Source organism: Terribacillus aidingensis, from assembly GCF_900215625.1.
GTDB classification, from domain to species: Bacteria; Bacillota; Bacilli; order Bacillales; family Amphibacillaceae; genus Terribacillus; species Terribacillus aidingensis.
In genome coordinates this window covers 113,050-170,255 of record NZ_OBEK01000005.1, presented here as the reverse complement: position 1 = coordinate 170,255, position 57,206 = coordinate 113,050, and the positions used below count along the sequence as shown (strand labels likewise).

Sequence of the window (57,206 nt, the reverse complement as noted above, 5' to 3'; positions counted from 1 at the left end):
GCAGCGGCAAGTGGCATTCTGCTTAGCGTTGGCAGCCAAACCAGATTACTTAATCATGGATGAACCGCTGGACGGATTAGACGCCGTTGTAAGACAGCGAATCAAAGGACTATTAATCAATGATGTTGCCGAAAGAAATATGTCGGTGCTTATTTCTTCTCATAACCTTCGAGAAATGGAGAACCTTTGTGATGACATCGGAATTGTACATAAGGGCAAGATGATCCTCGAACGAAATCTGGATGATATGAAGAGTGAAGTGCAGAAAGTGCAATTTGCCCTTCGCAAGGGACAAGACACGCAGTTCCTGAACAAGCTCAATATCCTTCACCAGGAAAAACGAGGCAGCATCCACCTGTTAATTATCAAAGCTGATCGTCACGAAGTAGAAGCGCTGTTCGCAGCACAACATCCAGTCGTACTGGACATGCTGCCATTGTCACTGGAAGAAATCTTTATCTACGAAATGGGAGGTGCTGGCTATGCCATTGAAAACATCCTCGATTAAGAAACAGATTATTTTATACGATTTGAGGCAGGTTGGCTGGGTGAGTGTACTGTATTTTCTGGCGTTGTTCTTGATCGTTCCGTTGCAGCTAATTATTCAATACTCAAACCCAAAAGCCCGACAATTTATGGAGAAGGGTAGTTTATTCTTATATACTCCTGAGTTTCAATGGATTTTATCAATCACAGTTCCTGTTTTAATGGGTGTGTTGTTATTCCGCTATTTGCACAGTAAGCAGGATTCTGATTTCATTCACAGCTTGCCGGTGAGAAGGTCGGCACTTTACCATCAACATCTAGCGGCAGGGGCAGTCTTAATCATTGTACCTGTAGCGATCAATGCTCTTATTCTGTTAGGTTTAAATTCCTTAACCGGAATTGGCGGATATTTTACTATTACACACCTTCTATCCTGGATAGGAATTATGCTATTCTTAAACCTTTTTATGTTTCTTGCAACAGTTTTTACAGCGATGATCACAGGGATGCTTTCTATGCATCTAGTACTTACTTATATATTTGTCCTTCTGCCGGCGGGTTTCATGCTCTTACTTATTTTTAATATAAGAACGATATTCGCTGGATTTCCAGTTGAATATTATCTGGATATATCACTGGCTAAGTATTCACCTATCAGCTACTTTTGGTTTTTTAGAGGTGACATGAAACTATCTTGGATAGTTTTATCAGTCTATATAGCGGTAGGAATTCTATTATATATTGCTGCTAATTGGCTGTATATTCATCGGAGCTTAGAAGCGACTTCACAAGCAGTAGTGTATTCTTTTATGCGACCGCTCTTCCGGTATGGAGTAATGTTCTGCTCTATGATGGCAGGAGGGCTATTTTTCTATACTATGTCTTTCTCCTTCGGCTGGGTTGTTACTGGTTATATAGCAGGATCTTTAGCAGGTTTTGTCATAGCTGAATCAATCTTGAGAAAAACGTGGAAAGTATTCAATAATTTTAAAGCATATCTATTTTTTGTTGCTTTTCTAGTAATAGTGTTTGGAACGATGTACTTTGTTAAGGGAACGTACGTAAACAATATTCCTAATGTGAGTGAAGTAGAGCGTGTCTACTTCGGTGATAGCTACGGCTACGAAGACAGCGATTGGTTTACGCTAGGAACGAAGCCGTTATATTTTACTGATAAGCATGATATAGGTTTGGTTCAACAGCTTCAAAAGCGGATAATCGATTTGGGTGATGTACAATACGAATCACAATTAGAAGATACGTATCCTTTATTTATAGCTTACGAGTTGAAGAATGGAGATAAGGTAACGAGATATTATACGTATTCACTTGAAGATCCGGAAATATTAAGACTGCAAAAGGAAATTGAATCATCAGCAAATTATAAGCATGCGAACAGTCCGGTATTCAACCTAAAGCCAGAAGAAGTGTATAAAATTGACGTCGAATCAAATGCAATTAAGAAAAGTAGTTCATCGGTGACTGACAGAGAGACAATCCTTACACTAATTGATGCTATCAAAAAAGATATTGAAGCTTCTGAACCTCGTGTTAATACAGAGGCAGTACCTCTTTATAAGTTGGAGCTCTTCACTAGTGAACACAATGACTACCTTTTAGCAGAATTTGACGATACTTATAAAAATACAATCAACGTATTAAAAGATATTGGTATATATGAAGATCTTGAGTTGATCCCCGAGAATGTAAATAACATTCAGTTAGAGAGCTATTTTTTAGACCAAGAAGTAATGATAGATGACAAGGATGAGATCCAACACATACTTGATCACCTTGTTTACTACAGCCACAAAGATAATGCATTCTATGTAACGGCACAACTCAACAAAGGGCAGAATTTGAATGATCAGCTTTCAATAGAATACGATGATCTGCCACAATCAATCAAAAACCAACTGGAGGAATAAACCGTGACTAGCGAATGTGCATATGCAATGGAATCGATGTTTCAGCATATCTATTCGCTCTACCATCAGCGGGTGTATCATGCAGCGCACAAGGTGCTGCGTGATTCGCAGATGGCAGAGGATGCGGCGCAGGAAACATTTATGAAGGCTTATCGTTATTTGGACAAGCTGGAGGATGTTTCGAAAGCAGGAGCGTGGCTTGCGACGATTGCTTCGCGGACGGCGATTGATATGCTGCGAAAAGAGGGGAAACGTACATTTATTAGTATTGAACTGGCCAGCTGGGAGCTGGAGCAGCATTATCTGGAGCATATTGTAATAGAAGAAGTAGAGCTCCGGGAAACGAAACAAGAAATTGAGCAAGATATTCAGAAGTTGAAACCAAAGCTCCAGGAAGTGCTGATGCTCCGATACATGGAGGATATGAGGGAAAGTGAAATTGCTGCTGCTTTATCTCTTTCCAAAGCGACAGTGAAAACCAGGTTATATCGCGCAAAGACTGCCGTAAAGCAGGCGAAATTAAGTCGTGAACAAATACAATATGCTTAAGAAGGCACAAATCCAATCGGATTTGTGCTTTTTGCGAACTTTTCATATAATTACATGAATATTTTGTTTATAATTAAGGTGAGATTTATATGATACATAAATAATGTTCGGATTTGAGGTGTTCAATGAAGAAGAAGCTGATTTTAGACGTAGATACAGGTATTGATGATGCTATCGGGATTTTATTAGCTGTCAAAAGTGAGGAACTGGATCTTATTGGTATCACAACAGGGTGCGGAAATGTTTCCTTGGAAGCTGCTGCAGTGAACACTTGTAAGATGCTCGATTTAATTAACGCGCCCTCTATTCCTGTTGTAAAAGGAAGTGCAGCGCCGCTCAAACGGCAGCCGCACTTTGAACATAAAGTGCACGGAACAGATGGAATTGGCGGGGCATTGCAAGGTGTGACCTCTGAAAGGGAAATAACTCCTGGGGATGCATCTAGTTTTATGATTGAAAAAGTCATGGAAAGACCGGGTGAAGTCTCTATTGTTTGTACGGGTCCGCTGACCAACCTTGCGAAGGCGATCCAGCAGCAGCCTGCTATAGCTGACCATGTTAAGGAAGTAATATACATGGGCGGAGCTATCAATGGGATTGGAAATGTCACGCCAGTTGCTGAATTTAATACGTTTGCTGATCCGGAAGCAGCAAGCATCGTTTTAGAAGCCGGTATACCGAATCTCACACAAGTTGGTTTGGATGTGACAAAACAAGCTCTGCTTACAGAGAAGCATATTAAAGCTATTACAGAGCCAGCTTTACATGATTTTGTGAAGCAAAGTACAGCAACTTACCGGAAAGCATTTTATGAACAAAATGGAATTTGGGCCTGTGCGATGCATGATCCGCTTGCAATTGGTGTTTTGATTGATTCGACATTAGTGAAAAAGACTGCGTGCAGCGTTGCAGTAGAGACCAGCAGTACATTTTGCGATGGTATGACTGTTTGGGATCGCCAAGGAAAATGGGGAAAGCCTGCGAATGTCCAAGTATGCATGGAGGTGGAAGCAGAGCGTTTCCTCTCTTTGTTAGTAGTTGTGCTGAACCGTTCGTGAAATGTTACACCATGGGGGGTATCCATTCATGTGCGGGTATTACTACATAGATAGAAAGAAGGAGTCTGCTGCGGCAGGCTCTTTTTTATATGCTCTCATTAGAAGAGCGCAGCGTCTTTCGATATAATGAAAGCAAATCAAGAATACGAAGGGGTATCGCATGCTAGGACTAAACGAAGCATTATACGAATACATCATGGATAACGCTCCTAATATTACGGATCAGTGGATCAATTTGCTCGGTGACTATAAGGATTCCATTTATGCAGAAGATGCAGGAGATGAAATGCGTGCGAAACTTAGAAAACAGCACCGAATGACGATTGATCTAGTGGCTAGTGCCATTTTGGAGAATGAAGAGCAGTATAACCGGAACGTGAAGACATGGGTAGAAAGAGTAGCAAACAGCCGGGTTGAAACAAATACCCCTATCCATGAAGTGCTTCAAGCGGTCGGGAAATCAGGCACCGTCATTTGGGAATTTATTGAGATATTCACAGAGGAAAGGAAGCAGGAAATCTCACCCGTAAAGGTCATTCACTGGTCTAAGAACCTGCATCGTGCGTTAGATGAGGTTATCAATAAATTTACAAGATTTTATTATGAGCTGATTGACAGGAAAATCAAAAGCCAGCGAGAAGTAATTAATAAGACAAGCTCTCCGGTTATTCCGATTATGAATGGAATTGGCGTTTTTCCGTTAGTGGGAGAAATAAGTGAGAGGCGGGCAGAGCTGATTACGGCCGACATACCGCAGACATGTAAAGATAAAGGTGTCGAAACCCTATTTATCGATATGTCAGGAGCGAGTTTTACAGCAGCTTTAGCAAGGGAAAAGCTGATACAAATGGTGCAAGTCCTGCGCATGTTAGGAATAGACTGTGCTGTTTCTGGGGTTCGTCCTGATATGGCGCTGGCATCGGATGGTGAGCGTGTGATAGCAGACGTTATTTTCTATAATTCACTGCAGCAGGCTTTGGCGCAGAACGGTTTGACCCGAAAGTAAAGGAGGAGGATCCAGATGAGAGTCGAGCATATAACAGTGAAAGCGAATGGAATGAACCTGCATATGGCTGCAGCAGGTCCTAACGATGGGAAACTTGTGATATTGCTGCATGGATTTCCAGAGTTCTGGTACGGATGGAAAGAGCAGATTGTTCCGCTGGCGCAGCAAGGGTTCCGTGTTCTGGCATTAGATCAGCGCGGCTATAACCTGAGTGAAAAACCAGAAGGAGCTGACAGCTATGTGCTGGATGAGCTTCGAGACGACGTGCTGGCAGTAATGAAAGTGTTTCAGCGGGAAAAAGCAATTATTATTGGTCACGACTGGGGAGGAGCTGTAGGCTGGCACTTGGCCGTCACACGTCCGGAAAATGTGGAGAAGTTTATCGCTATAAATATGCCGCATCCAGCTGCCTTGCCTAAAGTGATGGCAACAAATCCGCTGCAATGGTTTAAAAGTTCTTATATGGCCTTTTTCCAAATGAATGATGTGCCGGAAAAATCTTTGGCGGCGAATGATTACTACGGACTCAGCGCGGCGCTCACAAAATTCAGTCGGCCTGGCACGTTTTCGCAGCTGGATATAGATGACTATAAAGAGGCATGGGCCAAGCCAGGTGCGTTAACAGGTATGCTGAATTGGTATCGCGCACTAACCGAGAAAAATAACATCAGCATGTACGGCCGGAAGGAAGCTGTTATGGTCCATGTGCCAACGAAGATTATTTGGGGTATCAAGGATCAATTTCTTCTAAAGAAATTAGCTCAGCAGTCGGTCAAGTTCTGTTCCGATTATGAATTGGTTTACATTGATGATGCGACGCATTGGGTGCATCACGAACAGCCGGATATCGTCAATCGATTGATTAAGAATTTCTTAGAAGAAAACAGCCAAGTGGCAGAAGGAGTCGGAGTATGACGTTTGACTTGCATACACACCATTATCGCTGCGGTCACGCTGAAGGAGAAATTGAGGACTATATCAAGGCAGCAATAGATAAAGGGCTGGAATATATCGGGATAGCAGATCATTCACCCTACTTTTATAGTGATGAAGATCAGCTATACCCTGGTATCGCCATGCCGATCAGCGGCTTTGAAGCATATGTGCAGGAAGTGCTGCAGCTGAAAGAAAAGTATAAGAATCAGATTCATGTATTACTTGGAGTAGAGAGTGATTTCTTTCCGCAGCATGCCGAGTTATATGCTGCTTATTACCGGAAGTATCCATTCGATTATGTAATTGGATCGGTACACTATGTAGATGAAGTGAATATCTTCAAGCAAGGTCGTTGGGACGCACTTTCGGAAGCGGAGCACATTGCGGTGAAGGAGAGATATTACGACCTGATTCAGCAATCAGCTAAAAGCGGCATATTCCAAGTGCTCGGACATATTGATGCGATGAAAGGGTTCTATCCTGCATTCTCAGATATTCCTGCTGACCATGCAATTGAACAGACCTTGAAAGTAATTGGAGAAGCTGGGGTTGCAATTGAGGTGAATACATCGGGCGGGACAAAAGCTGTAGGCGGCTGGTATCCTTCTGATCGTATACTGGAGCGCGCACATCATTATGGTGTCGATATCTCCTTTGGTTCTGATGCACACATTCCTTCTCGAATAGGTGAAGATTTTGATAAAGTAAAACAGCGTCTAAAAGAGATAGGATTCAAGGAAATGGTCTACTTCGTCCAAAAACAAAAAAGATCTCTGCCTTTATAATGATATTTTTTTGTTTAGGCTGTTGGTAATGGGGTATACATATATCAACAGAGCAAACAAAAAAGTCGAAGGAGTGTTTATAATGGCACAAGCGCAAACAGTAGACAAGCAAGAAACGAAAGAGCAAGCAAAAGCAGGTTCTAAATTATTAACAGGTGCAGTCGCTGGGGCGGTAACTGGTGCGGCAATCGTGTTGCTTAACAAGCAGACGCGTCAGAAAGTATTTCAAAATGTCGGTGTTGCGAAGGATACAGTTTCTAGCTTTGTAAAAGAAGCGAAACAGGATCCGCAAGGTACAAAAGAACAAGTGATGAATAAAGTTCAAGATGCTTCTGACCTTGCAAAAGAAGCTGCAAACGATGTGAAAAATGTCTATGACAAAGCACAAAATGAAATCATGTCTTCTGTAAATGATGTGCAAGAAGATTCCAAGTCAGCTCTTGGCACAGTGAAGGAAGTAAAAGATGATTTGAAAGGTGCTGGCAGCAAAGCAAAAGAAGCTACAGATACACTAATGGAAGCAAAGCCTGACAGTGCATCGGATAATCCGATGACCAAATCTAAGAATGAAGATAATGATAGCCAGAATGAAAATAGTCAAAGCAGTGCAGGTACTCAGTCAAAAACAGCAGGAAATAAAACAACTGCAGCAGCAACTGCAACTTCTAAAACAACACCGCCTACTTCTAACAAAAAAACATCTATCTAAAAAAACGCCTCCACATAGGAGGCGTTTTTTTATTTGGTAATGTCTTTGATGTAGTCCCCGATATCATTGCTTTGGTCATCAAGATTCTTTATATCTTCCATAAACTCCACCATTACTCGTGATTGTTCTTCTGAGGAAGTGGATACTTCGCCGATACTCAATGTTAAATTTTCCATGTTTGTTTGAATCTGCTGAAGTGACTGACCAATTGTTCCAACAGCTTCTTTGGTTCCGATGGAAAGCTTGCGAATCTCATCTGCTACAACACCGAATCCTCTCCCGGCATCGCCGGAGCGAGCAGCCTCAATCGCTGCATTTAATCCAAGCAAGTTTGTCTGTGTGGAGATATCTTCAATTAGCTGGACAACTTTGCTGATTTCTTTAGAATTTTTATTGGCATGAGAAGCTTGACTATCAATGTCTGTGCTCGTTGCGGACAGCTCTTCCGCCTGAGCAGCGACATGCTGAACCTTTGCTTGCAAACTGCTTACAATCTCACGCAATTCATCCAGCTGCTGATCCAGCATCTCTTCGTCTTTCAATGTTTTGGTAATCTGCAGAACACCAACTATATCACCGTTTTCATCGCGGATAGGACTAGCATTATTTTGCATGCCAAGGCCATAACGTTCTTTCGGAATATGTACTTGCACTTTTTCACCTTGAAGTGCTTGGCGTAATAAGTCATTGTCTTCTGTAAAAGCGAAATCGCCAACCTTTATTCCGACATCCAGATCTTTAGATGGGGAGAAGAAAACAAAATTTTCTTTATCTGTAACGGCAACGACGGCGTTATCCCCGATGTTTTTCTTGATTTCAGGTGCTAAAAGAACCATTGCTTTTATTGTGGGATGCATCTTTGTTGCCTCCTTATTTCTGATTTGTAACATTTTTCATTGTATTGATTATTTGTTTGCTTTTCTCATCCAACGATTGGATATCGTCCATAAATTCAACCATGATGACAGACTGTTCTTCAGAAGAAGAAGATACTTCGTTGATACTAAGAGATAAATTCTCAATGCTGGAGCGAATTTCGGATAAAGATTTGCCGATTGTCTGAACAGCTTCTTTCGTGTTATCAGACAGCTTCCGAATTTCGTCTGCTACGACACCAAATCCTTTGCCGGCCTCACCGGAGCGAGCTGCTTCAATGGCAGCATTTAAGCCAAGCAAGTTTGTCTGTGTGGAAATCTGTTCGATTAACTGCACGACTTCCCCGATTTGATGGGAATTCTGATTGGCGCTGCTTGCCTGTTCATTGATATCACTGCTGGTAGCCGATAGTTCCTCAGCCTGTGCTGCTACGTGCTGAACTTTTCCTTGCAAGGCATCTATTACCGCATTTAATTTGCTTAGTTCTTTGTCGAGTTTCTCTTGATGTTCTAACGTACGAGTTAAGGAAAGCAAGCCTACTATTTCGCCAGATTCCATATCTCGGATAGGAGTAATAGAAGTAACTACTGGTGCACCGAGATATTCATAGTTGTCAGTTATATAGTCTAGAACTGACTCTCCGTTGATCGCACGCCGATATATGTCATGTTCATCTAACCTGGATTCCCCCACCTTGATTGGCAGATTTAAGATCGTGGAAGGAGCGTAAAAGACAAATTTCTCTGTATCCAGTACGCCCATCGCTGCAGTCGGTCCCAGTGTATCTTTTATAATGGGAGCGATATTGATTACTGCTTGTAAAGTTGAATTCATAGACGAGCTCCTCTGTACATTATTTTCCTTTATATCGGTAAGAAGGACCATAATGTAAAGGGTAAGTCCCAATTTGTCGAAATTAGTAGAAAAGTTTGCCGTTAGTGAATCGTGGGAAGAGGGATGTAAACAAACGGGAGGGGTTGTCTTTATGTACGATGATTTGAAAGGTAAGACAGCAATAGTTACAGGTTCTTCGAAAGGAATTGGTCGAGCGGTTGCCGAGCGGTTCGGTTCAGAAGGTATGAATGTGGTTGTGAATTATCACGGCGATGAAGACGGAGCAACAGAAGCAGCTGAAAAAATTCGACAAGCTGGCGGGAAGGCTATTGTTATACAAGCAGATGTATCTAAAAAAGAAGATGTACAGAAACTGCTGAAGGCAGCAGTTGATGAATACGGCAGTATGGATGTCATGGTCAATAATTCCGGATTCAGCAAACCTGCACCTTTGCATGAAATGGATGAGGAGGACTGGAGAAGTGTCATTGATGTTAATCTGACAGGTACTTTCCTGGGTGGTCAAGCTGCGCTGCGATATATGTTGGAGAATGATATACAGGGAAGTATCATAAATATGTCTAGTGTGCACCAACAAATACCAAAGCCTTCGGATAGCCATTACGCGGCCTCAAAAGGCGGCATAAAATTACTTACCGAAACGATGGCGCTTGAATATGCAGACAAAGGAATCCGAGTAAATGCGATAGCGCCGGGCACAATTGCTACCGATCGCAATGACGATACGAAACCAGAAAATGAAACGAAACAAATGAAGAAAATACCGATGCAGACCTTTGGAAAACCAGAAGAAATCGCTGCTGCCGCTGCTTGGCTTGCATCCAGAGAAGCAAGTTATGTTACAGGCACAACACTTTTTGTCGATGGAGGTATGACGCTTTATCCTTCTCAGCTGGAGCTATAAAGCTAGGTAATTACTAATCAATAAAAAAAACTGTATCATATGTATGGTAAGTTTTAAAAAACCGAACGATGTGTGCATCCAAAAATGCGCGCTCGCTCGGTTTTCTTAATGAACATAAAGATTTCTAACAAATAAGCGCCCGCCCGGCGCTGCTCTTACCAATTTATATGCATCTCCAAATGCGGATAATCCTTGAATTCCGTCCAGTCCCCGCCCCAGTGGAAACCGAGATCTTTGGCGATTTCAACTACTTCCAGCCAATCAGACTCGCCATTATTGTTACCGTCATATTCCATATCCCAAATAACGTTACCGGGCTCTGGTTGCAAAGCAAAATCGATGGCCAAGCCATAATTATGCATGGATTCTCCGCCTTGAACATTGGTGACAATCTGGCCCTCTGTTGTTCTGCCTTGGGCATACAGCTTGTCTTGTTCTTTTTTAGATCGAAAATCATCTGTAATGATAATTGGGATGCCGATATCAGCAGATTTATCTATTAATTTGTGCATGTTTTTTTCTACTGTAGGGTGAAGGCCGTTGATGTCAGCTGCATCCGTGTCAGCGACAGGAGTGGAATTCTTAGGAAGCTGCTCAATATGCAAAAAACCGAATAGGATCAACGCTGCTACTGTCATCAACACTGTTGTTAAAATAATCCTTTTCCAGTGCAAATTCGCTAATCTCCTTTTATAGTCGTATCTTCTATTAGTCTAGCATAATGGAAGAGACAGCAGATTGCACGCATTGAGGCATATTTTTAATAGGAAAGACAGGAGAATTAAGGGAGGGGAAGCGGTCATGATCAGCTTGTTTGAACTTTACTTATCATGCGCTTCTCAATGCTGTTATCCAATGCTAGGATACGTTTCAAAGCTTCTTGCTCAGAAATAGTTTTATAGTGATGCGCTCCGCCTGTCTCCTCATCTGCTGTATCTGCTTCTGCTACAACTTGCTGCAGCGGATCACGTTTTAAGTTCTGCTCTGGGAGGTAAGAATCTGTGTGGAGTAAAACTGCAAGCGAGATTTCTTTTGCAGCCTGCGGATTTTCGCCTAGGCGTATCAACAGCTTATGTGCACGTGCTGCACCCTTTATAGCATGGATATCATTTTGTCTATACAAATCATAGTCCCACTTGCCATCGCGGTACCATTCATAATGGCCGATGTCGTGCAGCAGAGCTGCTTTTACTGCCAAGTCAGGGTCAACCTGCTTTTTCTCACTTATTGCAAGTGCATATTCTGCTACAGCAATAGCATGTGCCTGTCCGGATCGGCCGAGGTATTTTTGCGCTATTGGATGTGTAAATATCTGCTCTAACGTTACTTTTCTCAATCTTATCGGCTCCTTTCGCTTTAAAGGTATATTGTTCAAGATATTAACACGTCATCTGGGTAGGCTGCAAGTGAAAAAATTACTTAATTCATGTATATGGTAACCATTTTCACCGAAACTAAAACATGGCGTCTTCTCTCCGCCATAAGCAAAGAGGAATGGCGTTGCATGTAATGTATGCTATTCTAAAAATATTGTTACCATAAAATACATATAAATTTACTGAAAAGGAAGAGGCAGCATGAAAGAATATTTGGGTTTATTACGTCAAGGCAGCAAGTCTGCTGGTTTAGCGGCAATAGTGAACTTTATTATTGCACTCGTCAAAGGCGGAGCATTTTTGCTGACAGGTAATGTTGCAATGTTCGCGGAAACATTGCACAGTTTTGGAGATTCAGCAAACCAATTCTTCGTATATGTCGGTTCAGCATTGAGCAAAAAAGCCCCGACAGAACGTTTCCCGGGCGGGTTTGGTCGCGCGGTCAATCTCGTATTGCTAGGTGCTGTACTGATTGTCGGAATTCTCGCATACGAAACAATTCGAGAGGGAATAGCACATTTAGCTCATCCGTCAGAATCAGAAGGTTTGTGGCTAAGCATTTCTGTACTTGCTTTAAGCTGTATTTTAGAGGGATATGTGTTGCTGAAAGTTATGCGAGAAATTGCACATGAGAGTGATTCGGGTGCAACAGGATTAGCTGTCATCCCGAAAAGTTTTTCTGATGTCGGGCGCGCGAAGCCAGCGACAAAGCTGGTATTTATGGAAGATTTAGTTGCAACAAGCGGTGCACTGATTGCAATTATCGCTATCTTGATTGCATCGTATACCCCATTTCATCAAGCGGAAGGGATCGCCTCGATTGTAATTGGAGCTATGATGTTTCTTGTTGTCGGGCGCGTTTTCCTTGATAATGCAGCTGGTGTAATCGGAGAAGCAGATGAGGAGATGGCTGACAAGATAGGAGATATTCTATTTGCGGATGGTGACGTGCGTGATATTCAAGAAATGACAGTAGTCAAAGAAGGAGATTCTTTCCACGTAGAGGCCATACTGGAAATTGATCCGTCATTAACTGTAGCGGCTGCAGATGATATCAAAGACCGATTGGAAGAACAAATTATGAAGCAGAAGGGTGTTACAGATGTTATTATTGAGTTTGATGAAGACGACAATACCCAGATGTGGAAGAATAAAAAGTAAAAAGATATTGTAATACATAAAAAACACGTAAATCAGGGACCGCCCAAATTTACGTGTTTTTATGTATTTCGTACATGCTATGTGTTAATTGTTGGTTAGGATGACATATAGTCTCCGCCATTAACATGAATGAATTGGCCGGTCATATAGGCGGCTTCCTCGGAAGCAAGCAGCACATAGCTGCCGACAAGATCAACAGGCTGACCGGGTCTTCCGAGCGGCGTCTGCGTGCCGAAATTGGTCAGCATATCACCCTGCATCGTCGCTGGAATGAGTGGTGTCCAAATTGGCCCAGGTGCAACTCCATTTACGCGAATTCCTTTAGAAGCTAATCCCTTTGCTAGGGAACGTGTGAACGCAACGATTGCACCTTTGGTTGACGTATAATCAATTAATGTTGGATTGCCAATGTAAGGATTAATGGAAGCTGTATTGATGATGCTGTTTCCTTTGCCAAGATGCGGCAGTGCAGCACGTGTTAAATAAAAGAAGCTGAAGAAGTTTGTCCGGAACGTCCGTTCAAATTGCTCGGGTGTAATAGCGGTCAAATCATTTTGGACGTCTTGGCGTGCTGCGTTATTTACGAGTATATCCAAGGTGTTAAAATCTTTTACAACTTGCTGGATCAGATTCTCACAAAACGCTGCATCACTAATATCACCAGGATAAAGGACGCATTTGCCGCCTTCTTCTTCAATTCGCTGCTTCGCATATTCGGCATCGTCATGTTCATCGAGATAGGAGATGGCAACATGGGCTCCTTCCTTAGCATAGGCAATAGCGACTGCGCGTCCAATACCGCTGTCTCCGCCAGTGATGAGCGCGACTTTACCTTGAAGCTTACCGCTTCCTTTCCAATGATCAAATTCTTCAATCGGAAGCGGGTCCATCTTCTGCTGGATACCAGGCTGCTGAGATTGGCTTTTCCCAGGATTACCTTCTTTCATGAAATCATACAAGTCCATTTTTTTGCCTCCTTTTGTCCATAAAGGAGATTATCTCCAAAGTATGGTGTTCTAAAACAGGAGACGCATGAATAAGTTCCTTTGAATGGGTTTTTTTCGGCAGGGATTTGGGCTAGAATAAACGAAAGAAGAATTGGAAAGGAGATGGTTGCGATGCGTGCTTATGAAGATTACATTGCAGAGCTTTTCACTTTTGACGATCCGTTCTTTCGTTCAACAGACCTTGATTTTGATATAGACGTCCAGCGTATGGAAAAGACGGTGGAGGATATGGCAGCATATATGAACAGGAAACCCGCGGAGTATTAAAACCGCGGGTTTTTAATTTTCGGCTTTTGCTGTAATTGGTTTATACTAGAAAGTGAGAGCATGATACATAAAGAGATTAGGTTTCAATTTGAGAGGGAAAAAGATTAGTAATACGACAAATAAGAGGAGGCCCCATAATGACGAATCAAACTAGAATTATTTCAGAGCTGCAAGTAAAACCAACGATTGATGCTAAACAGGAAATTCGCAGCCGTATCGACTTTTTGAAGGATTATTTGAAAAAGACAGGTGCAAAAGGCTACGTACTAGGCATTAGCGGAGGGCAGGATTCTACTTTGGCTGGCCGTCTTGCACAGCTGGCAATTGAGGAGTTAAAAGAAGAGGGAAAAGATGTTACATTTGCAGCTGTACGTCTGCCGCATGGCGAGCAAGCCGATGAGGATGATGCGCAGCTAGCATTGAAATTTATTGAGCCGGCAGAGTCATATGTATACAATATTAAAGCGCCTGTGACAGAAGCTGCTCATGCTTTTAAAGATGCGACAAGTGAGGAACTGGCTGATTTTCATAAAGGAAACGTAAAGGCACGGATGCGCATGATTGCACAATATGCAATTGGCGGTCAGAAAGGTCTGCTAGTTATAGGGACAGATCATGCAGCAGAAGCAATTACTGGCTTCTATACGAAATACGGAGATGGTGCTGCTGACGTCCTGCCGCTAAGCGGGCTAAATAAACGTCAAGGTAAGCAGCTGCTGATCGAGCTGGGCGCACCAGAGCGTCTATACGAAAAATTACCGACTGCAGATTTACTCGATGACAAACCCGGCCAAACAGATGAAGCTGAACTAGGGTTAAAATATGAAGATATTGATGATTATCTTGAAGGAAAAATCATCGATGAAGAACCAGCTAAGCTTCTGGAAGAGCGTTATTTCAAAACAACGCATAAACGCCAGATGCCAGCTTCTATGCATGATGATTGGTGGAAAGAACTGTAATGCAAGAGAGACTCCCAAACGGGGGTCTCTCTTTTTGCAGAAATGTCTATACTTGAAAAAGGGAAAAAGATCCGTGAGAATGATACTTGCTGAAAGAGAGGTGTATACAATGCTTAAAGAATTTAAAGAGTTCGCTTTGCGCGGAAACGTTGTGGATTTGGCTGTAGCCGTTGTAATTGGTTCAGCATTCAGTGCAATCACGACTTCGTTGGTTAATGATATCATCATGCCGCTTATCGGCATTATAACAGGCGGGCATGATTTTAGCGGGCTGCAGTTTACTGTCGGAAATGCGGTAGTAAAGTACGGTGTATTTATTCAAACAGTTATTAACTTTGTATTAATCGCTGCTGTGTTATTTACGGTCGTCAAGTTCATGAACCGATTAAAGCGCAAGCATCAGCCGCAGCCGGAAGAAGTAGTACAGAAACTGACAATGGAGCAGGAATTACTGACAGAAATTCGGGACTTATTAAAGAAGGAAAGGGTGAAGGATCAGTCTTGGGGTTAAGTCATTTTAATCTCGCATAACCAGTATCAGCAGAAGCGCTAGGATTGTAATATCCTAGCGCTTTTTCTGTTGATAACTATACCAATCCCCAGAAATTGGTTGTATATAATGATAGAAACAATAGACAGAGAAATATTAGCTGACTTACCGTTACTTTATAAGCGTTCGGGTTTTCTGCGTATTTTTGCTCCATTACCGCCCTGACTATTTCAGAGATAATAATAAAGAAAAATAGAACAGAGCCTGGTTGGATAAACAAATTAAGATTGTCGATACCAGTCACCATAACAATAGGGGCAAATAAAAGAATAATAACTATTGTTGTAATTCGAAGTATCCAATCAATCTTTTTATGTTTTTCATTTACGTGGTTATACGAAAAGAATTTTCTTCGCTCAACTTGTAACCATTTTCGTAGTAGCGCATTAAAAAAGAACAGCAATAATAAAACAATCGCTAATAAGAAAAAGAACCTTAGCCAAAAATCAGGTTCTACACTGTCATACATAAAATGCCCCCTCGTTTGCTTGGTTTTACGTACAAGAATTACTCCGTCTGTAACCTGACTAAGAAGTCCTCTTCAACTAAACCTAAAACTACAAAAACTGTGAGGTTGCCTCTATAGTAAAATGTACGAATCAAGCGTGAAAATGTTTCATGCATGGTATGTTTTTTTGCTGGAGGGGGATGTACATAACAGCATCCTTGTAATCTGCTATAATCTGGATTATGAGGAGATGAGGCAGCATGCATGCGTTACGGTCACTCCATCCTTACAGCTGGGCAATTATTATTGGTACCGTGTTCGGCAGGATGGCTACAAGTATGAGTATTCCTTTTTTAGCAATATACCTGACCCAGGAAAAGGGAGCATCGGCTGGATTTACCGGCTTGATTATTGCTGTCAGTTCTTTGGTCGGTATTCTTGCCAGTTTTTATGGCGGGTATTTTTCTGATCGGTTTGGCAGAAAGAAAATCATGGGCATCAGCATTTTTGGCTGGTGCATTGTTTTTGCAGGGTTTGGATTAGCGGACGCGATATGGGTATTTTTTGTGATGAATGCTTTGAATGGGTTATGCCGTTCTTTGTTTGAACCAACTTCGAAAGCACTGCTGTCTGATGTGACAGATCCAAAACATCGGCTGCTCGTTTTTAATATGCGGTACACAGCAATTAATGTTGGGGTTGTGTTCGGGCCGCTACTAGGGCTGTACTTTGGTTCGGCAGCTTCGACAGCGCCGTTCTTTATCGCTGCACTTGTTTATTTCGTTTATGGGCTTGTACTCATTTTTCAATTTACTCGCATCAAAGTGGCGGAGACAGCCGCAGCTGGAAAACATATTGGTGTTCGGGAAGCGTTTCATATCACGCGTAAGGATAAGCTGTTTATGCTCCTATTAATTGGTGTGACGGTAAGTGTGTTTGGTTATTCCCACTTCAGTGCTACACTGCCGCAATTTTTTGCTGCTGCACCAAGTATAGAAGATGGAGCAAAGCTATTCAGTATGATGCTTACATTAAATGCATTGACGGTGCTGGTCGTGCAATATCCGATTGTCGCAATAGCGAAGCGTTATTCGCTGGTTTTATCACTGATGCTCGGAAACATACTTATCGCCGTAAGCATGCTGAGCATGGCATTTTTGCATGATATTGTATGGATTGCGTGTGCGGTCATACTGTTTACAATTGGCGAAGTGCTGCTGTTCTCCATGTCGGATATGTTTATTGATGAAATTGCCAACCCTGCGATGAAAGGAACGTATTTTGGTGCCATGGGCTTTACTGGCTTTGGGGGTGTGGCAGGCCCGCTGGCTGGCGGCATGCTGCTTGATTATTTCGGAGCGATGCAGCCGATCCCGATATTTACGATTATTTCCTTCCTCGTTATACTTGGCGCGCCATTCTTATTACAGGTTTGGGTAATGCTAAAAGGGAGAAAACAAGAACCAAAACCTGTTTTAAAGAAGGAGCATGTATAATGACTAGCTATGAGCCGCTGGAACAATCATTTTATGAACAGCCCACCTTGGAGCTTGCGCCACGTTTGTTGGGCTGTCTGTTGGTTCATGAAACCCCGCAAGGAATCACTTCGGGTTACATTGTAGAAACAGAAGCTTACCGCGGTGCACTTGATCGTGCTGCGCATAGCTTCAATAACCGAAGAACAAAACGAACAGAGATTATGTTTCATGAACCAGGGCATATTTATACGTACACGATGCACAGGCAAGTGCTGCTGAATGTAGTGAGTGCGGCTGCTGGAACTCCTGAAGCTGTTCTTATTCGAGCGTTGGAACCAAAGGATGGAATCCCTCTGATGGAAACACGCAGACCTGACAGAAAGCCAAGAGAATTGACTAATGGACCGGGGAAACTTTGTCAGGCAATGGGGATTGAACAAATCGCTCATTACGGCGGGAATTTTACGAAACCTCCTTTATATATTACATCGGGCTACACACCGGAGCAGGTGGAAACAGGACCGAGAATCGGTATCCCGAATGCACAGGAGGCTAAGGACTTTCCATGGCGCTACTGGGTGCATGGCAACCGCTACGTTTCTAAGTGAGTCTCTTTTTAAAATAGCTAGAATCATGTAAAATGAATACATCATGTCCGGCATCATGCCGGCAATGCAAAAGGAGAGATAGCAGTGGGCAAAGTACTTGTCTTCGGACATAAAAACCCAGATACAGATGCGGTAACATCCGCAATTGCATACGCACATTTAAAGAATAAATTAGGGATGGAAGCAGAAGCTGTCCGCCTTGGCGAATTGAATGAAGAAACAGCATTCGCATTAAAAACATTCGGCCTTGAAGCTCCTCGTATGATTGAGGCAATCAATGGAGAAGTCGAGCAAGTTATCTTAGTCGATCATAATGAAAAGCAGCAAAGCGTTTCGGATATTGATACAGTATCCGTCATGGAAGTGGTAGACCACCATCGCATTGCGAACTTCGAAACTGCTGATCCGCTTTATTACCGTGCGGAGCCAGTCGGCTGTACAGCTACAATTCTTAAGAAAATCTATAAAGAGCATGATGTGGAGATTCCAAAAGAGATCGCAGGCGCAATGCTAAGTGCAATTGTTTCTGATTCCTTGCTTTTCAAATCACCTACATGCACAGAAGAAGATGTAAAAGCAGCGAAAGAGCTTGCTGAAATTGCCGATGTCGATGTGAATACATATGGCTTGGATATGCTTAAAGCAGGCGCTGATGTGAGTAAGAAAACAGCGGAAGAGTTAATTACACTTGATGCAAAAGAATTCCAAATGGGCGATGCAACTGTTGAAATTGCACAGGTCAATGTTGTTGACGAGCAGGATGTACTTGTTCGCCAAGCAGAAGTTGAAGCTGCAATGAAGCAGAAAATTACAGAAAAAGGCTTAAAGCTTTATCTATTCGCAATCACAAACATTTTGACAAATGACTCTACAGCGATTGCAATTGGCGCAGAAACAGAAGCTGTGGAAAAGGCTTTCCATGTAACGTTATCCAACAATACAGCCACCCTTAAAGGTGTTGTTTCTCGTAAGAAACAGATTGTCCCAGTACTTACTGAAGTTATGAATGGGTAATTCTATGAGGCAGGCATCATTTATGCCTGCCTCATTTTATTTGCTGTCAGCATGGCCATAATGCTAAAGTAAATATAAATCCACATTAGAACAACCTCGTAGCATCTTCTTTCATTCAAGAACTCTGTTTTTTCTGCAGCAGCACAGGATACTTTTTCACGGATTAAGGGAATAGCCATACAAACTGCTGACTAACGCACAGAATAAAAGGGAGGCTTTTCAGGATGAACTATACAACCATACCAGGGGTCAAACACCCGCTTTCTAAATTGATTCTCGGTACAACTAAATTTTTTGGAGACAAAAGAAATGATGTATTCGCTGTTCTGGATAGCTTCTTACAAGCTGGCGGCAATACCATTGATACCGGTCCAAAATATGCCCAATACCAAGCAGAGAGATTGATCGGGCAATGGATGGCAGAGCGCGGCACACGCGATGAAGTCATTCTAATCTCAAAAGGCGGTCATTACCATATTGATTTGGATGGGGTACATCATCCGGAGATGAAACGTGTGAATCCGGACGATATTACAATGGATTTGCATGACAGTCTTGCGAATTTGCAGACGGATTTCATTGATATCTACCTTCTTCACCGAGATGATCGGAATGTGCCGGTGCAAGTGCTGATGGATATGCTGCATGAACATCAGAAAGCAGGGAAAATAGGAATTTATGGTGTTTCTAACTGGGAGCCCGACCGCATTGAAGAAGCCAATGCATATGCAGATGCAAAAGGGTACGACCGGCTGCTTGTAAATAGTCCGAATTTAAGCTTAGCTCAGTTAAATGAGGTGCGCTGGGCAGAGACAGTTGCATTAGATGGGGAATATGCGGCATGGCATCAGCGTACACAAATGCCAGTCATCTCTTGGGCATCCCAAGCTGGCGGATTTTTCACCGGTACATATGACAGAAATCATATATCGGATGAAGAAATTGCTCGTGTTTACTATAACGATGATAATTGGGAGCGTTATGATCGTGCAGTCCAGCTAGCAAATAAAAAAGGCGTAACTGCCAATCAAATAGCTGTTGCCTATGTGCTGCATCAGCAATTTCCAACATGTGCCATCGTAGGGTGTAAAAACGTAAAGCGCCTGCAGGAAGCACTTCCGAGTGTAGAAATTGAACTGACAGCGGATGAAGTGAAATGGCTGAATCTTGAATTGGAGGATGCAAAGGTGCGATAAAGGTATTTCTCTCTTACGATTTTTGTATTTATCGTATACAATAGAATATATTACAAGGTATACGACTTGTGGGGAGAGGAGTTACATCGTGCGAACAATGAGCAGACAGCATATACCTGTGCGGGCGAAAAATATCGTCCTGATCGGATTCATGGGTGTCGGAAAAACGACAATCGGCAAGCTAGTTGCCGAGAAACTTTACAGAGACTTTATCGATGTTGATGCAGAGATTGAACAGCGATATGGGATGGCAATTCCAGAAATATTCGCGCAGCATGGAGAAGACTATTTCCGTAAGATTGAACGGAATACGATCATTGATATTTGTAATAATAAACAGTGCAATATCGTTTCTCTTGGCGGCGGAGCTTTCAAGCAGGAAGCCATCCGGGAAGTTTGTCTCGAGAGCTGTCTGGTATTGTTCCTCGATCTCAGCTGGGACCGTTGGAAGGAACGTATGGATTTATTGATCGAGAATAGACCGGTGCTGCACAATAAATCGGTTGATGAAGTGCAGCAAATATTTGATGAACGACAAGCTATCTATGCGGAACATAATGCACGTGTCACAACAGATAACCTCAATCCGGAAGAAGTAGCGGACTATATCGTAGAATTATTGAAGCTGGGCTGGGAGCTTCATCAGCCGCTTTCTTGAAGTACCAGCGGATGCAAGAGCTATTGCAATAAACTCTGTGTGATAGCTCTTTTTAACTAGATTAATTGTCTTAATAGTCGGAAAACTAGTGCGAAAAACTGGTTCATGGTTCTCATTTTCAACTTTATTGGTTTTCTAGAAGGAAAGGCGGGGTAAAGGAACGTACGATTATAAAGGAGGATGAACGTCTTGCATCACAAAGATACGATTCATATTGTTTCTAGTGCGGATGATAATTACGCGCATCACTTAGGTGTGATGCTGACATCATTGCTTTCGAATGTTAAGAAGAACAGACGAGTCATGTTATATGTAATCGATGGCGGCATTACAAAAACAAACAAACGAATGCTGATGAAGACTACGATGCAATTCGGAACGCCAATTCGCTTCCTCTCTATAGATACGGACTCATATAAAAACGCCACGGAAAGCAGATATATCAATAAAACAGCTTATTACCGCATTTCTATTCCTGAAGTGATAACAGATTCAAACGTCAAACGAGTTATCTACATCGACTGTGATACATTAGTATTGACCGATGTGTCGGAGCTGCAGGAACTGGACTTGAACGGGAAAATGCTTGCGGCTGTGGAGGATGCTGGGCAGCTGCAGCGTTTGGAGAAGATGAATATTACGAACGAAGGCAGATACTTCAATTCTGGTATGATGGTCATTGATATGGAGAAGTGGCGTAAACATTCTATTTCGGATAAAGTGCTGCGGTTTATTGATGAAAACAATGATCCCGATTACCTGTACTTGCATGACCAAGATGCACTGAACGCAATTCTTTGGGATAAGTGGAAGCCAATCCATCCAAGATGGAATGCGCAAACGTTCATTATTATGAAAACCAAAACACCAAAAGAGCTTGCAGAGCGTAAACGTCACAAGGAAGCACGGCAATCACCCGCAATTGTCCATTTTACTGGTGCGAACAAACCTTGGAATTCTGATGCCGGACATCCGTACGCTCCGCTATATTTTAAGTTTCTGCAGCAAACAGCTTGGAAAAACTTGCCCGGAAAGAAAGCGGAGGAAGTATATGCTGACTGAAGATACAGCCAATGTGGCTGTATCTTTTTTAAATTTGCTATAATACAGGAAACAGATAAAAGGACGGTTTTCAATGGGTGAGGAAAAGAAGAAGCTATTAGGAAAAGCAAGGCGGAGCTGGCTGCTGGAAAAGCTGCAAGCAGCAGAGGGACCGTTAAAAGGCAGTTTATTGGCGAAAGAAGCAAACGTCAGCCGGCAGGTGATAGTTGGGGATGTAACACTGCTAAAAGCGGAACAGCACCCGATCATTGCCACCAGCGAAGGGTACTTGCTGCATCATCAGTCAAATAAATTAGTTGAAAAGATCGTTGTATGTCAGCATTTGCCGGAAAGAACAGAAGAAGAATTGCAGCTGATCGTCGACTTAGGTGTTACTGTAAAGGACGTACAAGTGGAGCATCCAGTTTATGGATTGATGACTGCTTCTATTATGGTCTCAAATCGCAGGGAAGTGAAGCAGTTTATCGGCAGAATTTCTCAAGGTAAAGCGGGCTATTTGTCAGAGCTGACAGATGGTATTCATCTTCATACGTTAGCGGCTGACGATGAGAATGTTCTGGAGGAAGCAGTCGAGGCACTAACTTATCATGGCTTCCTCTTAAAAGAATGGGATTGACCGTCACACGGTCAATCCCACTTTTTGTTCGCTAATGGCCCAAAACTGCTTAGCCAATTCGGCGTCATCTGCTTGTCCTTTTACTTCTTGAATTCTGCGTTTATAAAAGTAACCGCCTGACACATACTTCACTTCAGGGCTTTCCGCTAAATATAATGCCGTATCCGCACCTTCTGCGGGCGATTGGAAGAAAGGCCGAAGCAGGTGATGAACCTTTTTACCAAAACCGGTTTGTCTGTCTACACCGAGACTTGTGCTTACCGCACCGGGATGAACAGCATTTACCGTTGCATTATAATGATAGAGACGCAGAGACAGTTCTTTGGTAAACAATAAATTGGCAAGCTTACTATGTCCATAGTTTTGCCACGGCGTAAATGATCCGGATTCACCTACTTCATCCAAGCTGATTTTACCGATTTTATAAGCACCGGAAGAAAGAACAACAATTCGCCCTTGGGGAGCTGACTTGATTTGCTCTAACAGCAAATTAGTTAACAGAAAATGTCCGAGATGATTGACGCCCATCATCATTTCCAAGCCATCCTCTGTATATTGCTTTTTCGTTGTGACAACACCGGCGTTGTTAAGAAGAACGTCGATGACAGGGTGATCAGACTTCAGCGCCTCTGCACATGTATGAATACTCGTAAATGAAGCCAAGTCGCATGTGTAAAGGTGTACGTCTGCTGAGCCGCTCTGCTGCTTGGCTTGCTCGAGTGCCTTTCGTCCGCGTTCTTCGGAGCGGCAGAGCATACAAACGGTATGTCCTTTTCTGGCTAAGGCAACAGTTGCTGCAAAGCCCATACCTGCATTTGCTCCAGTTATCACGACGGTTTTCTGCATGGTTACACCACTTTCCTCTTATTTAGGGCGCTTCAATGTAAATAACTCGCCCAGCTTGCTGTAATCATTGCCTGCTAATCGGCTGATTGGCTGAATAGATTGAGCATCAAGATAGCCTGTTTCTTGGTCATAAACGTCGGGAGAAAGATGGTATCCAACTATTTTAGCGAGCAAGAGGTCTGCGGTTGTATGGCCATCTTCCTTCTTAATTTCGATATGGTCATATAAAATGCATTCCATACGAATGGAGGCTTCCGCGATGCCAGGAACCGAGATATACGTACTTGGTGCTAACGTTAAAGAAGTGAGATCTAGTTCACTTTCCTCTTCTGATAAAGTGGCTGCGGTTTTATTCAGTTCCTCAACGATTCCCTCCGAACTAATATGCACAACCAATTCACCGGAAGCAATAGCATGACGAGCGGTGTCTTTCTGTTTCGTACCGCTTCTCTGGACGGATATACTGACTAATGGCGGTTCCGCACTAACAACGGAAAAATAGCTGAACGGTGCGGCATTGATAACCTTGTCCGACATAGTAGTAACGAGAGCAACTGGTCTGGGAATGATACTGCCTGATAGTAATTTATAATGCGTTTTTGCTGGAAGATTGTTTGCATCTAAGGTATACAAGTTTTGCTGCTCCTTTCTGTCAGGGTAGCATAGAAATCTTACAAGCCCTTAACAGGTTTATTACCGTTTAAAGATATTCTTAAGCTTAGAAGTGAAGGACTGCTCCTTCTCTGCTGCTTTTTCTGCTGTGTTCGTCAATTCTTCCTCGTGCAGATAGATATCTTCTTTATTTATTGCATGGTCAACATGCAGGACGAGTGCTAAATCTGCATCCACATCTTGGTTAGTCACCGACGTATAAGTGATGTTATTGTCGGCAGCCGCTTTTTTATACGGTCTAAAGAATCGTGTACTCACTTCTCCGGACAATCGCAGGGAGGCATCTGGATATTGTTTCATCGCATCTGTTAACTGGTTCACGCCTTTTTGCTGCACAACTTCTCCTTCTGTAAGTGCAAGAACCGTGCGTTCGCGCAACGTGCCAAGGAACTCTTTTCTTTCCCCTGCTTTCGTTTCTTTCACCCCATATATTCCTTCATTCAAATAATCATCAATATCTTTTTTCAAGATTTTTCATCTCCGTTTTCGGTATTTCCAATTCATGGAGTTAGCTTTACAATAAAGGTAAGACAGGAGGACGACAACGTTCATGACAACAACATTGAAATTCGATAATCTTAGTAAAACTTCCCACAATACCACCTTACTGCCTCCAATAGATATGGAGCTCGAAGCTGGTGAATGCTATGTCATCCGCTGTAATAAAGTGATTGGAAACAAGCTTCTTCAAATAATTGCCAAGCAAGAAAATCCATCTACGGGTAGTGTACTACTATTTGGTGAAAATATCGAAAAACTTAAATCTGTTCATGATCAAATCGGCTTTTTGTATTTGGATGATGCATCCTACACACGAATGCGCGTAAAGGATTACTTGGTTTTCTTTCGTAAGCTTTACGGCAGCAAAGTCGATCTCCATGATGTTATGCAGCAAGTAGGCTTGCGAGATGTGCAAAATGTACGAATTAGTAAATTGACTTTTTCGCAAGAGCGCCGACTGCAAATTGGCAGGTTAATTTTGCAAGATCAGCCGATATTGATAATGGAAGAACCAGAGCAAAATGTGGACCTTGAAACCAGCTTGATTATTCATCGGATAATAGAGGAGCTGAAAAAGAAAGAGAAAACAATTCTCCTTACTACAATTGATTTGGAGAATGCTTTGGTACTTACGAAAAACGTCTATTCTTTAACAGATAAAGCTTGTAAACAAATTGTTGTAGAAGAAGAGACGGATGAGCTCCCGGAAAGTGAAGTAGATGTTCAGCCAGTTAAACTGGAGAAAATTCCAGCAAAGATTGATGATAAAATCATTCTCTTTAATCCATTTGATATTAACTTTATTGAAAGCAGTGAAGGCGTGGCGCAACTGCATCTCCAAGATGGAATCTATCCTTGTACATATACACTTCAGGAATTAGAGAGCCGTTTGCGAGCTTTTGGTTTTTTCCGATGCCATCGTTCGTATTTAGTAAACCTGCAGCAGGTGAAGGAAGTCGTGACCTGGACAAGAAACAGCTACAGCTTGATTTTGGATGACCAGACGCGCAGCTCTGTTCCGTTATCGAAGAACCGCTTTGAAGAATTAAAGGGAATGCTCGGCTTGTGAGGTGCTCCATTGGGCAGGAAATTTGCAGTATTCAGCCCTCTGTACGCTCCATTCAGCTTTTTTAGGTGCTATTAAGCTTGATTTTACAGTGTTTTTCAGTAAAAGACGATAAGCTGTGCGTATCAACCGTCACGTACGGAAAGGAGCAACGTGTATGGATTACGCATTACAAGTGAAGGACTTATCCAAGGTATTCGGACAGCAGCAAGCACTTCAGCAAGTTACATTCCATGTAAAAAGGGGAGAGATTTTCGGTTTTCTGGGGCCAAGCGGATCGGGGAAGACGACGACTGTTAAGATCCTGACTGGGCAGCTTTTACCGACTGCTGGTGACGTTACGATACTTGGAAAAAACGCATCGAAAATGAATGGATCAGATTTAGGGCGGATAGGTATTTTGACTGATAACAGCGGATTGTATGAAAGAATGACTATTAATGATAATTTGAAATTTTACGCAAAGCTGTACAATGCCCCAGCTGGCCGTGTGGAAGAAGTATTGCAATTAGTCGGCCTGGCAGAAGAGAAGAAGAAACCGGTGAAAAAGCTGTCCAAAGGGATGAAGCAGCGTGTGCTGCTCGCCCGCGCCGTGCTGCATAAACCAGACGTGCTATTCTTAGATGAACCAACCTCTGCATTGGATCCAGGAAATGTCCAGAAGATGCACGACTTGTTGCGGGACTTAAACCGTGAAGGTACAACGATTTTCTTGACTACACACAATATGGAAGAAGCTGCCCAGCTTTGCGATCGGGTTGCCTTCCTTCATGAAGGGCAGATACGCGAGATGGATGAACCGAAGCTATTGCAGCGTAAATATGCCAAGAACACCATTCATTTGGAGCTGAAAGATGGGAGCAATGAAACCATCATAAATGATGCAGGTGGGGCAGAACGTCTTTATCAGTACATGCAGGCAGAAGAAGTTCTTGCTGTACATTCAGATCAGCCGACACTAGGAGATATATTTATCGAAGTGACAGGGAGGGAATTAGCATGAATGCTGCACGTATCTCAGCAATAATTGTAAAAGAATATCATGATTTAAAAGCAAATGTCCAAGTTTTAATGATGGTTATACTCCCTGCCTTCCTGGCAGTCTTATACAGCCGAATGGGCAGTGGTGATGAAAGGATTTATAGTTTCGTTTTTGTATCCTTGTTTTCTTTGGTTTTCGTTACGATGTATGTTCAGTCTATGCTGATTTCAGAGGAGAAAGAGAAAAATACACTGCAGTCTCTGCTTATGTCTCCAGCACATACAACGGAAATACTGGTAGGGAAAAGTTTCATGAATGTAGTGATCACCCTGGTATCGTTGCTTATTACATGGATGATTATGGATGTAAAACTTACTAACATTGGAGTACTGCTTGTTGTTCTAATCTTATCTATTGTAATATTTTTATCTATAGGGACAATAGTTGGTCTAATTAGTAAAAACTTGATTCAGACCGGTGTATACATTATGCCATTTATGTTTCTCTTTGGTTTTGCTCCCATGATTCAAGTGTACTTTTCAGACGGAATAATTGGTGAGATTATCAGATATTCGCCAAGTGTTTTTACGATGGATATAGCGGTGAGTGCGCTGGAAGGGCAGGACTTTTCTTCCTACCAAGCAGACTTGCTATGGTTAACAGGCTGGACCATCATTGGAGTACTTGCTGCATACGTCCTCCTTAAAAAGAAAAGCCTCTCCAACTAGAAAAGCCGCCCATACCGGGCGGCTTTTCATTTATCCTATGCTGCGCTTGCGCAAGTCCTCTTCGATTTGTTCTAAGCTCTTTCCTCGTGTTTCTGTTGTAAAGAATTTCACGAATAGGAAGGCAAAGATACCGATGACGGCGAAGATATAGAATAGGTAGCTGATACCAATTGCCTCTAACAAGATCGGGAATAATAGAGATACGATCAAGTTGGCACCGTGCAAGGCAAAGGTTGCAGCGCCTGTTCCGATTCCGCGTACTTTGGTTGGGAATAGCTCAGGAAGCATAATCCAAACAACTGGTCCCCACGTAGTCGAGAAAGCAACGATGAATAGTCCTAAACAGATAATGATGGCCCATGTCGCAACGATTGAGTCAGGAGCTAGCAAATTAATAGTGGAGAGGGCAATTAAGCTTACAACCATTCCAATGTTACCTGCCATCAATAGTGTTTTGCGATTTACTTTATCCACTATTTTAATGGCGATAAGTGTCATCAATACATTAACTGTACCAATCCCGACAGTGCCGAGTATCGCGGCTGAGTTACCGAAGCCAGCACTTGTGAAAGTGCTAGGAGCATAATAGATAATCGTGTTGATTCCGATAAACTGCTGAAGGAAGGCAAGACCCAGACCTGCAATCAATGCTGGTCTGACCCAGCTGGAGAATAATTCCTTGATACCGCCTTCATCTTCTTTTTCAGCTTTTTGAATTTCGGAGATTTCATCTTCAATGGAAGCATTCTCTCCGCGTACTTTCTTTAAAATGTTTCTAGCTTTGTCTTCTTTTCCTGCTGTAAGGAGCCAACGCGGGCTTTCTGGCATGAAAAACATCCCGATAATCAAAATAACTGCAGGAACGACGGCTAGTCCAAGCATCCAGCGCCATGCACCTGCATCGGAAAATGCATAATTCACTAAATAAGATGATAAGATACCGATTGTAATTAATAACTGATTCAAGGAAGCTAGTGAGCCGCGTTTTTCTTTTGGTGCGAGCTCGGATAAGTATAAAGGTACGATTGTCGTTGAAGCACCGACAGCCAAACCAAGGATAACTCGGGCAATGACCATCGTAGTGACATTCACTGCTACGGCTGCACCTAATGCACCGATAAAGAACAAAATGCCAGCAGTAATAATTGTTTTCTTCCGCCCTATTTTATCAGTTACTCGGCCAGTAATGGCTGCACTGATGATGGCGCCAACTAATAGAGAGCTTACAATAAGACCTTCAGTGAAGGAGTTTAATCCAAGGTCTTCATCAATGTACAGTAAAGCACCAGAAATGACCCCAGTATCATATCCATACAGCAAGCCGCCAAGGGCGCCAAAGAAATACAGCAAGCTATTGGATTGCTTTTTTTGCATATTGCTACCTCCTAAAAATTATCAAAATTCATACTGTGTTTTGTAAGCCTTTTCCTCATGCTGTAAAATTTCAAACATTCCAATCGGGTTGTGATTGAAAAGTCCCACAATAAACCATTATAATTTAATGGTAACAGTGTTGGCTACATAAAAATATTATTAGGAGGATTTTGCTTGTCTAAAAAGATGATTGCAATTGACCTAGATGGAACATTACTAAATACGGAAAGTCAAATCCCCGAAGAAAATAAAGCAGCAATTAAACGTGCACTTGATGCAGATATGCTGGTAGCTATTAGCACTGGTCGTGCTACCTTTGATGTGAAATCACTTGTAGGTAACGACCTGGATATACCAATTATTGCTTCAAACGGTGGTACAGTTCATGATTATGGATACGAATTGCTTAATAAGGTAACTTTTGAAAAGGAACTGGCAAAAGAGATAGCAGCATCTCTTATTGAACAGGATGTGTACTTTGAAGTCTATACAGAAACGGAGCTGCTTTCTCCTTATAATGGAGAGGAAAAGCTTAAAGCAGAATTGGATAAAGTGAGTTCCGCAAACCCGGACGAAAGCATGGAGCAGCTTTGGATTGGAGCCATGTCTCAGTTCAAGCAATCGGGAATCCGCTTTGTACCGGATATAGAACATATTTTTACAGAGGAAAGTACTATCTTTAAGATTCTTTGCTTCAGCTTTGACTTGGAGAACTTGGCAAAGGCCTATAAAACCGTCAATGAGGATAATAGAATTGCGGTTACTTCCTCTGGTGAACATATTATTGAGATTTTGCCTAAGAAGTCGGGTAAAGGATATGCAGTTTCCATGCTGGCCGAAAAATACAATATCAGCAAGGAAGATGTGTATGCTGTAGGTGACAGCCCGAACGATATCAGCATGTTTGAAGTAGCCGGAAATGGCGTAGCGATGGAAAACGCAATGACAGAGCTGATGGAGATTGCGACACATGTAACGAAATCAAATGACGATTTTGGTGTGGCGTACTTCTTGGACAAGCTCATTGCAGGTGAGCAAGACGAGCTGCGGCGTGTAGAAGAAGGCGTGTGAGCAGGGCCCGATGCATCTGACATCGGGTTTTTCTTTTTGTCTGTCTTTTTTAAATAAAGAGTGCGTAACTTATCTGTTATATGTAGAATAGAGAGTGATAATCATTCTCAAAGAAAGAAGTGTTGCTGGCTTGCTAAAGGACTTTTTCGCTTTTTATAAACCGTATAAACGGCTGTTTCTGCTAGATTTCGGCAGTGCGGTATTTGTTGCGCTGTTAGAATTAGCATTTCCAATCGGAGTCAATATGATGGTAGACCGATTGCTTCCAACTGAAAACTGGAATTGGATTGTAACAGCTTGTATTTTGTTGTTCATCGTCTATGGATTAAGTACAGTTACGCAGTATATTGTCACTTACTGGGGACATAAACTTGGAATTAATATTGAACGTGACATGCGAAAGCAATTATTCGAGCATATACAAAAGCTCAGTTTTCGTTTCTTCGATAATACAAAAGTGGGCAACCTGATTTCTCGACTGACGAATGATTTGTTCATGATTGGAGAGATGGCTCATCACGGACCAGAGGATTTATTTATTGCGCTGATGACCATTGTCGGGGCCTTGATTATTATGTTCTTCATCAATTGGCCGTTGGCACTCATGACCATGCTAGTCGTTCCGATTTTGTTCTGGATCGTTCTTTACTGTAATAAAAAAATGACAGAAGCATCGAGAAGGATGAATGAAGATACAGCGGACTTTAGCGCTCGAATTGAAAATACTGTCGGCGGTATCAGGGTTGTACAGGCGTTTACGAATGAGGCGCATGAAGAAGACAGATTTAAGGTAAACAACGAACGTTACCGACTGACAAAATTACTGTCTTATAAAATCATGGCACTCAATTTATCTGTTACTTACATGCTGATGCGATTTATCGCCGTGTTCCAGCTTGTTGCCGGAGCTTGGTTTATCATTCAAGATAAAATGTCGTATGGTGATTTGGTTGCCTTTATTTTGCTGACCAATGTATTCTTCCAGCCTATTCAAAAGATCGGGGCCATCATTGAGCTCTATCCAAAAGGGATAGCTGGATTTCAGCGTTACATGGACATCATGCGGCTTGATCCGGATGTTAAAGATAGTCCGAACGCCAGAGAAGTTAGCTCGCTTTCTGGTCATATTTGTTACGACAACGTTTCTTTTGGTTATAAGCAGGACAGTATGATACTGAAGGATATCAGTTTCTCGATTAACGCTGGTGAGACAGTTGCTTTCGTAGGTCCATCCGGTGCGGGGAAATCAACGATCTGCAGTTTGCTGCCGCGCTTTTATGAGCTTAATGACGGGAACATAACAATAGATAATGTACCAATCAAAGATATGACATTATCATCCTTGCGCAGTCAGATTGGTATTGTACAGCAGGATGTGTATTTATTCGGAGGAACAATTCGAGAAAATATCGCTTATGGAAAGCTGGATGCCACAGATGAAGAAATTGACGATGCTGTAAGGAGAGCGCAGCTGACTGACTTTTTATCCGAACTGCCAGATGGATTGGATACTGTGATTGGAGAGCGCGGCGTGATGATCTCCGGTGGTCAGAAACAGCGCATTTCTATAGCGCGAGTGTTCCTTAAAAATCCGCCAATTCTCATACTTGATGAAGCAACATCTGCTTTGGATACCGAAACAGAAGTTAAAATACAAGAAGCGCTTGAAGAGTTATCAGAAGGAAGAACGACATTGGTCATCGCGCATCGACTAGCGACAATCAAGCACGCAGATAAAATCATTATGGTAACAAAACAAGGCATCACAGAAGAAGGCAAGCATAGTGAATTGCTGAATCGTGATGGTGCGTATCGTCGTTTGTATGATGCGCAGTTTGCGCATTAAACATAGCAGGAGTCATTCTTTCATAAGAAAAGGAAGTAAGTACGGGTCTGATTGGTTTGCAGGTTAGTGCATAAGTATTTCAAGAAAAGGGGCGATGCAAATGCAGCGTCCTTTTCATTTGACGAAACCCTTTGCGTGCGATAAATTATTTACATAAAGTCACTTGATTACGAAAGGTAACTAATACTTTTATGTTATTCGGGCAATCTACATAAGGTTAATATTTATATTTGGAGGGATACACATGACACAAGATTTTTTCAAGGCACTGGAAAACAGAAGGTCCATTTATAGTTTGGCAAAAGAGTCGCCCGTATCGGATGAGCGAATTCAGGAAATTGTAGAATTTGCTGTGAAGTACACACCATCTGCTTTTAATTCGCAAAGCACACGTGTGATTGTCCTTCTAGGCGACAAGCATGATCGCTTCTGGAATATTACAGAGGATCAGCTTCGAGCGGTTGTGCCGTCAGACAACTTCGCACCGACAGAAGAGAAAATTGCTTCTTTCCGCAATGGTTATGGAACAGTCTTATTCTTCGAGGATCAAACAGTAGTGAAGGATTTGCAGGAACAATTTGCCCTTTATGCGGATAATTTCCCAATCTGGTCTGAACAAACTTCGGGCATGCACCAACTTGTCGTTTGGACTGCTTTGGAAATGGAAGGCCTTGGCGCAAGTTTGCAGCACTATAACCCGCTAGTTGATGAAGCAATTCAAAAGGAATGGGACATCCCATCCAACTGGAAGCTTCGAGGACAAATGCCATTCGGTAAACCGACAATGCCAGCTGGGGATAAAGAATTCAAACCGCTGGAAGAGCGCGTTAAAGTAATCAAGTAATGAAAAGAGTCATTGTCTTTATATGGACAATGACTCTTTGTTTATGCGTAATTATTAGAAAATTCCGTTACAAAAATATTACATAAGTTTCTTTTCTGCATAATCGGGTATACAGTAGTTACCAACAGATATTATCGAAAAGAAAGGAAGGAAACAAAGTGAGTGCAAATCCATTTACGAAGAACTTGCAGCATGCGGGTGATTTGTCGGACGATGAGCGTACGGAGATTCTGTCAACATTGGAACGATACATGGATTACTTGCGAGACGAAATGTCGAGATCAGATAACCTTCCTGCTGCTAAATAGACAAAAAAGGAGTATCCCAAGATAAGGGATACTCCTTTTATTTTTACATGATTGCTGTAATTAAGAATGGCAAGGTAACAATAGACAGGATTGCACTGATTACGAAAGCAGAAGCAACCTCTGTTTCCAAGCTCTTGAAGCGTATTGCAATCATTGTAGCAACCGCAGAACCTGGGAATGATACAAGCAATACAGCTTGTACGAAATCATTGTGTGTCAAACCAAGTGCATATGCAATACCAACCATTGCAAGCGGCTGAACGATCGCTTTTAGAATCGCAATGGAGAATGCAGATAGACTAAGTTTAATCTTGTTGATACCGATTGTTACACCAACTGCAAACAACGCAACACCAGAGACAACATCACCGATTTGGTCAAGTGATTTCTCTCCTAATTCTGGAAGCTGGAAGTTGAAGACAAGTACCAGAATCAAACCGATAATCGGAACACAAGCAAGCGGTTCAGTAAGACCGTGCAGGATAGACTTACCTGTTACTTTTAGAATGCTTTCTTTATTTTCATCTGACTGAGAATTCTTGTTACGTGTACCTACTGTACCAAAGATAGTAGACATTGGATCCAATACGGCGTTAACAATAATACCCATCAAAGCGATTGGAATCGCAATGGCTTCAGCGCCAAAGATACTGCCCATAACCGGAATACCCATAAAGGCGAATGTTGGCTGTGTTGAGTTCAAGGAGAACATCGTTGACTGTACGAAATCATATCTAGAAGTCCATTTAGTCACAAGAAGTACAACGATGAAGAATCCAATTACACCGATCAGCAATGCTCCAAGGAACGGCGCTTTATCAAATATTGTTTGACGGGATGTTGTTGTAATACCGACGAATAAGTGTGCTGGTAATGCAATTTTTGTTACAAGTGTGTTGATACCCTTTGATGTTTCTTTATTAAATATGCCACGATTTCCGGCAATAAATCCAAGCAGGATTACGAAGAAAATCGGGATTAGAATGATGAAAATTTCACCAAAACTCATATTAATTCCACTCCCTCAGTGTTGTATTTGCTTCAATTTGTCAAAATTAATACAGGTGCCTCCTTTAGAAGGAGTCACCTGCACCATAGGAAATTACGATAAGAGCTTAACCTTTGATGGATTTATATTCTGGTTTCCATACGGATTGAGCTAGAAGGTCTTTAATCTCTTCAGGTTTTGCATCAGATACGCCGTCTTCAATTGCTGCTTTCGCAACTGCTTCTGCTACAGCATTTGAAACAGGCTGAAGCTCATCGATTGCAGGAAGCAAGGAACCGCCATGTGTGTTGCTCACAACCATGTCTGCAATTGCATTAGCTGCAGCTGCGAACATAGCATCTGTAATACGGCTTGCTTTTACTGCAATGGATCCAAGTCCAAGACCAGGGAACGCAAATGCATTGTTTGCTTGTCCGATATGGTAAGTTGTGCCTTTGTAGTCTACAGGATCGAATGGACTTCCTGTTGCAATCAATGCTTTCCCATCTGTCCACTCAAGCAAGTCTTTTGGAATTGCTTCTGCAAGCGGTGTTGGGTTGGACATCGGCATAATTACTGGGTGTTCAACGTGTTTTGCCATTTCTTTAATGATTTCAGCACTGAACGCGCCAGCTTGTCCAGATGTACCAATTAGAATTGTTGGCTTAACTTGACGGATAACTTCCGCAAGACCAATGATACCATCTTCTTTGTTCCAATCTTTTACTTCATCAGCAGAACGAAGGTATGGTTTCTGGAAGTCAGCAATACCATCCATATCGTCAGTCAATAGACCGCGCTGGTCAATTGCCCAGAAGTTATTCGCAGCATCTTCTTTAGAGATACCATCAAGTACCATAGCGGCTGCGATTTGGTCCGCATTACCGATACCGGCAGAACCAGGTCCGAAGACAACAACACGCTGTTCGCTGATTGGTGTACCAGTTACTTTGGATGCACTCATAACAGCTGCTAGTGTGATGGCACCAGTGCCTTGAATATCGTCATTGAATGTAAGGATTTTATCGCCGTATTTATCAATGATGTTACGTGCATTACGGTTACCGAAGTCTTCCCAGTGCAATAGAATGTTAGGGAATTTCTCTACAGTTTTACTAATGAAAGCATCGATAAACTGATCGTACTGCTCACCGCGTACACGTTTGTGACGATTACCGACATAAAGTGGGTCGTTAAGTAATTCATCGTTATCTGTACCTGCATCGATTACTACCGGAAGAACACGGTTAGGGTCAATTCCTGCAGCAGCTGTATAAACAGCTAGTTTACCGATAGCAATATTCAGACCGCCAACACCCCAGTCACCAATTCCAAGGATACTTTCGGAGTCTGTTACAACAATCAAGTCGATTTCATCCGTGTTAAGCAACGTGTTGTCATATGCTTGTTCGATGTTATCTGGGTTGTTGATATCAAGATAAACACCACCTGGACGTTGATACTCATGGCTGTATTCTTGGATAGCTTGTCCAACAGTCGGAGTATAAACAACCGGAAGCATTTCGCTCAAATGATCAGTAAGAAGGCGATAGTAAAGGACTACGTTACGGTTATAAAGCTGATTTAATGTGTTGTTTTTCAACAAATTATTCGGCTGCGCATTGTACTGTTCGTAAGCACGCTTAGCCTGCTCGTCTAATGTCAGAACTGTCGCTGGCAGAACGCCATCAAGGCCAAGTTCTGCACGCTCTTCTTTTGTAAAAGCGACACCTTTATTTAGAAAAGGATTTGAGATTAAGTTCTTACCTCTTAGAGAAGTGGATACCGATCCATCTTCATTATTACGATATATATTCATATCTAAAATTCCACCTTTTCGAATGATTACTTACCTTTTGTAACTGCCACAACCAATTCTACCACTTTACAATTGTTAATCAATTTTAACAAAGTATTTAAAACAACTATTGCATTTACTGAGTTTGTGTGTTATTTCACATACTTTCGCACTACATGGTAAACCGCGGTATGAAGGTATTTTACAGATGTGAAGTAAATTGTATTTTTACTTTGTTATTGTTTTTTTTACTTAGGAAAGTATACATTAACTAACTTTTTATTTTATGTTTAATTATTCTGATTGTTCGGCTTTTTAAACGTATGACCTCATGTTAAGCTATATAAATAGAGAGGGAAGGTGGAGTTATTCATGGATATCGTGACGGAATTAAGCAAAGTAATTCACTCAGGAAGGATATCGACAGCTGCTTCTGTCATAAGCCAGCATAATCATGATGCATCTTATCATCCTGCAGCTGATCCCGATGTTGTTGTCTTTCCGGAAAATACAAAGGAAGTCAGTGGTATTCTTTCGTTTGCGAATAAACATGGAATACCAGTCACGCCTTTTGGTAAAGGATCCAGTCTGGAGGGACATGCAATTCCCTATAATGGAGGTATTTCGTTAGATTTAGGTTTGATGAATCAATTAAAAACCATCGAAGAGACAGATGGGTACGTAGTGGCTGGTGCAGGCCTGACACAGTTTCAATTGAACGATGCCCTGAAGAAGCATGGTTTATTCTTCAGTGTGGATCCAGGTGCTGAAGCGGCGCTTGGGGGTATGGCAGGGACGAATGCCAGCGGCTCCTACACAGTAAAATACGGTACAATGCGGGATAATATCTTAGATATGGAAGTTGTGCTGCCGAATGGAGAGATAATTCATACTGGCTCAAAAGCATTGAAGTCTTCTTCAGGGCTGCATCTTTCTGGCTTGTTTGCTGGATCGGAAGGTGTACTGGGTGTCATAACGGAACTGACACTTCGTGTGCATCCAATCCCGGAAGCTACAGTAGCTGTACGAGCTGTCTTTCACGATTTTGAAGAAGCGGTAACAGCTGTTGTTAGACTTCGTACAGCAGGGTTGGACTTAGCGAGGATTGAATTCGTAGATGCCGCATCCGTTGCACATGTAAACCAATTCGCCCATACAACGTATAAGGAACAGCCAACTATCTTTTTTGAATTAAATGGAGAGACGGAGCATCTTCGGCATCAAATCGACCGGATGGAGCAGCTGCTGAAACCCTTTGAGGTAGCGGAATTTCTCGCAGAGACAGACCCTGCGGCACAGGAGCGGTTATGGGACGCCCGACATAACCTAGCTTACTATTATATACAAGCTGCCCCAACGAAGCAGATGCTTGTGACAGATGTTTGCCTTCCGATATCCAAATTATCGGACGCCATTTTGCATGCAAGACAAACCATAGAAGAAAGCGGCTTAGAGGCTGGTATCGTCGGCCATGTGGGAGATGGGAATTTCCACATTATTGCTATGGTGGACTTTCATAACCCGGCAGAAGTATCGGCTGCAAAACAGCTGCATGCAGCAGTGGTAGATTATACGCTGGTGAATGAAGGAACGTGCACGGGAGAGCATGGTGTAGGTGTTGGTAAGAAGAAGTACCAAAAGCTGGAACATGGTGCAGCATATGAATTAATGCGTACCATTAAACGAGCGGTGGACCCGCGCGGCATCATGAATCCAGGTAAACTAGTCGATTAACCAGAAAAAAAAGAGCGTACTCCCCTCAGAATACGCTCTTTTTGATTAACCTTTTTTATTGCTTAATAGGTCTGAAATGGCATGCACTAATTCCACACCTTGAAAAGCAAAGATAGATAGTGCACTAATAGAAAATGCCACGACGATGATCGCTCTTGCCACAAACATTTTCGTCCCCTCCTTTGGAATGCTAAGAACCTTTAAGCAGCAAAGGGAGCCTATTCAGCGGTAACTCGATTGATAGAAGACGGCCAGCAGGAAATGCCTGAGCGTCTGTTTCGTCTGCATCATTCGTGCTTGCATCATATGCCCGGCAAGCAGTAACGGGAGAAGAAGCATGACTGCTGTTTGTGCTAGTAACGGGAACCAATGTTTGTCGTCATCCGGCAGGTCGGCCTTATGACTAACAACATGCTGGGGCTCAATGTCGTTTGTATTCCAATAATGTGATGGGTGTACGAGCATTAATTGAAGCATGACCGACAGCACTAGACCGATAAACAAAAGAGCAGCTTTGCGTTGCATTTCCTCACCACCTCCTATCCTTTAATATCCTTCAACTATATACCCGCTGCAAGGGGTTGTAAAGCCTGTGTTACAAGTATTTGTATAATTCAGAATCAGTCCGCTACAAAAAAACCTGTCCTATTAGAAGGTCAGGTTTTCAAGCTGATTATTGATTCATGGAGTCTAGTTCTTCCGAATTAACCCATTTTTCCGCCCATTCTTTTATAGAAGTGATCACAGGGCGCAATGCGCGACCTTTTTCGGTCAGTTCATATTCAATACGGACAGGTGTGTCCGGATATACTGTTCTTGTAGTAATACCTGCTGCTTCCAGCTCTTTCAATCGTTCTGAAAGCAGCCGGCCGCTGATTGGCAGGGAAGATTCCAATTCAGAGAAACGCTGTGATCCTTCTAAGAGGCGGAAAATGATAAAGCCATTCCAGCGTTTGCTCAGGAGCTCCATTCCTGTTTCAAAACGCGGACATAAATCTGCAGATTTCATCTATCATCACCTCTGTAAAAGCACTGTTTACTTTATTTGTTATTTCCTAATTATAAACGAGGTTACGAAAAGTAACAAGTATATTGTTCCTATTCCTGTTGATTCTATCCTTACAAACTGGCGAAATAGTAAGAATAATTCTATAATAAAACAAAGGATGTATTGGGGGAAACGGAATGAATCATCAATATTATATAGATTATGCGTGCAAACTTGCTGCAGAAAATGTGAAGAGCGGAAAGGGAGGACCGTTTGGTGCTGTAATTGTCCGAGGTGATCATATTATTGGAGAAGGAACCAACTTGGTCACAAGTTTGCATGACCCGACAGCGCATGCTGAAATACAGGCAATACGTAATGCCACAAGCAGTATCGGCCACTTTGAATTGGGGGATTGTGTCATTTACTCGAGCTGCGAGCCTTGTCCAATGTGTTTAGGAGCAATTTATTGGGCGCGTCCAAAAGCATTGTACTTTGCATATACAAAAAAAGATGCCGCTGCAATTGGATTTGACGATGATTTTATTTATCAAGAAATCAATAAACCATACCAAGAGAGAAAAATTCAAACGACACAGCTAAAGGAATGCGGTACAGCGAATCCAATGAGAGCATGGATGGAAAAGGAAGATAAAGTTGAATATTAAAAGAAGGTGCACCCTGTCATACAGGGCGCACTTCTTTCTTATATTCCTTATTAAAAGCTTGGAGATAAGTAAGAAATTCACTTGTTTGCAAAGGCTTGCTAAACATATAGCCTTGAGCATAATCACATTTCAAATCTTGTACCCAATTCAACTGTTCTTGACTTTCCACGCCTTCTGCCACGATAGCAAGTTCAAGTTTCTTCGCTAAAGTTACGATAGAAGAGACAATTGCTTGATCCTGAAAATCTTCCGGCAGATTGGCAATGAAGGCACGATCAATTTTCAATGTGTCTACTGGGAGCTGCTTCAAGTAATTCAGGCTATTGAATCCTTTTCCAAAGTCATCCAATGCAATGCGGATGCCAAGCTCTTTTAGTTCTGTAATGGTTTGGGCGGCACCTTCCACGTCTTGTATCGCTGTTTCCTCTGTTATTTCAATCTCTAGTTTGGATACATCAACTTCCGGATTGTCCTGCATTTGTTTATGGATAAAACTTACAAAATGGTTATTATAAAACTGCTGTGTACTAATGTTGACCGCCACATGTAAGCCATGGAATGCTTTTTTGTTCATCTCAGCAAATACTAGCTCAATCATTTTTTTATCAAGAACTACAATATCACCGTTTTTCTCTGCCAACGGGATAAACTGTGCAGGCGGGATAATTCCATGAACAGGATGAATCCAGCGGCATAAAGCCTCCATCCCATATAAACAATCCCCTGTACTTGCCATTTTAGGCTGGAAAAACACTTGAATTTCTCCATTGGCAATGGCACTGCACAACTCCGATTCCAGCAGAATCGGCTGCTTATTTTGTAACGTTTCGTTAGCAAAAAATTTATAATTGGATCGGCCGCTTTCTTTTGCTAAGTACATGGCGATATCAGCGAAGCGCATTACTTCTTTGCTGGTCGTACCGTTGTCAGGGATTAATGCTACACCAACACTGGTGCTTACGTTCACTTTTCTTCCTTCTATAATAAACGGTTCTTCCACGCTTTGAATAATTGCTTGTGCGAGCTGCGCTGCGTTTTCCCGCGTGGCTCCCGAATACAGCAAGGTAAATTCATCTCCGCCAAGCCGTGCTAGCACGCTTTGTTTTGGAAGCATGCGTGACAGCCGCAATGTCACAAGCTGCAGCAGTTTATCGCCGAACTTATGACCGAGTGTGTCATTGACGGCTTTAAATCGGTCTAAATCCATAAAAAACAGCGCGGCTGTCTCATCTGTTCTATTCTCTAAGTAGTCACGAAGCTCTTGTTCAAAATATCGCCGGTTCGGTATCTTCGTCAATTCATCATGATTTGCGATATAGTGTAATTGTTCTGCTTGCTTAGCTAGTTTCTGATCTGTAGTGGTGGAGACAAAAGCTAAGACTTGTGTGAGCAGAATGACAAGCATTACACTGATAGCTAGATTTACATTGTTTGGTGTGGAGATAGGTTCAGGCAGAACGGAGCGGCTGTTTACATAGACAACAGCGGCCTTCATTACTGTATAGTGCATCCCACAAATAGCAACACCCATTGTAAGAGCACTTGCTAATTTAAATAGATGCTGTATCTTCCCGTTATTGCGCTGGAAATAGTGGAAAAGCAGAAAAGCGACACATGATGCTATAACGGCAATGACTATAGATAAGTAGAAATATAAGCCGTCATGGTGCATCATGCCATCCAGACGCACGCCCATCATGCCTATGCAATGCATACTTGAAATTGCAGCTCCCATACAGATACTGCCCAAAATAAGTCCGAATACGGTAAGTCTGATAGAGGAAAGGTAAAAGGCGATTGAGGTACCCAGAAACGCAAAAAATACGGACAAGGTAACCATTCCTGGATCATATGTAACTTCTGTCGGCAATTTATAAGCCAGTATGGAAAGAAAGTGCACGGACCAGATGCCGAGCGCCATCAATATCGAGCTAGATAGGAACCAATATAATTTTCGCCAGCCAGTGGTCCTGTTTATTCTGGAACACATATCTAAAGCGATATAGGATGAAAGCATAGCAATAATAACGGATACGATGACAAAAGTGACGTTATAAGTCCCAGTGATTTCTTGCATAAAGTTCCTCCAAGTTGTTGAGTAGTTCTATAGTCTTGGGTATATTGTATACCCAAGCGAAGAAAAAGCAAACCAAGAAATGGTGTAATTATAGTAAATTAACGTCTTTGTAAAAAGGAGGAATAGGAAGTGCGGAATGATTTCATATACGACGTCATCATTGTTGGGGGCGGAACGACAGGATTGTATGCATCTTTTTATACAAGATTGCGCAAGATGACAACTTTACTAATCGAAGCGACGGCAGGATTTGGCGGAAAAGTAGCGCAGTTTTATCCAGAGAAGCACATTTATGATGTCGGTGCTTATCCTGCTGCCACAGGGGAGAAGATGGTCGCCCAGCTGCTGGAACAAAGCAGAAAAGCAGAACCAGAAACCATAACAGGCGAATTCGTTGAACATGTCAGAAAGCGAAGTGATGGTATATTTGAATTGGTGACAACGCAAGGTGCGCTATACATGACAAGGACAGTCATCCTCACTTGCGGAATGGGAACCTACCAAATGAAACCACTTCCGCTTGAAGAAGCTTCCCTGTATGAAGAGAAAAACCTTCATTACTATTTGAAGTCGCCTGAAAACTTCCTGAATCAGTGTGTTGTTGTTTATGCAGCCAACCGTACAGGAATTGACTGGGCGATGGCATTGGAGAAGACAGCAAAAGAAGTAACGCTGCTTAATCACCGTGATTATTTTCTCTATACGCCGCCGCAAGTCATTGAAGCATTAGCGGAGACGTCGATTAAGGTCAAATACAACCATAAAGTGACGAAGCTGTTGGGGAATAACCAGGGATTGCACACGCTGTTAGTTGAAAAAGATGGAATGGAAACGATGTTGGAAACGGATGCTCTACTATATTATGAGAATGTAAATCTCACGCAAACACCGTTTGCTAATTGGGGAATTGAGACGGATAAGCACAAAGTTATTGTTGATTATGAAATGGCGACAAATATACCGGGGATATATGCGGCGGGAGACGCTGTGCATTATCCGAAAAAAAATATGCTTATTGCGACAGGGTTTGCAGAAACGATCACCGCAGTTAATAGTGCAAAACTATACTTAGATCCGTCTGCAAGTGCACAAGTATATAGTACAATTGAATATCAAAAGAATAGAGGCGGGTAAGCAATGCCGCTGAAAAATATTTGCGCTTAAAAAGCAGAAGGCATCTCTGTATATCAGGTGACCTTCTGCTTTTTATGTGAATATATCTTTTTCCTGAACAGCTATTATGTTTTCAGTGGCTCTAGATCAGTCTTTCCTTTTCAGTATTTCACGCTCAAGCATGGTTGCAACACCATTTTCTTCGTTTGTATCTGTCGTGTAGTCACATGCTTCTTTCACTTCATCTGTTGCGTTGCCCATGGCAACCTTGGTGCCTGCGGCCTCCAGCATCGGCAAGTCATTCATACTGTCTCCAATGGCAATAATGTCATCTTTTTTTATGTCTAATTTATTCGCGAGTTTCTTCAACGCATGCCCTTTAGATGCTTGGCCATCCACAATCTCCATATTAAAGTCAGCGGAAGAGTAGAGATTTAAATCATTCTTACCTAATGTGTCCGCTGCTACACGTCTTCTTTCTTCATCAAAACTAACAATGGTTACTTTGTAAATATCTTTCTCTGCTTGGAAGACACGCATATAGTCATCAATTTCCTTCATATTTGCTTGTCCTAGCTGCCGCTCTTTTGCTTTTTTCATTTCTTCTTTGTCTGCCTGTTGGACGATATCCATTTCATCTTCGAGTAGCTGCTTCGCATTGGACGTAATGAATATCTCCTTATCTGTTACTATTTCAAAGTAGTAATTTTCTTCCGCCAACCAGCGGACAATTTCTTTTGCATAAACCGTCTTAAGTGGCAGGGGAAGTGTTAGGGTGCCGTCTGGATCATACGTAGTTGCACCATTGGCACCGATAACCCAAGCAGACAGGTCTTGATCATGGAAAAGGCGCTGCACATCGAATTGGGCTCTTCCTGTTGCAATTACAATTTGTGCCCCTTTTTTCTGGGCCTTTTTGACAGTATCTGCATGAAGCGACGATATTGTATAGTTTTCATTAAGAAATGTTCCATCTAGGTCTATTGCTACTAATTTTTGCATGTGGTCTGCTCCTTTTTTCCTTTTTATTAACTGTTCCCTCTATCTGGCAGGATGTAAACTGACGAAATTGGGGTAGTGAAGTATAATAAGATAGCAACCCGCCCACAATTTTAACAATACATATATAGAAGGTTTTACTTAATGGAGGGAAAAGAATGGCTGCAAAATTACTATCTGTAATTGTGCCTTCGTATAATGAAGCTGATAATGTAGAGCTTTTTTATGAAGAACTTACAAAGGAATTACAATATTCTTCTTATGATTATGAGGTGATCTATATAGATGATGGGAGCTCAGATACGACGCTGCTGGAGCTGAAGGAATTGGCGGATCAGCATTATAATGTGCATTATCTATCATTCACGAGAAACTTTGGAAAAGAAGCAGCTATATTGGCGGGCTTTCAGCATGCGAAGGGCGATTGTGCAGTTGTTATTGATGCCGACTTACAGCATCCCGTTGCCCTGCTGCATGACTTGCTGGCGGGTTTCGAAGAAGGGTATGACCAAGTAATTGCCCGGCGGAACAGGAAGGGAGAAAGCTTTCCGCGCAAATTGCTTTCGACTATGTATTATCAGGTTATGAACAAGTTCATTGATGTTCGAATACAAAACGGAGTTGGTGACTTTCGCTTGCTCAGCAGAAGGGCGATTGATGCACTGCTGATTTTAAGTGAAGGCAATCGTTTTTCGAAAGGGCTATTTTCCTGGATTGGATTCGAACAGAAAACGGTATATTACAATAACGTGATCCGTCAAAATGGCGAGTCCAAATGGTCGCTTGGAAAATTAATTAATTATGGAATTGACGGTGTTGTGTCGTTTAATACGAAACCGCTGCGTATGTGCTTGTATGCGGGATTTATGGTATTGTTCCTTTCTATCGCTTATATTTTGTACACATTTGTTGAAGTACTCGTGCGAGGAGTTATCACACCTGGTTATTTTACATTGATTACGGCTATTCTCTTCCTCGGAGGCGTTCAGCTTGTGAGTTTAGGTGTAATCGGGGAATACATCGGCCGTATCTACAATGAAACAAAACGCAGACCGCACTATCTAATTAAAGATACAAATATTGAGGAAAAGAAACATTATGAAAAAAATATGGAAGCTTGAATTCACCAGATTTGTAATTGTTGGGGTACTTAATACGATTTGTTATTACCTTATTTACTTGCTTTTCTATCAAGTTGCAGACGTGTTTTATCTTCTGTCTCATTGGATTGGCGTAATCTTAAGTATGATTTTCTCGTTTTTCTTAAATAGTTATTTCACATATGGGGTAAGACCGACTTGGCGCAAGTTTTTCCAGTTTCCTTTAACACAGGCAGTCAATATAGCGGTCTCCTCTGTTCTTGTGTCTTTATTCATTGAAGTTCTAGGCTGGAGCGGCACGGTGGCACCAATTGCAGCTGTCTTCATTACAGTGCCCATCACGTTTGTTATCACAAGTAAAATTATGAAGAATGGACGTGAGGATGTGACACATGAAGCGTAGAGGCAAAGTTGTGCTGCTTATCTTGGCAGCGCTGGTTTTTTCAATTGCTGTACATATGCACTTTATCAGCGAATACTTCGATGGTCGTTTTATGCTTGGACCTAACGACGGAATGGCGCAGATGCTGCCATTCAAGCAGCATTTATATGAGCAATACACACAGGGGAATTTCTTTTATTCCTTTTCGTTCGGGCTTGGCGGCGGTATTTATAGTCAGCTCGCTTACTATTTCTCAACGAGTATCGTGTACCTGCTAACCTTTCTGTCATTCAAAGGCTTAGAATTAGTCGGTTTTATTGGCAGCCCGGATGTTATGACATGGGCAAAGGCAATTTTACCGGTAAGCATTATCCGGCTTGCTGCAGCATTGCTGCTTACAGTCGGTGTATTTCGCTACTTGCGTATCCCGATTGTGCCTGCATTCATAGGGGCTTGTTTTTATGCCGGAAGCGCAATTTATTTTCGGCATGTTGTGTATTGGGAGTTTTTCGCCAATGCGTTTCTTTGGCTGCCGCTGCTTATATTAGGCGCAGAGAAAATCATCCGTGAGCGCAAGCCGTATTGGATGATCGCTGCAGTAGCACTGTCTGTTTTTGATAATTTTTATTTCTCTTACATAAGCTTTTTGTTTATTGGAATTTATGTAATTTCCAGATGGATTATCAAGCTTTCCGATAATGAAGTGCCAATTAGGACACAATTACTCTACTTTGTGCCTGCAGTCATGCTCGGATTTGGAATTGGTGCTATTTCATTCGTGCCGGCAGTATATGCTTTCTTGAACAATTATCGGCCGGCCTTCGAAGATGTTATTCCTTTCTATGAAAATGAAGACAATATTTTGTTCACAAGCCGAACGCTATTTGTACCTGTTCTGTTTGTTTTGCTAGTTTGTACGATTGGATTTTATAAAAACAAGTTGTTTCGTTTATTTGCACTATTGAGCATCCTGTTCATTTTCTTCCAAGGCAGTCCTCGGATTGCAAGTATTTTTAATGGCTTTTCTGCACCGCAATACCGTTTTGAATATATATCCATGTTTGTCATCGCGGGAACGATTGCTGTGGGAACTACATTACTATCTAAAGTGAGAAAGTGGCATCTATTGTTTTCGATAGGTCTTGTTATCTTATTGTACAGTCTTTATTTGCGTCATGACCTGACTTTAGAATGGGCAGATGATTGGGCAAAACAAGTTTGGACTGGTGTGGCATTCGTGTTGCTAGCTTTTCTATTGTATGCATGGAAACGAAAGTCAGTAATATTAGGGCTATGTATGCTCGTAGTCTTTGCAACCTATATACCGCTAATCAATGCACATCAAGAAGCGCAGCTTACGAAAGCTGGTAATGTAGAGACATCTGCTTTGGAATTTTTGACGAGTGATCAATATGCCAGTAAAGAGCAGCAGGAATTGATTCACGAAGTGTTGAACGCAGATGATCGTTTTACAAGACTGGAATGGAAAACAGATAATCGAAACAACACAAATCTTGTGCAAGGATTTCCTGGCGTAAGTATCTATTCAAGCATTCTGAATAAGAATCTGCTGTTTTTCTATTATTACGATTTGAATATTGATATGAAACGGGAAAGTGTCAGTCGCATCTCTGGATTTGGCAACCGAGCCAACCTGTACAGCTTGCTTAATGGAAAATATATCATGTACGATAAACAGGAACCGATTGACGCACCATATGGCTTTGCACCATATGCAGAAAGCAGTCGTTATGTTGTCTATCGGAATGAAAAGTTGCTTCCGTTTGCGAAAGTAACAGATGATGTGCTGACAGAAGAAGCGTTAGCAAACCATACGCCGCTTGAAAGAGAACAAGCTATGCTAGATGGGATTATCCTGGCTGACGGGGAATCTACCTCGCAAGCCGAGTCACTGCCAGATTTGATGGACAATGTCTCCATACAAGCCGTGGGAGGAACTTATCAGAATAACCAGCTTCAAGTAGAACAAGAAGAAGGTGGCTTGGATCTGCGACTTGACGAAGAGTTACCGCAAACAGGCGACTATTATCTTAGCTTTTATTTGAAAAATAATGATGCATCTGCACCGTTATTTGATTTGGCAGTGAACGAGTTTCAAACAAATAGAAAATCCAGACAGTCTATATACCGAACAAAAGTGAATGAATTAACTATTCGAGTAGAAGCAGCAGATCCAATCCGCATACGGTTGCCAAAAGGAAGCTACAATCTGGAGGACTTGCGCTTGCAGCATGAAGATTATCATAAGCTTGAAAATTCTGTCACAGAAGCAGAGGATATTCCGTTTTCTATTGGTCATAGTCAAGTCACAGTAGAGTATACAAACGAGCAGGAAGGCAGCTATTTGAAGATACCGGTACCATATGAAAAAGGCTGGCAAGTGTCAGTGAATGGGAAAGAACAAGAACTGCAGAAAGCAGATTATGCATTTCTTGGTGTAAAGCTGCAGCCTGGAGATAATCATATTGTGTTTACCTACCGGCCGCCTTATTGGAATTTGGTACTAGCTCTTTGTATCGGAAGTTTGCTACTCTCAGTCGGCTGGGCAGTCTTTTTGCGAAAACGTCATATGGCGGGTGAAAAGGATGAAAAAGAAGCATAAAAGGAAACCGCAAACTTTATTGTCGGCGTTTCGTACGGTACTCATCGTTGGTTTAGGCTTATTTTTCCTGTTGTTTGTCATATCCGTCATGGTAGAAGACGATGGGCAGGAACAACACACAGGAAGAGCACTTTCAAAGAGTGCTTTACAATATCGGGATATTATTTATGAAGAATTAGCCAAGGCAGAACAGGAATCACTTGCTCCGCTTGTTCTTTCCGTTATGATGCAAGAGTCGGGGGGCAGAGGAAATGATCCGATGCAAGCTTCCGAAAGTAAGTGCGGAGAGATTGGCTGTATTGAGGATGCTAGTGAATCCATTGCTTACGGTGTTTCTCATTTTGTCGATGTATTAGAAGCAGCAGATGGGAAGACAGACGTTGCAGTGCAAGCTTATAATTTTGGACCTGGGTTCATTGATTTTGTCGAAGCAAACGGTGGAACATTTAGCAAGGACTTAGCCATTGAATTCTCTCAAGAACAATTTGAGCAGGTTGACAATCCGGAAATATATCGCTGTATACGCCCAGAATCAGAAGAACTTGATGCCTGCTATGGTGATATTCATTATGTAGAAGCTGTTTACAGCTATCTGCCTGCTGCAGAAGCGGCTTATGAAGAAGATAAATAAAATGTGTTACAAGCATATAAAAATCCAAACCATGCTGGACGTTCTTTAATCAACAGCATCGTTTGGATTTTTTTGTTGAAAACTTGCATAGTGTAGTGGTGTTTCTAACAGCCTATGTTCTATCCGTCAGCTTTGAAATGACTGCACTCGTTATGTTCCGGACTTGTTAAAGTTAGAAAATACATTAAAGTCACGCCACGCTTCCTCAATTGTACGGAGGCGTTTTTTGACGTCAGCAGCCTTTTCTTTTCCAATTAAAGCGATGAACGCATGAATTAAACTGATTGGCGCAGTCAACGAATGCGTCAGTGAAGGCGATTTGCTGGAAGCCATGAATGAATAATCAGCGACGGACAGCAAAGGAGAAGATAAGCCATCAGTGAAGGCAATTGCCTTCGCTCCGCGATCTTTTGCCATTTGAAACAGCCGCAGCGTGTGATTGGAATAGCGAACAAAGCTTAAAGCAATGAGCACATCGTCTTCTCTTATCGTTGAAATTTGGTCAATTGCCCGGTCAGATGGCTCTACAATCTCTACATTTTCAAAAATAAAGGACAGATGATAATGCAATAAATCAGCTACACTGACAGCGCTGCGATTTGCCAAAATAAAAATTCGTTTCGAATAAATAACCGTGTCAGCGGCAGCGTGGAAGGCTGGCATATCTATACCTTCCATTGTCTCTTGAATGTTCGCTTGATCTCGCAGGAAGATGGCATATAAATCTTGATCTTCTGATTCGGTATCGTCTGAAGGCTGCTTGAACCGTTCGGTTGCATTTAGTTGTTCCTGCATCGCGTTCTGAAGCGCCAGCTGCATTTCTGGAAATCCCCGGTACCCCATAAATGAAGCAAAGCGGACAATTGTAGCATCACTTACCCCAGCTGATTTTGCTAATCCTTCTACATTAAGAAAAGGTGACTGATTCGGGTGTTCTATAATAAAATTGGCAATTTTCTTCTGGGACTTCGACATATGCTCCCGTTGACTAGATATTTTATGGTAGATATCCGGCATGATGGAAAGACCCCTTTCACTATCAGAGTTTACGTAAATATACGTCTTCGATTTCGTGATTGTTTCCTTTTCTTAAAATAAGGTCGGAACGGCCTTTTGTCGGCAAGATGTTTTCATGCAGATTTTTAGCATTAATTGTCTCCCAAATCGTTTCTGCTGTTTGCAGTGCCTCTTCCATCGGCACCTCTGCATAATGACGGAAATAGGATTTTGGATTCTGGAATGCAGTTGCTCGAAGCATAAGGAATCGCTCTTTGTACCATTTTTCGATGTTCTTCTCGTCCGCATCAATATAAATGGAGAAATCAAAGAAGTCACTGACAAAGAATTGGTATTCTTTCTTCACCTGCAGCACGTTTACCCCTTCTACAATTAAAATATCCGGGTCCGTTACCAGTTCGGTTTGTTCTGACAAGACATCGTACGTAAGGTGGGAATACTGCGGACCTTTAATATTGGTCGTACCCGCCTTCACTTGCCCCATGAATTCAATCAAAGCTTTTATATCATAGCTTTCTGGAAACCCTTTTCGCTGCATCAGCTGTTTTTCCTGTAACACAGCATTAGGGTAGAGAAAACCATCCGTTGTGACAAGTTCCGTTTTCTTATGCGGCAAAGCACGGGAGAGCATCAATTGCAGAAGCCTTGCTATTGTACTCTTTCCAACAGCGACACTGCCGGCAATACCAATGATAAACGGTACTTTCTTTTCATTCGTACCAAGAAAAGCACCTGCTTTAGCATGCAGTGTTTCTGCTGCTTCTAAATAGTAGGAAATAAGATTGGTCAGCGGCATATAAGCAGTCTCTACCTCAGGCAAAGATATTCTCGTATTAATTCCTCGTATTTCTTCAAGTTCTGTTTGTGTCAGGGGTAGGCGTTCTGTTTTGGAAAGAGCTGCCCAGTTTTCCCGTGAAAAATGATAGTAAGGTTTATATGTATGCATGATTACCCTCAACTTTTATCTGCTATTTTGAGAAATAGTTCAACTTACAAACGTTTACAAATACTTTACCATTTTACTACTTTAAAAATTAATAATCCAGCGTAGATTCTTGGGGTATATAGTAATAGAAAGCGCTTGCATAACTTGTATATACAAGTTATGCTTTATCTGTATTCGCTTACATCATCAAAGAAAAGGTGAGGTGCAAAAGATGGATCTAAGACAGCGGGCGGAAGAAATCGTCGCAGCATTGGGTGGACGAGAGAATATACAAGCGGCCACCCATTGTGTCACGCGATTGCGATTGGCATTGCATGATGAGGGGAAAGTCGATAAAGAAACACTTCAGAATATTGATGTAGTAAAAGGATCATTTTCAGCAAATAACCAATATCAAGTCGTTATCGGTCAAGGGACAGTTGATAAAGTATATAAGGAGTTTGTTCAAGCGGCGGGAATAGGCGAATCTACCAAAGAGGAAGTCAAAGAAAGTGTCAGCGGAAAGGGAAATCCGCTGCAGCGGGCGTTAAAAACACTTGGCGATATATTTATTCCGATATTGCCGGCGATTGTGACAGCAGGTCTTTTGCTTGGTATTCATAACATCTTGAATAACGAGGGCATTTTCTTCGACGGATCAATCATTCAAGTGTATCCGCAGTGGGCTGGCATAGCAGATATGATTTACGTTATTGCAAATACGGCATTTGCCTTTTTGCCGGCATTAATCGGCTGGTCCGCAGTAAAGAAATTTGGAGGCAGTCCCCTGCTCGGGATGGTGCTCGGTTTAGCGTTAATTCACCCGTCGCTGTTAAGTCCGACAGATTACGCTAGTGCAGCTTTGGAAGGGAATGCACCGGTATGGAACTTATTCGGACTGGAGATCCAGCGTATCGGCTACCAAGGCCAAGTACTGCCCGTACTGTTTGCATCATGGGTGCTAGCGAAAATTGAAGTGTTCCTAAGACGTAAAGTCGCAGACAGCTTTCAATTACTAGTGGTGGCACCTGTCGCCCTTCTGCTCACAGGTATACTAAGCTTTGTCGTCATCGGACCAGTTATGTTCATCGTTGGAAATGCGATTACCGATGCTTTTGTAGCAGTGTTTGACACAGCTGCTCCAGTAGGCGGACTTCTGTACGGTGCGTTGTATGGAGCGCTTGTTGTTACTGGCCTGCACCATACATTTTTGGCGCTTGATCTGCAGCTGATTGCCAATACGGGTGCAACATTTTTATGGCCAATCTTAGCGTTGTCTAATATATCACAAGGATCAGCTACATTAGGTGTCATGCTGGCAACCAAAGATGAAAAACTTCGCGGTCTATCGCTTACTTCTTGGATCAGTGCCTGGCTGGGTGTGACAGAGCCAGCTGTATTTGGTGTGAATCTGCGTTTTCGTTACCCATTCTTTCTCGCTTTAGGTGCTTCTGCGGTAGCAGGAACCTTTATTGCTTGGAGAAAAGTAGAAGCGAGCTCAGTCGGTATCGGCGGTGTGCCGGGAATTTTCTCCATTCTGCCAGGCAGCTGGGGAGCTTTTGCTATCGGAATAATCATTGTAATTGCCGTACCATTTGTTACAACTTATTTGTTCGCTAAGAAGAAAAAGAATGTATAAGGAAGGGAGAAGAGGATCATGCAAGAACCATGGTGGAAAAGAAGTACGGTCTATCAAATTTATCCGAAGAGCTTCAACGATACAACAGCTTCTGGAATGGGAGACTTGCAAGGTGTCATCGAGAAGCTGGATTATTTAAAAGAACTTGGCGTTGATATGCTTTGGCTGACACCGATTTACCGTTCGCCGCAGCGTGATAACGGCTACGATATAAGCGATTATTACGACATCGAACCTGCTTATGGCACGATGGAAGATGTTGAACGTTTAGTACAGGGGCTGCATGATCGTGATATGAAACTGATGATGGACATTGTAATAAATCACACTTCAACCGATCACAAATGGTTTCAGCAAGCAAAAACATCTAAAGATAATCCGTACCGCGATTATTATATTTGGCGAGATTCAAGTGATGGAAACGCACCGAACAATTGGGTTTCCAAGTTCGGCGGCAGCGCTTGGGCTCTTGAGGAACATACCGATCAATATTACTTGCATCTGTTCGACAAAACACAAGCAGATCTTAACTGGGAAAATGATGAAGTTCGTAATCAACTATATGAAATGATGAACTTCTGGGCAGATAAAGGGTTGGATGGATTCCGCCTGGATGTTATCAATCTTGTTTCAAAAGTCCAGAGCTTCCCCTATGACGAAAGTGCTCCCGATGGTCAGTTCGGCAAGGAGTACTATACAGATGGTCCAAGAATTCACGAATTTATGAAAGAAATGAATCAAAACGTCTTTGCACCTCACAATCTTGTCACAGTCGGCGAAATGTCTTCGACGAGTCTGGCTGCTTGCCAGCAGTACACGAGGCCAGGTGCAAATGAGCTGGATATGACATTTAACTTTCACCATCTAAAAGCGGATTATGAAAAAGGGAAGAAGTGGACAGATGGGAAGCTGGATTTTATTAAATTGAAACAGATTCTAGCAGATTGGCAAATTGGCATGCATCAAGCTGGCGGCTGGAATGCATTGTTTTGGTGCAACCATGACCAGCCGCGTATTGTAAGCCGGTTTGGTGATGATAACCTGTATCATCGCGAGTCAGCAAAGATGCTGGCAACCGTCATGCATATGATGCAAGGAACGCCTTATATTTACCAAGGAGAAGAGATCGGAATGACAGATCCTAAGTTCTCTTCTATAGAATATTATAATGATGTGGAAACGCAGAACGCCTATTCAGAATTGAAGGAATCGGGAATGGATGATAGGGCAGTTATGCAGATTATCCAAAGACGTTCCAGAGATAACTCCAGAACACCGATGCAATGGAACGCTGCGCAACATGCAGGTTTTTCTAAAGGAGAGCCGTGGCTGTCTGTGGCGGCGAACTATAAGGAAATTAATGCAGAGAAGGCATTAGCAGATGACAACTCGATTTTCTATCATTATCAAACACTGATTCGTTTGCGGAAGGAATATGCTATTATAACGCATGGAGACTATGAACCGTTATGCATGGAGGATGAACGTATCTTCAGTTACGAACGGAGATGGAATGGTGAAAAACTACTTGTTATAGCGAATTTCTTTGGAGAAAGTACAGAATTCACTTATCCAAAAAAAGAAATAGGAGAGGCTGAGATTCTGCTTTCCAACTATCAAGATAGTGCACCGAACTACAGTAAGGTACAGCTTCGCCCGTTTGAGGCGATCATTTACTATAGTAAATCGTAAAGGCCTGATGAGATGCAAAGAAAATTTCAAGCAATCTACGATCTAATAGCAAGAGAAATACAAGCAGAGAAAATGGAAGCAGGGCAGCTGCTGCCATCCGAAAATGAGCTGACCGAACGATTTGAAACATCAAGGGAAACCGTACGAAAAGCATTGCAGCTGCTGTCGCAGAATGGCTATATTCAGAAACTGCAAGGAAAAGGCTCCGTAGTCCTGGAACAGAATAAGCTGCCGCTGCCGGTGAGCGGATTGACGAGCTTCAAGGAGTTGGCTCGTTCGATGTCTCAAACAGTGGAAACACAAGTGCTGGCACTCAAGCAGAAGTTGGCTGAAGGGTATATCCAAGAAGTGCTGCAATGCGAAAAAGGCACTCCGGTCTGGGAACTGCACCGTTTGCGCAAGCTGGATGGAGAAGCGGTAATCTACGATAAAGATTTGCTGTTAGCTGCATGCGCACCGGCGCTTACGGAAGCAATTGCTCGTGATTCCATCTATGATTATTTGGAGCAAGATGTCGGTTTATCGATCAGCTATGCAAGAAAAGAGGTTGTCGTAGAGGAAGCAGGATCTGCAGATGCAGAGGTAATGGACATGGGAGGTTATCAACAGCTCGCAGTCGTACGCAGTGCTGTTTATCTGGAAGATACAACATTGTTTCAATATACAGAGTCGAAACACCGTCCAGATAAATTCCGATTTGTCGATTTTGCTCGAAGAACGAAATAAATAAAAGTGAAAAATGTGCATAGAATCAAGGCTATGCACATTTTTTTGTGGGTAAAGAAGGGCTTGTACACAGAAAAATTCTGTTTGTTCACATAATTTGTGCATAAGACAACTTATGCACAGAATAATTTGACGAATATTGCAAAAAGCTATTTACCCACATGTGGATAGTTTATTTAAGCGCGAATGCGCTTGCCTAAAATGATTAAATCCCGCTCAACACCATCTAGTTCTGCTATCTTTGGCATATTCGCCCACGGTGTAAAACCAAACCTTTCGAAAAGCTTGATGCTTGGTTGGTTATGACCAAAAACGAAACCTAACACAGTCTTGAAATCAAGAATTTCTGCTTGATTTAAGACAAATTGCAGCATATCTTTGCCCAGTCCTTTTCCCCTCGTGTCTTCATGCAGATAAATGCTGACTTCTACTGTTTTATCGTAAGCAGCACGGCCGTAAAAAGGTTCTAAACTGATCCAGCCAAGTATATGATTGTCCTCTTCTACCACCCAAAGCGGTCGCTTTTCATTGTGATGATGAAACCAATCCAATCTGCTTTCTACAGATATTTCTTCCAAGTCTGCTGTGACCATGCGGCCTGCAATAGTGGAGTTATAAATGGAGACAATGTCAGGAAGATCCTCAATGGCAGCGATACGATATTGCATGTCAATTCCCCCAAGTGTTTTTGGCTAATTATACTAAAGCATCAGCAGGAAGCATAGTCCGATTGTATATGGGGTAAAGAGTAACTAGGAGAACACGCAGATGGAAGGGTGTGAGTTAGATGTATTCCGTAACATTTGGTAAGTTACTTCAATTCACCGGAATTGGATTAGTAATAGGTTTTATCATTGGAATGGTAGCCATGCTGGGATTTGATTTGGACTTTCTGGCTATGATAGTCAGTGTCTTACTTAGTATTATTGCTGTCTTTGCGGCAGCAATGTATGCTGAATTATATCACATTCGGCAAGCGGTAAATGAACAGACAGATAAAACACTAAAAAGAAAAGGGTAACCAGAAGTTTCGGCTGTAAGAAACAGCCGAAACTTTTTTTAATTGATCTATTTCACATGTATGAAATATTGAGTTATACTAATACTAGAGTACAAAGCATTCTTGGGGGTTTGTCAATGGAAAGCAGAGATATTGTTGATTTTATTGAATTGGTACGTAATGTGAATAAAGCATTGCGTAAAGAATGGGATTTTCAAATTTCCGGGCCGCAGCTTGTCTTGCTGAGGCTATTAAAAAATAATGGTCCGATGCGCATGTCAGACTTAGCTGAAGAAGTTGGAATCAGCTTTAGCGGTGCGACAAATTTAGGGAACCGAATGATGAAGGACGGTTACCTGGAGCGAATTCACTCTGAGAAAGACCGCAGAGTAGTCATGCTGGCGATCACACAAAAGGGCTCTGATTTTTATGAGAGTTTTTCAGGCGCGCGTGACAAAGCGCTCGGTTCCTTCCTAGATAAACTGACAGAAGAAGAGAAAAACGAATTCATCCGGCTGAGCAGAAAGATGCTTGCTGACTAATTGAAAGGAGATGAGTGTATGTCGGACATTCGTAAAGAAACGATACCCGATGGACACGAAATTGAAAATGCAGAACAAGAATTAAAAGAAGATGCAAATCGAATAAAAAGAATCTTTCAGCAACCGAAAGCAGCGTGGGCGGTTGCTTTTGCTTGTGTTGTTGCATTTATGGGGATTGGTCTGGTTGACCCGATTTTACCGTCTATTGCAGCGCAAATGGATGCAACACCTAGCCAAGTAGAACTCTTATTTACTAGTTACCTGCTCGTCACAGGTATTATGATGCTTATTACAGGCTGGTTATCCAGCCGAATTGGTCCGAAAATGACGCTGCTGATTGGTTTAGTTATCATTATTCTATTCTCCACTCTAGGCGGGCTGGCGAGCAATATTGATGCGCTTGTTGGACTTCGAGCTGGCTGGGGGCTGGGAAATGCCTTGTTTATATCTACAGCACTAGCTGTTATAGTCAGTGTTTCCAGCGGCGGTTCAGCAGCTGCCATCATGCTGTATGAAGCAGCTTTAGGCTTAGGAATGTCAGTTGGTCCGCTGTTGGGCGGTCTGCTTGGGTCGATTCACTGGCGTGGACCTTTCTTCGGAGTGGCTGTATTAATGCTGATTGGATTGCTGGCTGTGTGGATATTACTGACGGATGTACCAAAACCAGCAAGAAAAAGCCCGCTTTCAGCACCATTTCAGTCACTGCGGCACCCAGGGCTCTTAACGATCGGATTGACAGCCCTATTTTATAACTTTGGATTTTTCACCTTGTTGACGTATTCGCCATTTGTCTTGCATCTCGGAGAATTTGGTATTGGATTTGTCTTCTTTATCTGGGGTGTGATGCTTGCGATTGGCTCTATTTTCATCGCTCCTTCGTTTGAATCAAAGCTAGGTACAAAAAAGTCACTCAGCTGGGTGATGGTCGGTATTATCGTTACGTTGTCTCTCATGGGGATTGGCTCTCATACGCCTTGGTTCCTTATCGTAATGATAGCGTTGATGGGACTGCTGCTCGGTATTAATAACACGGTCATGACAACAGCTGTGATGGAAGTATCACCAGCAGAACGTTCTACAGCTTCTGCGGCATACAGTTTCCTGCGTTTCACGGGCGGTTCTATCTCACCGTGGCTTGCCGGGAAAGTATCGGAGCATATCTCCATTGGAGCACCATACTATGTTGCAGCCGCAGCCGTGCTTGTTGGGTTATTGTTATTCATTACAAGAAGAAGAATGATGGATCGCTTAAGTTAATAAGAAAACCATGATCAGCTGATCATGGTTTTTTTGATGATGCAAGCCTTGTAGTGCGATAATCGTAAATTCAATTCATACGGCAATATGGGGGGATTTATATGGATGGTGTCGAATTTAATAGTGTAGAACTTTCCTTAACATTTGGAGTCATAAGTAGCAGAACAGTTTTATAAAGACAATGCTAGTTATGACAAAAAAGCAGAACCATGAGCAGTTCTGCTTTTTTGTTTAAAGGTCGACTGTGTAAACGTCGCTTTTATTAATATTTTTTAGGTAAATTTTATCTGGTTTGATTTCTAAGACAACATAATCAGGATCATCCGGGCCATCCAGCCATGTCTTGAAGCTGTCTTTCCACAGCTGCTGTTTCAATTCCGGGGATTCGCTTACTTTGGCGTCTGCTTCGATTTCGACATACTCATCACCAACACCGTCGCCATTGTAGCCCAATAAAATATGAACATTATGGTTACTCTCAATATCGTCGACTTTATGGGAGCTTCCGCTTGTCGCGCAATATAATGTGAATCCTTCGTTGAAAAAGGCCATGTATCGGCTGTAAGGTTTGCCA

At 42.2% G+C, this 57,206-nt stretch carries 60 protein-coding genes and 1 pseudogene (2 of these 61 only partly in view); 40 read left to right on the top strand and 21 right to left on the bottom strand.

All coding sequences use genetic code 11. From position 1 onward, the window contains the following. The 8 genes from CRO17_RS15290 to CRO17_RS15255 all read left to right on the top strand — a co-directional run. On the top strand, positions 1 to 508 hold the 3' portion of the coding sequence (locus tag CRO17_RS15290; RefSeq protein WP_097043346.1) for an ABC transporter ATP-binding protein. The gene continues 389 nt to the left of window position 1, outside the view; 508 of the gene's 897 nt are visible here — the last part of the coding sequence; its start codon lies beyond the left edge, outside the window; it ends in the stop codon at positions 506 to 508. Then, on the top strand, positions 483 to 2,414 hold the full coding sequence (locus tag CRO17_RS15285; protein ID WP_097043345.1) for a DUF6449 domain-containing protein: 1,932 nt from the start codon (positions 483 to 485) through the stop codon (positions 2,412 to 2,414). The genes CRO17_RS15290 and CRO17_RS15285 overlap by 26 nt, the downstream gene beginning before the upstream one ends. 3 nt (positions 2,415 to 2,417) lie before the next feature. Continuing rightward, positions 2,418 to 2,963, top strand: coding sequence for an RNA polymerase sigma factor (locus CRO17_RS15280; protein WP_097043344.1), 546 nt, complete (start codon positions 2,418 to 2,420; stop codon positions 2,961 to 2,963). A 125-nt stretch (positions 2,964 to 3,088) separates the two neighbouring features. After that, a complete protein-coding gene (locus CRO17_RS15275; RefSeq protein ID WP_097043343.1) occupies positions 3,089 to 4,021 on the top strand; it encodes a nucleoside hydrolase in 933 nt (310 codons plus the stop codon). Between the two features lie 160 nt (positions 4,022 to 4,181). Further along, positions 4,182 to 5,027 (top strand): RsbRD N-terminal domain-containing protein, encoded by an 846-nt coding sequence (locus CRO17_RS15270; protein ID WP_097043342.1) that lies wholly within the window; start codon positions 4,182 to 4,184, stop codon positions 5,025 to 5,027. Between the two features lie 15 nt (positions 5,028 to 5,042). Next, complete coding sequence (locus CRO17_RS15265; protein ID WP_097043341.1) at positions 5,043 to 5,942, top strand: alpha/beta fold hydrolase; 900 nt, start codon at positions 5,043 to 5,045, stop codon at positions 5,940 to 5,942. Beyond that, the gene (locus CRO17_RS15260) at positions 5,939 to 6,748 is read left to right on the top strand and encodes a histidinol-phosphatase (protein ID WP_097043340.1); all 810 of its coding nucleotides are present in this window, start codon (positions 5,939 to 5,941) and stop codon (positions 6,746 to 6,748) included. Before CRO17_RS15265 ends, CRO17_RS15260 begins: the two co-directional genes overlap by 4 nt. Before the next feature lie 82 nt (positions 6,749 to 6,830). Continuing rightward, positions 6,831 to 7,457 carry a hypothetical protein gene (locus CRO17_RS15255; protein WP_097043339.1) on the top strand — a complete coding sequence of 209 codons (627 nt, stop codon included), beginning with the start codon at positions 6,831 to 6,833 and terminating at the stop codon, positions 7,455 to 7,457. Positions 7,458 to 7,486: 29 nt separating this feature from the next. Here CRO17_RS15255 and CRO17_RS15250 read toward each other — a convergent pair whose 3' ends face one another. Then, positions 7,487 to 8,314 carry a methyl-accepting chemotaxis protein gene (locus CRO17_RS15250; protein WP_179637128.1) on the bottom strand — a complete coding sequence of 276 codons (828 nt, stop codon included), beginning with the start codon at positions 8,312 to 8,314 and terminating at the stop codon, positions 7,487 to 7,489. 13 nt (positions 8,315 to 8,327) lie between these two features. Continuing rightward, positions 8,328 to 8,660 (bottom strand): annotated as a pseudogene (locus CRO17_RS18090) (methyl-accepting chemotaxis protein); the annotation flags it as partial. A 658-nt stretch (positions 8,661 to 9,318) separates the two neighbouring features. Here CRO17_RS18090 and CRO17_RS15240 point away from each other — a divergent pair. Next, on the top strand, positions 9,319 to 10,092 hold the full coding sequence (locus tag CRO17_RS15240; RefSeq protein WP_097043336.1) for a glucose 1-dehydrogenase: 774 nt from the start codon (positions 9,319 to 9,321) through the stop codon (positions 10,090 to 10,092). A 155-nt stretch (positions 10,093 to 10,247) separates the two neighbouring features. Here the strand turns inward: CRO17_RS15240 and CRO17_RS15235 are convergent, their stop codons facing one another. Together CRO17_RS15235 and CRO17_RS15230 are read right to left on the bottom strand one after the other, a co-directional pair. Next, positions 10,248 to 10,766, bottom strand: coding sequence for a M15 family metallopeptidase (locus tag CRO17_RS15235; protein WP_281253840.1), 519 nt, complete (start codon positions 10,764 to 10,766; stop codon positions 10,248 to 10,250). Between the two features lie 131 nt (positions 10,767 to 10,897). Beyond that, entirely contained in the window at positions 10,898 to 11,428 is a 531-nt protein-coding gene (locus CRO17_RS15230; RefSeq protein ID WP_097043335.1) for an HD domain-containing protein, read from the bottom strand. 241 nt (positions 11,429 to 11,669) lie between these two features. On the opposite strand from CRO17_RS15230, the gene CRO17_RS15225 reads away from it, so the two are divergent. Next, positions 11,670 to 12,629: a cation diffusion facilitator family transporter gene (locus CRO17_RS15225; protein ID WP_097043334.1), complete on the top strand. Its 960-nt coding sequence runs from the start codon at positions 11,670 to 11,672 to the stop codon at positions 12,627 to 12,629. Positions 12,630 to 12,724: 95 nt separating this feature from the next. Here CRO17_RS15225 and CRO17_RS15220 read toward each other — a convergent pair whose 3' ends face one another. Then, on the bottom strand, positions 12,725 to 13,594 hold the full coding sequence (locus tag CRO17_RS15220) for an SDR family oxidoreductase (protein WP_097043333.1): 870 nt from the start codon (positions 13,592 to 13,594) through the stop codon (positions 12,725 to 12,727). Between the two features lie 153 nt (positions 13,595 to 13,747). Between CRO17_RS15220 and CRO17_RS17655 the strand changes: the two genes are divergently transcribed. From CRO17_RS17655 to mscL, 3 genes are all read left to right on the top strand, one after another. Continuing rightward, on the top strand, positions 13,748 to 13,903 hold the full coding sequence (locus tag CRO17_RS17655) for a hypothetical protein (protein WP_179637125.1): 156 nt from the start codon (positions 13,748 to 13,750) through the stop codon (positions 13,901 to 13,903). Between the two features lie 137 nt (positions 13,904 to 14,040). After that, positions 14,041 to 14,865: an ammonia-dependent NAD(+) synthetase gene (gene nadE, locus CRO17_RS15215; RefSeq protein ID WP_097043332.1), complete on the top strand. Its 825-nt coding sequence runs from the start codon at positions 14,041 to 14,043 to the stop codon at positions 14,863 to 14,865. Positions 14,866 to 14,974: 109 nt separating this feature from the next. Continuing rightward, positions 14,975 to 15,376 (top strand): large conductance mechanosensitive channel protein MscL, encoded by a 402-nt coding sequence (mscL, locus tag CRO17_RS15210; protein WP_097043331.1) that lies wholly within the window; start codon positions 14,975 to 14,977, stop codon positions 15,374 to 15,376. Positions 15,377 to 15,452: 76 nt separating this feature from the next. On the opposite strand, the gene CRO17_RS15205 is transcribed toward mscL, so the two are convergent. After that, positions 15,453 to 15,884 carry a DUF4181 domain-containing protein gene (locus CRO17_RS15205; protein ID WP_097043330.1) on the bottom strand — a complete coding sequence of 144 codons (432 nt, stop codon included), beginning with the start codon at positions 15,882 to 15,884 and terminating at the stop codon, positions 15,453 to 15,455. Positions 15,885 to 16,123: 239 nt separating this feature from the next. Here CRO17_RS15205 and CRO17_RS15200 point away from each other — a divergent pair, with 239 nt between their 5' ends. The 7 genes from CRO17_RS15200 (at position 16,124) to CRO17_RS15170 (ending at position 22,495) form a co-directional block, all read left to right on the top strand. Then, a complete protein-coding gene (locus CRO17_RS15200; RefSeq protein ID WP_097043329.1) occupies positions 16,124 to 17,359 on the top strand; it encodes an MDR family MFS transporter in 1,236 nt (411 codons plus the stop codon). Then, the gene (locus CRO17_RS15195) at positions 17,356 to 17,949 is read left to right on the top strand and encodes a DNA-3-methyladenine glycosylase (protein WP_425444473.1); all 594 of its coding nucleotides are present in this window, start codon (positions 17,356 to 17,358) and stop codon (positions 17,947 to 17,949) included. The genes CRO17_RS15200 and CRO17_RS15195 overlap by 4 nt, the downstream gene beginning before the upstream one ends. An 84-nt stretch (positions 17,950 to 18,033) precedes the next feature. Beyond that, complete coding sequence (locus CRO17_RS15190) at positions 18,034 to 18,963, top strand: manganese-dependent inorganic pyrophosphatase (protein WP_097043327.1); 930 nt, start codon at positions 18,034 to 18,036, stop codon at positions 18,961 to 18,963. A 224-nt stretch (positions 18,964 to 19,187) separates the two neighbouring features. Further along, positions 19,188 to 20,159 (top strand): aldo/keto reductase, encoded by a 972-nt coding sequence (locus tag CRO17_RS15185; RefSeq protein WP_097043326.1) that lies wholly within the window; start codon positions 19,188 to 19,190, stop codon positions 20,157 to 20,159. A gap of 97 nt (positions 20,160 to 20,256) precedes the next feature. Continuing rightward, a complete protein-coding gene (locus CRO17_RS15180) occupies positions 20,257 to 20,817 on the top strand; it encodes a shikimate kinase (RefSeq protein WP_097043393.1) in 561 nt (186 codons plus the stop codon). Between the two features lie 189 nt (positions 20,818 to 21,006). Beyond that, the gene (locus CRO17_RS15175) at positions 21,007 to 21,879 is read left to right on the top strand and encodes a glycosyltransferase family 8 protein (protein ID WP_097043325.1); all 873 of its coding nucleotides are present in this window, start codon (positions 21,007 to 21,009) and stop codon (positions 21,877 to 21,879) included. A gap of 73 nt (positions 21,880 to 21,952) precedes the next feature. After that, positions 21,953 to 22,495, top strand: coding sequence for a transcription repressor NadR (locus CRO17_RS15170; RefSeq protein WP_097043324.1), 543 nt, complete (start codon positions 21,953 to 21,955; stop codon positions 22,493 to 22,495). A gap of 3 nt (positions 22,496 to 22,498) precedes the next feature. On the opposite strand, the gene CRO17_RS15165 is transcribed toward CRO17_RS15170, so the two are convergent. Genes CRO17_RS15165 through CRO17_RS15155 form a run of 3 tightly spaced genes read right to left on the bottom strand, consistent with a single transcriptional unit; the run spans position 22,499 to position 24,481 of the window. Further along, positions 22,499 to 23,341: an SDR family oxidoreductase gene (locus tag CRO17_RS15165; protein WP_097043323.1), complete on the bottom strand. Its 843-nt coding sequence runs from the start codon at positions 23,339 to 23,341 to the stop codon at positions 22,499 to 22,501. 18 nt (positions 23,342 to 23,359) lie between these two features. Then, complete coding sequence (locus CRO17_RS15160; protein WP_097043322.1) at positions 23,360 to 23,974, bottom strand: flavin reductase family protein; 615 nt, start codon at positions 23,972 to 23,974, stop codon at positions 23,360 to 23,362. Positions 23,975 to 24,034: 60 nt separating this feature from the next. After that, positions 24,035 to 24,481: a YueI family protein gene (locus tag CRO17_RS15155; RefSeq protein WP_179637123.1), complete on the bottom strand. Its 447-nt coding sequence runs from the start codon at positions 24,479 to 24,481 to the stop codon at positions 24,035 to 24,037. A gap of 82 nt (positions 24,482 to 24,563) precedes the next feature. On the opposite strand from CRO17_RS15155, the gene CRO17_RS15150 reads away from it, so the two are divergent. The 3 genes from CRO17_RS15150 (at position 24,564) to CRO17_RS15140 (ending at position 27,290) form a co-directional block, all read left to right on the top strand. Beyond that, positions 24,564 to 25,583, top strand: coding sequence for a LytTR family transcriptional regulator DNA-binding domain-containing protein (locus CRO17_RS15150; protein ID WP_097043320.1), 1,020 nt, complete (start codon positions 24,564 to 24,566; stop codon positions 25,581 to 25,583). 154 nt (positions 25,584 to 25,737) lie between these two features. Next, complete coding sequence (locus CRO17_RS15145; RefSeq protein ID WP_097043319.1) at positions 25,738 to 26,583, top strand: ABC transporter ATP-binding protein; 846 nt, start codon at positions 25,738 to 25,740, stop codon at positions 26,581 to 26,583. Further along, positions 26,580 to 27,290 carry an ABC transporter permease gene (locus CRO17_RS15140; RefSeq protein ID WP_097043318.1) on the top strand — a complete coding sequence of 237 codons (711 nt, stop codon included), beginning with the start codon at positions 26,580 to 26,582 and terminating at the stop codon, positions 27,288 to 27,290. The genes CRO17_RS15145 and CRO17_RS15140 overlap by 4 nt, the downstream gene beginning before the upstream one ends. Positions 27,291 to 27,320: 30 nt before the next feature. On the opposite strand, the gene CRO17_RS15135 is transcribed toward CRO17_RS15140, so the two are convergent. After that, on the bottom strand, positions 27,321 to 28,664 hold the full coding sequence (locus tag CRO17_RS15135; protein WP_097043317.1) for a sugar porter family MFS transporter: 1,344 nt from the start codon (positions 28,662 to 28,664) through the stop codon (positions 27,321 to 27,323). A 186-nt stretch (positions 28,665 to 28,850) separates the two neighbouring features. On the opposite strand from CRO17_RS15135, the gene CRO17_RS15130 reads away from it, so the two are divergent. From CRO17_RS15130 to CRO17_RS17650, 4 genes are all read left to right on the top strand, one after another. After that, positions 28,851 to 29,735 carry an HAD family hydrolase gene (locus CRO17_RS15130; protein WP_097043392.1) on the top strand — a complete coding sequence of 295 codons (885 nt, stop codon included), beginning with the start codon at positions 28,851 to 28,853 and terminating at the stop codon, positions 29,733 to 29,735. Between the two features lie 130 nt (positions 29,736 to 29,865). Next, on the top strand, positions 29,866 to 31,581 hold the full coding sequence (locus CRO17_RS15125; protein ID WP_097043391.1) for an ABC transporter ATP-binding protein: 1,716 nt from the start codon (positions 29,866 to 29,868) through the stop codon (positions 31,579 to 31,581). A 244-nt stretch (positions 31,582 to 31,825) separates the two neighbouring features. Further along, entirely contained in the window at positions 31,826 to 32,425 is a 600-nt protein-coding gene (locus CRO17_RS15120) for a nitroreductase family protein (protein ID WP_097043316.1), read from the top strand. A 158-nt stretch (positions 32,426 to 32,583) separates the two neighbouring features. Further along, entirely contained in the window at positions 32,584 to 32,733 is a 150-nt protein-coding gene (locus tag CRO17_RS17650) for a hypothetical protein (protein WP_179637121.1), read from the top strand. 43 nt (positions 32,734 to 32,776) lie between these two features. Here CRO17_RS17650 and CRO17_RS15115 read toward each other — a convergent pair whose 3' ends face one another. Both CRO17_RS15115 and CRO17_RS15110 read right to left on the bottom strand, forming a co-directional pair. Continuing rightward, positions 32,777 to 33,742 carry an AEC family transporter gene (locus CRO17_RS15115; protein ID WP_097043315.1) on the bottom strand — a complete coding sequence of 322 codons (966 nt, stop codon included), beginning with the start codon at positions 33,740 to 33,742 and terminating at the stop codon, positions 32,777 to 32,779. 106 nt (positions 33,743 to 33,848) lie between these two features. Beyond that, positions 33,849 to 35,540 carry an NAD-dependent malic enzyme gene (locus tag CRO17_RS15110; protein WP_097043314.1) on the bottom strand — a complete coding sequence of 564 codons (1,692 nt, stop codon included), beginning with the start codon at positions 35,538 to 35,540 and terminating at the stop codon, positions 33,849 to 33,851. Between the two features lie 351 nt (positions 35,541 to 35,891). On the opposite strand from CRO17_RS15110, the gene CRO17_RS15105 reads away from it, so the two are divergent. Continuing rightward, positions 35,892 to 37,253, top strand: coding sequence for an FAD-binding oxidoreductase (locus CRO17_RS15105; protein WP_097043313.1), 1,362 nt, complete (start codon positions 35,892 to 35,894; stop codon positions 37,251 to 37,253). A gap of 45 nt (positions 37,254 to 37,298) precedes the next feature. Here the strand turns inward: CRO17_RS15105 and CRO17_RS17930 are convergent, their stop codons facing one another. The 3 genes from CRO17_RS17930 to CRO17_RS15095 form a co-directional block, all read right to left on the bottom strand. Continuing rightward, positions 37,299 to 37,421 carry a hypothetical protein gene (locus CRO17_RS17930; protein ID WP_281253839.1) on the bottom strand — a complete coding sequence of 41 codons (123 nt, stop codon included), beginning with the start codon at positions 37,419 to 37,421 and terminating at the stop codon, positions 37,299 to 37,301. Positions 37,422 to 37,475: 54 nt separating this feature from the next. After that, positions 37,476 to 37,778, bottom strand: a complete 303-nt coding sequence (locus tag CRO17_RS15100; RefSeq protein ID WP_097043312.1) for a hypothetical protein — start codon at positions 37,776 to 37,778, stop codon at positions 37,476 to 37,478. A gap of 148 nt (positions 37,779 to 37,926) precedes the next feature. Beyond that, positions 37,927 to 38,262 carry a winged helix-turn-helix transcriptional regulator gene (locus CRO17_RS15095; RefSeq protein WP_097043311.1) on the bottom strand — a complete coding sequence of 112 codons (336 nt, stop codon included), beginning with the start codon at positions 38,260 to 38,262 and terminating at the stop codon, positions 37,927 to 37,929. A 176-nt stretch (positions 38,263 to 38,438) separates the two neighbouring features. On the opposite strand from CRO17_RS15095, the gene CRO17_RS15090 reads away from it, so the two are divergent. Beyond that, positions 38,439 to 38,909: a nucleoside deaminase gene (locus tag CRO17_RS15090; protein ID WP_097043310.1), complete on the top strand. Its 471-nt coding sequence runs from the start codon at positions 38,439 to 38,441 to the stop codon at positions 38,907 to 38,909. 16 nt (positions 38,910 to 38,925) lie between these two features. Here the strand turns inward: CRO17_RS15090 and CRO17_RS15085 are convergent, their stop codons facing one another. Then, on the bottom strand, positions 38,926 to 40,986 hold the full coding sequence (locus CRO17_RS15085) for a putative bifunctional diguanylate cyclase/phosphodiesterase (RefSeq protein ID WP_097043309.1): 2,061 nt from the start codon (positions 40,984 to 40,986) through the stop codon (positions 38,926 to 38,928). 129 nt (positions 40,987 to 41,115) lie between these two features. On the opposite strand from CRO17_RS15085, the gene CRO17_RS15080 reads away from it, so the two are divergent. Beyond that, positions 41,116 to 42,120: an NAD(P)/FAD-dependent oxidoreductase gene (locus tag CRO17_RS15080; protein WP_097043308.1), complete on the top strand. Its 1,005-nt coding sequence runs from the start codon at positions 41,116 to 41,118 to the stop codon at positions 42,118 to 42,120. Positions 42,121 to 42,246: 126 nt separating this feature from the next. Here CRO17_RS15080 and CRO17_RS15075 read toward each other — a convergent pair whose 3' ends face one another. Then, positions 42,247 to 43,101, bottom strand: coding sequence for a Cof-type HAD-IIB family hydrolase (locus CRO17_RS15075; protein ID WP_097043307.1), 855 nt, complete (start codon positions 43,099 to 43,101; stop codon positions 42,247 to 42,249). Positions 43,102 to 43,256: 155 nt separating this feature from the next. Here CRO17_RS15075 and CRO17_RS15070 point away from each other — a divergent pair, with 155 nt between their 5' ends. The 4 genes from CRO17_RS15070 to CRO17_RS15055 are packed head-to-tail and all read left to right on the top strand — an operon-like array spanning position 43,257 to position 47,834. After that, positions 43,257 to 44,219 carry a glycosyltransferase family 2 protein gene (locus tag CRO17_RS15070; protein WP_097043306.1) on the top strand — a complete coding sequence of 321 codons (963 nt, stop codon included), beginning with the start codon at positions 43,257 to 43,259 and terminating at the stop codon, positions 44,217 to 44,219. Continuing rightward, positions 44,197 to 44,601 (top strand): GtrA family protein, encoded by a 405-nt coding sequence (locus tag CRO17_RS15065; RefSeq protein ID WP_097043305.1) that lies wholly within the window; start codon positions 44,197 to 44,199, stop codon positions 44,599 to 44,601. The genes CRO17_RS15070 and CRO17_RS15065 overlap by 23 nt, the downstream gene beginning before the upstream one ends. Further along, positions 44,591 to 47,203, top strand: a complete 2,613-nt coding sequence (locus CRO17_RS15060) for a YfhO family protein (protein ID WP_097043304.1) — start codon at positions 44,591 to 44,593, stop codon at positions 47,201 to 47,203. Before CRO17_RS15065 ends, CRO17_RS15060 begins: the two co-directional genes overlap by 11 nt. Continuing rightward, positions 47,187 to 47,834, top strand: a complete 648-nt coding sequence (locus CRO17_RS15055; RefSeq protein ID WP_097043303.1) for a lysozyme family protein — start codon at positions 47,187 to 47,189, stop codon at positions 47,832 to 47,834. Before CRO17_RS15060 ends, CRO17_RS15055 begins: the two co-directional genes overlap by 17 nt. 150 nt (positions 47,835 to 47,984) lie before the next feature. Here the strand turns inward: CRO17_RS15055 and CRO17_RS15050 are convergent, their stop codons facing one another. Both CRO17_RS15050 and coaA read right to left on the bottom strand, forming a co-directional pair. Further along, on the bottom strand, positions 47,985 to 48,851 hold the full coding sequence (locus tag CRO17_RS15050; protein WP_097043302.1) for a MurR/RpiR family transcriptional regulator: 867 nt from the start codon (positions 48,849 to 48,851) through the stop codon (positions 47,985 to 47,987). A 22-nt stretch (positions 48,852 to 48,873) separates the two neighbouring features. Beyond that, the gene (gene coaA, locus CRO17_RS15045) at positions 48,874 to 49,797 is read right to left on the bottom strand and encodes a type I pantothenate kinase (protein WP_097043301.1); all 924 of its coding nucleotides are present in this window, start codon (positions 49,795 to 49,797) and stop codon (positions 48,874 to 48,876) included. Positions 49,798 to 50,008: 211 nt separating this feature from the next. On the opposite strand from coaA, the gene treP reads away from it, so the two are divergent. Genes treP through treR form a run of 3 tightly spaced genes read left to right on the top strand, consistent with a single transcriptional unit; the run spans position 50,009 to position 53,833 of the window. Then, complete coding sequence (gene treP / locus CRO17_RS15040) at positions 50,009 to 51,415, top strand: PTS system trehalose-specific EIIBC component (RefSeq protein ID WP_097043300.1); 1,407 nt, start codon at positions 50,009 to 50,011, stop codon at positions 51,413 to 51,415. Positions 51,416 to 51,433: 18 nt separating this feature from the next. After that, on the top strand, positions 51,434 to 53,107 hold the full coding sequence (gene treC, locus CRO17_RS15035; RefSeq protein ID WP_097043299.1) for an alpha,alpha-phosphotrehalase: 1,674 nt from the start codon (positions 51,434 to 51,436) through the stop codon (positions 53,105 to 53,107). A 12-nt stretch (positions 53,108 to 53,119) separates the two neighbouring features. Continuing rightward, positions 53,120 to 53,833: a trehalose operon repressor gene (treR, locus tag CRO17_RS15030; RefSeq protein WP_097043298.1), complete on the top strand. Its 714-nt coding sequence runs from the start codon at positions 53,120 to 53,122 to the stop codon at positions 53,831 to 53,833. Between the two features lie 176 nt (positions 53,834 to 54,009). On the opposite strand, the gene CRO17_RS15025 is transcribed toward treR, so the two are convergent. Then, positions 54,010 to 54,501, bottom strand: coding sequence for a GNAT family N-acetyltransferase (locus CRO17_RS15025; protein ID WP_179637119.1), 492 nt, complete (start codon positions 54,499 to 54,501; stop codon positions 54,010 to 54,012). A 119-nt stretch (positions 54,502 to 54,620) separates the two neighbouring features. Here CRO17_RS15025 and CRO17_RS15020 point away from each other — a divergent pair, with 119 nt between their 5' ends. The 3 genes from CRO17_RS15020 to CRO17_RS15010 all read left to right on the top strand — a co-directional run bounded on the left by CRO17_RS15020 (position 54,621) and on the right by CRO17_RS15010 (position 56,632). Next, positions 54,621 to 54,854, top strand: coding sequence for a hypothetical protein (locus tag CRO17_RS15020; protein ID WP_097043296.1), 234 nt, complete (start codon positions 54,621 to 54,623; stop codon positions 54,852 to 54,854). Positions 54,855 to 54,970: 116 nt separating this feature from the next. Further along, positions 54,971 to 55,375 (top strand): MarR family winged helix-turn-helix transcriptional regulator, encoded by a 405-nt coding sequence (locus CRO17_RS15015; protein WP_179637117.1) that lies wholly within the window; start codon positions 54,971 to 54,973, stop codon positions 55,373 to 55,375. 18 nt (positions 55,376 to 55,393) lie between these two features. Further along, on the top strand, positions 55,394 to 56,632 hold the full coding sequence (locus tag CRO17_RS15010; protein ID WP_097043294.1) for an MFS transporter: 1,239 nt from the start codon (positions 55,394 to 55,396) through the stop codon (positions 56,630 to 56,632). A 231-nt stretch (positions 56,633 to 56,863) separates the two neighbouring features. On the opposite strand, the gene CRO17_RS15005 is transcribed toward CRO17_RS15010, so the two are convergent. Beyond that, on the bottom strand, positions 56,864 to 57,206 hold the 3' portion of the coding sequence (locus CRO17_RS15005; RefSeq protein ID WP_097043293.1) for a pyridoxamine 5'-phosphate oxidase family protein. Its footprint extends 80 nt past the window's final position; 343 of the gene's 423 nt are visible here — the last part of the coding sequence; its start codon lies beyond the right edge, outside the window; it ends in the stop codon at positions 56,864 to 56,866.

Coding starts and splice junctions, on each gene's coding strand:
- CRO17_RS15185 (WP_097043326.1), top strand. CDS start 19,188: ATGAACTATACAACCATACCAGGGGTCAAACACCCGCTTTCTAAATTG.
- CRO17_RS15015 (WP_179637117.1), top strand. CDS start 54,971: ATGGAAAGCAGAGATATTGTTGATTTTATTGAATTGGTACGTAATGTG.
- CRO17_RS15270 (WP_097043342.1), top strand. CDS start 4,182: ATGCTAGGACTAAACGAAGCATTATACGAATACATCATGGATAACGCT.
- CRO17_RS17930 (WP_281253839.1), bottom strand. CDS start 37,421: ATGTTTGTGGCAAGAGCGATCATCGTCGTGGCATTTTCTATTAGTGCA.
- CRO17_RS15220 (WP_097043333.1), bottom strand. CDS start 13,594: ATGGACTTGTATGATTTCATGAAAGAAGGTAATCCTGGGAAAAGCCAA.
- CRO17_RS15165 (WP_097043323.1), bottom strand. CDS start 23,341: ATGCAGAAAACCGTCGTGATAACTGGAGCAAATGCAGGTATGGGCTTT.
- CRO17_RS15275 (WP_097043343.1), top strand. CDS start 3,089: ATGAAGAAGAAGCTGATTTTAGACGTAGATACAGGTATTGATGATGCT.
- CRO17_RS15140 (WP_097043318.1), top strand. CDS start 26,580: ATGAATGCTGCACGTATCTCAGCAATAATTGTAAAAGAATATCATGAT.
- CRO17_RS15115 (WP_097043315.1), bottom strand. CDS start 33,742: ATGAGTTTTGGTGAAATTTTCATCATTCTAATCCCGATTTTCTTCGTA.
- CRO17_RS15250 (WP_179637128.1), bottom strand. CDS start 8,314: ATGCATCCCACAATAAAAGCAATGGTTCTTTTAGCACCTGAAATCAAG.
- CRO17_RS15180 (WP_097043393.1), top strand. CDS start 20,257: ATGAGCAGACAGCATATACCTGTGCGGGCGAAAAATATCGTCCTGATC.
- mscL (WP_097043331.1), top strand. CDS start 14,975: ATGCTTAAAGAATTTAAAGAGTTCGCTTTGCGCGGAAACGTTGTGGAT.
- CRO17_RS15135 (WP_097043317.1), bottom strand. CDS start 28,664: ATGCAAAAAAAGCAATCCAATAGCTTGCTGTATTTCTTTGGCGCCCTT.
- coaA (WP_097043301.1), bottom strand. CDS start 49,797: ATGCATACATATAAACCTTACTATCATTTTTCACGGGAAAACTGGGCA.
- CRO17_RS15085 (WP_097043309.1), bottom strand. CDS start 40,986: ATGCAAGAAATCACTGGGACTTATAACGTCACTTTTGTCATCGTATCC.
- CRO17_RS15200 (WP_097043329.1), top strand. CDS start 16,124: ATGCATGCGTTACGGTCACTCCATCCTTACAGCTGGGCAATTATTATT.
- CRO17_RS15025 (WP_179637119.1), bottom strand. CDS start 54,501: ATGCAATATCGTATCGCTGCCATTGAGGATCTTCCTGACATTGTCTCC.
- CRO17_RS15120 (WP_097043316.1), top strand. CDS start 31,826: ATGACACAAGATTTTTTCAAGGCACTGGAAAACAGAAGGTCCATTTAT.
- CRO17_RS15100 (WP_097043312.1), bottom strand. CDS start 37,778: ATGCAACGCAAAGCTGCTCTTTTGTTTATCGGTCTAGTGCTGTCGGTC.
- CRO17_RS15020 (WP_097043296.1), top strand. CDS start 54,621: ATGTATTCCGTAACATTTGGTAAGTTACTTCAATTCACCGGAATTGGA.
- CRO17_RS15075 (WP_097043307.1), bottom strand. CDS start 43,101: ATGCAAAAATTAGTAGCAATAGACCTAGATGGAACATTTCTTAATGAA.
- CRO17_RS15070 (WP_097043306.1), top strand. CDS start 43,257: ATGGCTGCAAAATTACTATCTGTAATTGTGCCTTCGTATAATGAAGCT.
- nadE (WP_097043332.1), top strand. CDS start 14,041: ATGACGAATCAAACTAGAATTATTTCAGAGCTGCAAGTAAAACCAACG.
- CRO17_RS15145 (WP_097043319.1), top strand. CDS start 25,738: ATGGATTACGCATTACAAGTGAAGGACTTATCCAAGGTATTCGGACAG.
- CRO17_RS15150 (WP_097043320.1), top strand. CDS start 24,564: ATGACAACAACATTGAAATTCGATAATCTTAGTAAAACTTCCCACAAT.
- CRO17_RS15260 (WP_097043340.1), top strand. CDS start 5,939: ATGACGTTTGACTTGCATACACACCATTATCGCTGCGGTCACGCTGAA.
- CRO17_RS15255 (WP_097043339.1), top strand. CDS start 6,831: ATGGCACAAGCGCAAACAGTAGACAAGCAAGAAACGAAAGAGCAAGCA.
- CRO17_RS15110 (WP_097043314.1), bottom strand. CDS start 35,540: ATGAATATATATCGTAATAATGAAGATGGATCGGTATCCACTTCTCTA.
- CRO17_RS15285 (WP_097043345.1), top strand. CDS start 483: ATGCCATTGAAAACATCCTCGATTAAGAAACAGATTATTTTATACGAT.
- CRO17_RS15090 (WP_097043310.1), top strand. CDS start 38,439: ATGAATCATCAATATTATATAGATTATGCGTGCAAACTTGCTGCAGAA.
- CRO17_RS15060 (WP_097043304.1), top strand. CDS start 44,591: ATGAAGCGTAGAGGCAAAGTTGTGCTGCTTATCTTGGCAGCGCTGGTT.
- CRO17_RS15010 (WP_097043294.1), top strand. CDS start 55,394: ATGTCGGACATTCGTAAAGAAACGATACCCGATGGACACGAAATTGAA.
- CRO17_RS15205 (WP_097043330.1), bottom strand. CDS start 15,884: ATGTATGACAGTGTAGAACCTGATTTTTGGCTAAGGTTCTTTTTCTTA.
- treR (WP_097043298.1), top strand. CDS start 53,120: ATGCAAAGAAAATTTCAAGCAATCTACGATCTAATAGCAAGAGAAATA.
- CRO17_RS15105 (WP_097043313.1), top strand. CDS start 35,892: ATGGATATCGTGACGGAATTAAGCAAAGTAATTCACTCAGGAAGGATA.
- CRO17_RS17655 (WP_179637125.1), top strand. CDS start 13,748: ATGCGTGCTTATGAAGATTACATTGCAGAGCTTTTCACTTTTGACGAT.
- CRO17_RS15095 (WP_097043311.1), bottom strand. CDS start 38,262: ATGAAATCTGCAGATTTATGTCCGCGTTTTGAAACAGGAATGGAGCTC.
- CRO17_RS15170 (WP_097043324.1), top strand. CDS start 21,953: ATGGGTGAGGAAAAGAAGAAGCTATTAGGAAAAGCAAGGCGGAGCTGG.
- CRO17_RS15130 (WP_097043392.1), top strand. CDS start 28,851: ATGATTGCAATTGACCTAGATGGAACATTACTAAATACGGAAAGTCAA.
- CRO17_RS15055 (WP_097043303.1), top strand. CDS start 47,187: ATGAAAAAGAAGCATAAAAGGAAACCGCAAACTTTATTGTCGGCGTTT.
- CRO17_RS15225 (WP_097043334.1), top strand. CDS start 11,670: ATGAAAGAATATTTGGGTTTATTACGTCAAGGCAGCAAGTCTGCTGGT.
- treC (WP_097043299.1), top strand. CDS start 51,434: ATGCAAGAACCATGGTGGAAAAGAAGTACGGTCTATCAAATTTATCCG.
- CRO17_RS15050 (WP_097043302.1), bottom strand. CDS start 48,851: ATGCCGGATATCTACCATAAAATATCTAGTCAACGGGAGCATATGTCG.
- treP (WP_097043300.1), top strand. CDS start 50,009: ATGGATCTAAGACAGCGGGCGGAAGAAATCGTCGCAGCATTGGGTGGA.
- CRO17_RS15240 (WP_097043336.1), top strand. CDS start 9,319: ATGTACGATGATTTGAAAGGTAAGACAGCAATAGTTACAGGTTCTTCG.
- CRO17_RS15265 (WP_097043341.1), top strand. CDS start 5,043: ATGAGAGTCGAGCATATAACAGTGAAAGCGAATGGAATGAACCTGCAT.
- CRO17_RS15065 (WP_097043305.1), top strand. CDS start 44,197: ATGAAAAAAATATGGAAGCTTGAATTCACCAGATTTGTAATTGTTGGG.